This is a genomic window from Pseudomonas sp. TE3786, assembly GCF_054057335.1.
Genome location: NZ_JBSRZF010000017.1, coordinates 57,335 through 113,381 on the forward strand (window position 1 = coordinate 57,335; position 56,047 = coordinate 113,381).

Annotated in this window: 52 protein-coding genes (2 of these 52 cut by a window edge); 22 read left to right on the forward strand and 30 right to left on the reverse strand. The window is 60.9% G+C overall.

Features of this window, described 5'->3' with window-relative positions; genetic code table 11:
- From ACVW0Y_RS18095 to ACVW0Y_RS18140, 10 genes are all read right to left on the reverse strand, one after another.
- A protein-coding gene (locus ACVW0Y_RS18095; protein WP_457440115.1) for a hypothetical protein crosses the window boundary here: on the reverse strand, window positions 1–390 show its start. It extends 1,014 nt beyond the left edge of the window; only the first 390 of its 1,404 coding nucleotides appear in the window; it begins with the start codon at window positions 388–390; the stop codon falls past the left edge of the window.
- Window positions 391–526: 136 nt separating this feature from the next.
- The gene (locus ACVW0Y_RS18100; protein ID WP_457440117.1) at window positions 527–1,921 is read right to left on the reverse strand and encodes an undecaprenyl-phosphate glucose phosphotransferase; all 1,395 of its coding nucleotides are present in this window, start codon (window positions 1,919–1,921) and stop codon (window positions 527–529) included.
- Entirely contained in the window at window positions 1,922–2,689 is a 768-nt protein-coding gene (locus ACVW0Y_RS18105) for a hypothetical protein (RefSeq protein WP_457440119.1), read from the reverse strand.
- Complete coding sequence (locus ACVW0Y_RS18110) at window positions 2,686–3,432, reverse strand: tyrosine-protein phosphatase (RefSeq protein ID WP_457440120.1); 747 nt, start codon at window positions 3,430–3,432, stop codon at window positions 2,686–2,688. Before ACVW0Y_RS18110 ends, ACVW0Y_RS18105 begins: the two co-directional genes overlap by 4 nt.
- Window positions 3,433–3,605: 173 nt before the next feature.
- A complete protein-coding gene (locus tag ACVW0Y_RS18115) occupies window positions 3,606–5,840 on the reverse strand; it encodes a GumC family protein (RefSeq protein WP_457440122.1) in 2,235 nt (744 codons plus the stop codon).
- Window positions 5,840–6,370 carry a polysaccharide biosynthesis/export family protein gene (locus ACVW0Y_RS18120; RefSeq protein WP_457440124.1) on the reverse strand — a complete coding sequence of 177 codons (531 nt, stop codon included), beginning with the start codon at window positions 6,368–6,370 and terminating at the stop codon, window positions 5,840–5,842. The genes ACVW0Y_RS18115 and ACVW0Y_RS18120 overlap by 1 nt, the downstream gene beginning before the upstream one ends.
- 24 nt (window positions 6,371–6,394) lie before the next feature.
- Window positions 6,395–7,555 (reverse strand): outer membrane beta-barrel protein, encoded by a 1,161-nt coding sequence (locus tag ACVW0Y_RS18125; protein ID WP_457440125.1) that lies wholly within the window; start codon window positions 7,553–7,555, stop codon window positions 6,395–6,397.
- Between the two features lie 120 nt (window positions 7,556–7,675).
- Window positions 7,676–8,152: a hypothetical protein gene (locus tag ACVW0Y_RS18130; protein ID WP_457440127.1), complete on the reverse strand. Its 477-nt coding sequence runs from the start codon at window positions 8,150–8,152 to the stop codon at window positions 7,676–7,678.
- A 170-nt stretch (window positions 8,153–8,322) separates the two neighbouring features.
- Entirely contained in the window at window positions 8,323–8,826 is a 504-nt protein-coding gene (gene rfaH / locus ACVW0Y_RS18135) for a transcription/translation regulatory transformer protein RfaH (RefSeq protein WP_457440128.1), read from the reverse strand.
- A gap of 1,100 nt (window positions 8,827–9,926) precedes the next feature.
- Window positions 9,927–10,811: a helix-turn-helix domain-containing protein gene (locus ACVW0Y_RS18140; RefSeq protein ID WP_457440130.1), complete on the reverse strand. Its 885-nt coding sequence runs from the start codon at window positions 10,809–10,811 to the stop codon at window positions 9,927–9,929.
- A gap of 284 nt (window positions 10,812–11,095) precedes the next feature.
- Between ACVW0Y_RS18140 and ACVW0Y_RS18145 the strand changes: the two genes are divergently transcribed.
- From ACVW0Y_RS18145 to ACVW0Y_RS18155, 3 genes are all read left to right on the forward strand, one after another.
- The gene (locus tag ACVW0Y_RS18145; RefSeq protein ID WP_457440132.1) at window positions 11,096–12,454 is read left to right on the forward strand and encodes a glutamine synthetase family protein; all 1,359 of its coding nucleotides are present in this window, start codon (window positions 11,096–11,098) and stop codon (window positions 12,452–12,454) included.
- A gap of 27 nt (window positions 12,455–12,481) precedes the next feature.
- On the forward strand, window positions 12,482–13,573 hold the full coding sequence (locus tag ACVW0Y_RS18150; protein WP_457440134.1) for a polyamine ABC transporter substrate-binding protein: 1,092 nt from the start codon (window positions 12,482–12,484) through the stop codon (window positions 13,571–13,573).
- A 139-nt stretch (window positions 13,574–13,712) separates the two neighbouring features.
- On the forward strand, window positions 13,713–15,035 hold the full coding sequence (locus ACVW0Y_RS18155) for an NAD(P)/FAD-dependent oxidoreductase (RefSeq protein ID WP_457440135.1): 1,323 nt from the start codon (window positions 13,713–13,715) through the stop codon (window positions 15,033–15,035).
- Window positions 15,036–15,117: 82 nt separating this feature from the next.
- Here ACVW0Y_RS18155 and ACVW0Y_RS18160 read toward each other — a convergent pair whose 3' ends face one another.
- From ACVW0Y_RS18160 to ACVW0Y_RS18185, 6 genes are all read right to left on the reverse strand, one after another.
- Complete coding sequence (locus tag ACVW0Y_RS18160) at window positions 15,118–16,404, reverse strand: FAD-dependent oxidoreductase (protein ID WP_457440137.1); 1,287 nt, start codon at window positions 16,402–16,404, stop codon at window positions 15,118–15,120.
- Between the two features lie 177 nt (window positions 16,405–16,581).
- Window positions 16,582–17,037, reverse strand: a complete 456-nt coding sequence (locus tag ACVW0Y_RS18165) for a hypothetical protein (RefSeq protein WP_457440138.1) — start codon at window positions 17,035–17,037, stop codon at window positions 16,582–16,584.
- 152 nt (window positions 17,038–17,189) lie between these two features.
- The gene (locus ACVW0Y_RS18170; RefSeq protein ID WP_457440140.1) at window positions 17,190–17,402 is read right to left on the reverse strand and encodes a hypothetical protein; all 213 of its coding nucleotides are present in this window, start codon (window positions 17,400–17,402) and stop codon (window positions 17,190–17,192) included.
- Window positions 17,403–17,604: 202 nt separating this feature from the next.
- Entirely contained in the window at window positions 17,605–18,867 is a 1,263-nt protein-coding gene (locus tag ACVW0Y_RS18175; protein ID WP_457440142.1) for an NAD(P)/FAD-dependent oxidoreductase, read from the reverse strand.
- Window positions 18,868–18,990: 123 nt separating this feature from the next.
- A complete protein-coding gene (locus tag ACVW0Y_RS18180; RefSeq protein WP_457440144.1) occupies window positions 18,991–19,746 on the reverse strand; it encodes an anti-sigma factor family protein in 756 nt (251 codons plus the stop codon).
- Complete coding sequence (locus ACVW0Y_RS18185; protein WP_457440145.1) at window positions 19,743–20,255, reverse strand: sigma-70 family RNA polymerase sigma factor; 513 nt, start codon at window positions 20,253–20,255, stop codon at window positions 19,743–19,745. Before ACVW0Y_RS18185 ends, ACVW0Y_RS18180 begins: the two co-directional genes overlap by 4 nt.
- Window positions 20,256–20,414: 159 nt before the next feature.
- Between ACVW0Y_RS18185 and ACVW0Y_RS18190 the strand changes: the two genes are divergently transcribed.
- The 4 genes from ACVW0Y_RS18190 to ACVW0Y_RS18205 all read left to right on the forward strand — a co-directional run bounded on the left by ACVW0Y_RS18190 (window position 20,415) and on the right by ACVW0Y_RS18205 (window position 23,887).
- Window positions 20,415–21,500 carry a catalase family peroxidase gene (locus tag ACVW0Y_RS18190; RefSeq protein ID WP_457440147.1) on the forward strand — a complete coding sequence of 362 codons (1,086 nt, stop codon included), beginning with the start codon at window positions 20,415–20,417 and terminating at the stop codon, window positions 21,498–21,500.
- Window positions 21,497–22,027 carry a cytochrome b gene (locus ACVW0Y_RS18195; protein ID WP_457440149.1) on the forward strand — a complete coding sequence of 177 codons (531 nt, stop codon included), beginning with the start codon at window positions 21,497–21,499 and terminating at the stop codon, window positions 22,025–22,027. The genes ACVW0Y_RS18190 and ACVW0Y_RS18195 overlap by 4 nt, the downstream gene beginning before the upstream one ends.
- Before the next feature lie 132 nt (window positions 22,028–22,159).
- Complete coding sequence (locus ACVW0Y_RS18200; RefSeq protein ID WP_457440151.1) at window positions 22,160–22,957, forward strand: phosphodiesterase; 798 nt, start codon at window positions 22,160–22,162, stop codon at window positions 22,955–22,957.
- An 81-nt stretch (window positions 22,958–23,038) separates the two neighbouring features.
- Window positions 23,039–23,887: a cache domain-containing protein gene (locus ACVW0Y_RS18205; protein ID WP_457440152.1), complete on the forward strand. Its 849-nt coding sequence runs from the start codon at window positions 23,039–23,041 to the stop codon at window positions 23,885–23,887.
- Window positions 23,888–23,917: 30 nt separating this feature from the next.
- Here the strand turns inward: ACVW0Y_RS18205 and ACVW0Y_RS18210 are convergent, their stop codons facing one another.
- Window positions 23,918–24,826, reverse strand: a complete 909-nt coding sequence (locus ACVW0Y_RS18210) for a LysR family transcriptional regulator (protein ID WP_457440154.1) — start codon at window positions 24,824–24,826, stop codon at window positions 23,918–23,920.
- Between the two features lie 98 nt (window positions 24,827–24,924).
- Between ACVW0Y_RS18210 and ACVW0Y_RS18215 the strand changes: the two genes are divergently transcribed.
- From ACVW0Y_RS18215 to ACVW0Y_RS18225, 3 genes are all read left to right on the forward strand, one after another.
- On the forward strand, window positions 24,925–26,712 hold the full coding sequence (locus ACVW0Y_RS18215) for an alkyl/aryl-sulfatase (protein WP_457440156.1): 1,788 nt from the start codon (window positions 24,925–24,927) through the stop codon (window positions 26,710–26,712).
- Between the two features lies 1 nt (window position 26,713).
- Window positions 26,714–28,096: a DUF1254 domain-containing protein gene (locus ACVW0Y_RS18220; protein WP_457440158.1), complete on the forward strand. Its 1,383-nt coding sequence runs from the start codon at window positions 26,714–26,716 to the stop codon at window positions 28,094–28,096.
- Between the two features lie 236 nt (window positions 28,097–28,332).
- Window positions 28,333–28,581, forward strand: coding sequence for a DUF1145 domain-containing protein (locus ACVW0Y_RS18225; RefSeq protein WP_108097205.1), 249 nt, complete (start codon window positions 28,333–28,335; stop codon window positions 28,579–28,581).
- Between the two features lie 132 nt (window positions 28,582–28,713).
- Here the strand turns inward: ACVW0Y_RS18225 and ACVW0Y_RS18230 are convergent, their stop codons facing one another.
- On the reverse strand, window positions 28,714–29,769 hold the full coding sequence (locus tag ACVW0Y_RS18230; RefSeq protein ID WP_457440160.1) for a putative urea ABC transporter substrate-binding protein: 1,056 nt from the start codon (window positions 29,767–29,769) through the stop codon (window positions 28,714–28,716).
- Between the two features lie 228 nt (window positions 29,770–29,997).
- Between ACVW0Y_RS18230 and ACVW0Y_RS18235 the strand changes: the two genes are divergently transcribed.
- Both ACVW0Y_RS18235 and ACVW0Y_RS18240 read left to right on the forward strand, forming a co-directional pair.
- Window positions 29,998–30,816, forward strand: coding sequence for an alpha/beta fold hydrolase (locus ACVW0Y_RS18235; protein ID WP_457440161.1), 819 nt, complete (start codon window positions 29,998–30,000; stop codon window positions 30,814–30,816).
- 182 nt (window positions 30,817–30,998) lie between these two features.
- The gene (locus ACVW0Y_RS18240) at window positions 30,999–31,211 is read left to right on the forward strand and encodes a DUF6434 domain-containing protein (protein ID WP_457440163.1); all 213 of its coding nucleotides are present in this window, start codon (window positions 30,999–31,001) and stop codon (window positions 31,209–31,211) included.
- A gap of 5 nt (window positions 31,212–31,216) precedes the next feature.
- On the opposite strand, the gene ACVW0Y_RS18245 is transcribed toward ACVW0Y_RS18240, so the two are convergent.
- Complete coding sequence (locus ACVW0Y_RS18245; RefSeq protein ID WP_457440165.1) at window positions 31,217–32,134, reverse strand: bestrophin family protein; 918 nt, start codon at window positions 32,132–32,134, stop codon at window positions 31,217–31,219.
- Window positions 32,135–32,262: 128 nt separating this feature from the next.
- On the opposite strand from ACVW0Y_RS18245, the gene ACVW0Y_RS18250 reads away from it, so the two are divergent.
- Window positions 32,263–33,963, forward strand: a complete 1,701-nt coding sequence (locus tag ACVW0Y_RS18250; protein WP_457440167.1) for an amidase — start codon at window positions 32,263–32,265, stop codon at window positions 33,961–33,963.
- Window positions 33,964–34,053: 90 nt separating this feature from the next.
- On the opposite strand, the gene ACVW0Y_RS18255 is transcribed toward ACVW0Y_RS18250, so the two are convergent.
- Window positions 34,054–34,959, reverse strand: a complete 906-nt coding sequence (locus ACVW0Y_RS18255; protein WP_457440232.1) for a LysR substrate-binding domain-containing protein — start codon at window positions 34,957–34,959, stop codon at window positions 34,054–34,056.
- A 157-nt stretch (window positions 34,960–35,116) separates the two neighbouring features.
- Here ACVW0Y_RS18255 and ycaC point away from each other — a divergent pair, with 157 nt between their 5' ends.
- Together ycaC and ACVW0Y_RS18265 are read left to right on the forward strand one after the other, a co-directional pair.
- The gene (ycaC, locus tag ACVW0Y_RS18260; RefSeq protein ID WP_457440169.1) at window positions 35,117–35,749 is read left to right on the forward strand and encodes an isochorismate family cysteine hydrolase YcaC; all 633 of its coding nucleotides are present in this window, start codon (window positions 35,117–35,119) and stop codon (window positions 35,747–35,749) included.
- Between the two features lie 96 nt (window positions 35,750–35,845).
- Complete coding sequence (locus ACVW0Y_RS18265) at window positions 35,846–36,622, forward strand: alpha/beta fold hydrolase (protein WP_457440171.1); 777 nt, start codon at window positions 35,846–35,848, stop codon at window positions 36,620–36,622.
- 146 nt (window positions 36,623–36,768) lie between these two features.
- On the opposite strand, the gene ACVW0Y_RS18270 is transcribed toward ACVW0Y_RS18265, so the two are convergent.
- On the reverse strand, window positions 36,769–37,800 hold the full coding sequence (locus tag ACVW0Y_RS18270; protein WP_457440173.1) for a sensor domain-containing diguanylate cyclase: 1,032 nt from the start codon (window positions 37,798–37,800) through the stop codon (window positions 36,769–36,771).
- A gap of 193 nt (window positions 37,801–37,993) precedes the next feature.
- Between ACVW0Y_RS18270 and ACVW0Y_RS18275 the strand changes: the two genes are divergently transcribed.
- The gene (locus ACVW0Y_RS18275; RefSeq protein ID WP_457440174.1) at window positions 37,994–38,503 is read left to right on the forward strand and encodes an acyl-CoA thioesterase; all 510 of its coding nucleotides are present in this window, start codon (window positions 37,994–37,996) and stop codon (window positions 38,501–38,503) included.
- On the opposite strand, the gene ACVW0Y_RS18280 is transcribed toward ACVW0Y_RS18275, so the two are convergent.
- From ACVW0Y_RS18280 to ACVW0Y_RS18300, 5 genes are all read right to left on the reverse strand, one after another.
- Window positions 38,500–39,093 (reverse strand): hypothetical protein, encoded by a 594-nt coding sequence (locus ACVW0Y_RS18280; protein WP_457440176.1) that lies wholly within the window; start codon window positions 39,091–39,093, stop codon window positions 38,500–38,502. The genes ACVW0Y_RS18275 and ACVW0Y_RS18280 overlap by 4 nt on opposite strands.
- An 80-nt stretch (window positions 39,094–39,173) precedes the next feature.
- Window positions 39,174–40,838, reverse strand: a complete 1,665-nt coding sequence (locus ACVW0Y_RS18285) for a hypothetical protein (protein ID WP_457440178.1) — start codon at window positions 40,836–40,838, stop codon at window positions 39,174–39,176.
- A 67-nt stretch (window positions 40,839–40,905) separates the two neighbouring features.
- Window positions 40,906–41,718, reverse strand: a complete 813-nt coding sequence (locus ACVW0Y_RS18290; RefSeq protein ID WP_457440180.1) for a hypothetical protein — start codon at window positions 41,716–41,718, stop codon at window positions 40,906–40,908.
- A 274-nt stretch (window positions 41,719–41,992) separates the two neighbouring features.
- Entirely contained in the window at window positions 41,993–43,351 is a 1,359-nt protein-coding gene (locus ACVW0Y_RS18295) for a heavy metal sensor histidine kinase (protein ID WP_457440182.1), read from the reverse strand.
- The gene (locus ACVW0Y_RS18300) at window positions 43,348–44,019 is read right to left on the reverse strand and encodes a heavy metal response regulator transcription factor (protein ID WP_457440184.1); all 672 of its coding nucleotides are present in this window, start codon (window positions 44,017–44,019) and stop codon (window positions 43,348–43,350) included. The genes ACVW0Y_RS18295 and ACVW0Y_RS18300 overlap by 4 nt, the downstream gene beginning before the upstream one ends.
- Before the next feature lie 137 nt (window positions 44,020–44,156).
- Between ACVW0Y_RS18300 and ACVW0Y_RS18305 the strand changes: the two genes are divergently transcribed.
- Together ACVW0Y_RS18305 and uraH are read left to right on the forward strand one after the other, a co-directional pair.
- Window positions 44,157–44,657 carry a GlcG/HbpS family heme-binding protein gene (locus ACVW0Y_RS18305; RefSeq protein WP_457440186.1) on the forward strand — a complete coding sequence of 167 codons (501 nt, stop codon included), beginning with the start codon at window positions 44,157–44,159 and terminating at the stop codon, window positions 44,655–44,657.
- A 17-nt stretch (window positions 44,658–44,674) separates the two neighbouring features.
- Complete coding sequence (uraH, locus tag ACVW0Y_RS18310) at window positions 44,675–45,085, forward strand: hydroxyisourate hydrolase (protein WP_457440188.1); 411 nt, start codon at window positions 44,675–44,677, stop codon at window positions 45,083–45,085.
- Window positions 45,086–45,225: 140 nt separating this feature from the next.
- Here the strand turns inward: uraH and ACVW0Y_RS18315 are convergent, their stop codons facing one another.
- Window positions 45,226–45,543 (reverse strand): DUF3077 domain-containing protein, encoded by a 318-nt coding sequence (locus ACVW0Y_RS18315; RefSeq protein WP_457440189.1) that lies wholly within the window; start codon window positions 45,541–45,543, stop codon window positions 45,226–45,228.
- Between the two features lie 468 nt (window positions 45,544–46,011).
- Window positions 46,012–46,515: a hypothetical protein gene (locus tag ACVW0Y_RS18320; RefSeq protein ID WP_457440191.1), complete on the reverse strand. Its 504-nt coding sequence runs from the start codon at window positions 46,513–46,515 to the stop codon at window positions 46,012–46,014.
- 185 nt (window positions 46,516–46,700) lie between these two features.
- Between ACVW0Y_RS18320 and ACVW0Y_RS18325 the strand changes: the two genes are divergently transcribed.
- Complete coding sequence (locus ACVW0Y_RS18325; protein ID WP_457440193.1) at window positions 46,701–47,138, forward strand: HIT family protein; 438 nt, start codon at window positions 46,701–46,703, stop codon at window positions 47,136–47,138.
- Window positions 47,139–47,242: 104 nt separating this feature from the next.
- Window positions 47,243–47,986 carry a class I SAM-dependent DNA methyltransferase gene (locus tag ACVW0Y_RS18330; protein WP_457440194.1) on the forward strand — a complete coding sequence of 248 codons (744 nt, stop codon included), beginning with the start codon at window positions 47,243–47,245 and terminating at the stop codon, window positions 47,984–47,986.
- Between the two features lie 1,081 nt (window positions 47,987–49,067).
- Here the strand turns inward: ACVW0Y_RS18330 and ACVW0Y_RS18335 are convergent.
- Entirely contained in the window at window positions 49,068–50,315 is a 1,248-nt protein-coding gene (locus ACVW0Y_RS18335; RefSeq protein WP_457440196.1) for a ribonucleotide-diphosphate reductase subunit beta, read from the reverse strand.
- A 445-nt stretch (window positions 50,316–50,760) separates the two neighbouring features.
- Window positions 50,761–53,670, reverse strand: a complete 2,910-nt coding sequence (locus ACVW0Y_RS18340) for a ribonucleoside-diphosphate reductase subunit alpha (protein ID WP_457440198.1) — start codon at window positions 53,668–53,670, stop codon at window positions 50,761–50,763.
- A gap of 857 nt (window positions 53,671–54,527) precedes the next feature.
- On the opposite strand from ACVW0Y_RS18340, the gene ACVW0Y_RS18345 reads away from it, so the two are divergent.
- Window positions 54,528–55,256, forward strand: coding sequence for a response regulator (locus ACVW0Y_RS18345; RefSeq protein ID WP_457440200.1), 729 nt, complete (start codon window positions 54,528–54,530; stop codon window positions 55,254–55,256).
- A 68-nt stretch (window positions 55,257–55,324) separates the two neighbouring features.
- Window positions 55,325–56,047: the 5' portion of an ATP-binding protein gene (locus tag ACVW0Y_RS18350; RefSeq protein ID WP_457440202.1), read on the forward strand. It continues 879 nt past the right edge of the window; the window shows 723 of its 1,602 coding nt (coding positions 1–723); its start codon is at window positions 55,325–55,327; its stop codon lies off the right edge, out of view.

Below are 56,047 nucleotides of genomic sequence, written 5' to 3' on the forward strand. Positions count from 1 at the left end.
CAGCATGCGGGTAAAGGCGAACACCGCAAATACCGAGATGCTCAGGTACGCCAGCTGGGAGAAATTCTGCGAGGTGGGCATCAGCGGCTCACCGAAGGTCGAGAGCTCCAGGCGCACCGGAATGATGGTGATTTTGTCCATAAACAGGCGGGGCATGAAAATCGTCACGAAGATCGCCACCAGCCAGAACAGAAACAACAAGAACAGGCGCTTGGGGGAAAACGCCGCGCCAGCAAAGAACTCCATGCCGCCGGGACTGGCCACGTTGCGCAGAATGATCAGCAGCACCACCATCGGAGTGGGGGTGAGGGTCAGGCCACCGGTGATTTCCGGCGGAATAACCGCAAAGGCGCCAAACGGAATCGAGCCGAAAAACAGGTACAGCAGCACGTGCGCTCTGCCGAACAGGCCGAAGAGGGCAAGCCCCCAAAACAAGGCGATAGGTAAGGCGTCCATGGTGCTTGGGCAACGCTCGTGCAGAAGTGGGGGAAGCTCCCGACCTGGCAGGTGCCAGGACGGGATTCAGTCAGTAGATGTTTTTCGACAGCAGGGTGAAGGGGGTCTTGATCAGAATCTTCACGTCCAGCCACAGCGACCACTGGTTGATGTAGTTGAGGTCCTGGTTGACCCGTTGCTGCATCTTGTCGATGGTCTCGGTTTCGCCACGGTGCCCGGTGATCTGCGCGAGGCCGGTGATGCCTGGTTTGATCCGGTGACGGGCCATGTAGGCGCGGATCTTGTCGGTGTAGTAGATGTTGTGGGTCACCGCGTGAGGGCGTGGACCGACCAGGGCCATTTCACCGAACACCACGTTGAACAGCTGTGGCAATTCGTCGATCGAGGTGCGGCGGATAAACGCGCCCACCGGGGTAATGCGGTCGTCACCACGGGTGGCTTGTTTGACCACGGTTTCTGGCGCGTGAACCCGCATCGAACGGAATTTCCACACCTTGATCACTTCACCGTTCCAGCCATGGCGTTCCTGTTTGAACAGGATCGGGCCAGGGGAGGAACGGCGTACCGCAATGGCGATACCAATCATCAACGGGCTCAGCAGCAGCAACGCCAGCGCGGCCAGGCTGCGTTCCATGGCTTCCTTGGCGAACAGGGCTGCTGGGTGCGAGCTGATCGGGCTTTCGTTGAGGTAGATCGCCGGCATATGTTCGATTTCGGAGATCGACTGGTTGAGCAGCAGCATCGAACCGAAGTCCGGAATCCACACCACGTCGACGCTCATATCGAGCAGGTCGATGTAGATGTTTTCGATGTGCTGCACTTCGCCCAGCGGCACGGCGATATACACCCGGCGAATGTTTTCGCGTTCGATCACTTCACGCAGTTCGTTGAGGTTGCCCAGCACCGGCAGGTCGCAGTTGTCGTCCGGGTTGCTCTTCTCGGTGGCGATCATGCCGATCAATGGCACGCGGCTCGGGTGGCTGAGTTTTTCTGCCAGTTCCTTGGCCAGGGTCCCTGTGCCGACGATCACCGAACGACGGTCCTTGCGCAGTTTGCGCGAGTGCAGACGGGTGATCATGCGCAGTGGGATATAGCTGAGCACCTGGACAGTGAAGCCAAGAATCGCCCAGCTGAATACCACTTCACGGGAATACACACCGGTGGTCTGCGTAGCGAAGGCGATGGTCATCAGCGCCCCCAACAGCAGGCACCAGCCAGCCAGCAAACGACCCATGCCCGAGAGCAGGCGATGACGCTTGTGGTAGACCTGCAAGGCGGCGTAGCAGGGCACCGAGCCGAGAATGGTAAGAACGCCGAGGACCCGGTATTCGCTCGGAATCGAGCCGAATTTCATCACCACCAGGGCGGTGAGTACCAGGTTGGCGAGGAACATGGCAGTTACCCATTGGCCCCAGAACGTCAGGCCACGGCGATTAGCCATGAGGGTGCTGTGTTGGGAAGTCATTTAACGGTTACCTCCACGCGTGCAGTAGTTTCGGGTCCGTTCGCTCTCGTTGACGCCGCTCATGCAGAGCGTCTGTTCCAGGCCATTGGTCTGGGCGAGGGCAAACAGTGATTTCGCAGCTTCGTTGGTGCTATCCATGGCGCGGCGTGCAGAAGTGACAGCGTTCACGCGTTGTTGGTGAGTGAGCATTGGCCACGCGCGTAGGCCGATGCTTGCCAGTTCCAGCTGAACGTCGGGGCGGTAAGGGCCCCAGCGGTTTGCTTGCTCCAGTGCGGCGGCGAATTCGTCATCGAATTCGCCCAGCGCGTATTTGCTATGGGCCAGGTGCGCCCAAGTGTTCGGCCAGGTGGGGCGGGCGACCGTCGCTTGACGGAACGCCTCGGCCGCCAACAGCCGAGAGGGGCGGGCGCTTGCGGCGCCGGCCGGTTGATCGAAGGCTTGCCAGGCGTATACCTGACCGAGTTGGTCCAGGTAGGTTCCGCTGGCCAGCGGGCTGAAGGTGTTGGCTTGCTGGGCCGCCTTGAGTGCCGATTGCCACTTGTGTTCATCCGGTGCGCGCAGGGTTTTGTTCCAACGCTGCAGGGCCAGTTCGGCGCGGTAGCTGGCCAGACCGGCCACGGCCATTTCCGCGGCGGGAACCAGCAGCGCCACGGCACCGGCCAGGCACACCACCGTCAGCGCACGCTGGGTGCGCGACTGCGGCTTGGGCGGCATGCGGCTGCCTCGGCGCTCACGGGTACGGGGTTGTTCGGCAACGAGATCGTTCATGCGGCACTCGCGTTGGCGAAATGGCTACGGGCGATACGCCAGGGGTTGTCTTGCACCAACAACCGTGCGGCCGACTCACCGAGCAATTCAGTGGCATGGGCGAGACCGGGTAACAGGTTAGGCGGGCGATGTTTCATGTTGTGTGCGTCACTGGCCAGGATGGTCACTTGCCCGGCGAGCAGAAAACGCTCGGCCAACTCTTGTGCTGCGGCACCGAAATCCCCGGCAACCGAACCGGCTGTGACCTGCAATAAACAACCTTGGGCGAGGAAAGGTTCAATGCGCTTGTAGTTGCTGCCGCCCATCAGACTCTTGTTGCGTTCCGGGTGGGCAATCAACGGCTGGATATTGTTCTTCAGCATCCAGGCGGTGAGCTTTTCGGCCTGCTGGGGAATTTCCTGGTGGGGGAATTCCAGCAACAGCACGCGGCGTCCATTCCACTCGCCGAGGAACGGCAGTTCACCGCGCATGGCCAGGTTGAGCAGGTCCGAGTCGAAGCGCGCTTCGGCCGCCGCGCTCACCTGCAAGGGGATGCCGGCTTTGCTCAAGGCCAGGGCAAAACGCTTGACCACCGCGCTGATGCTGGCCTTGGAATTGTTGTAGCGACCCGGGTGCAAATGGGGCGTGCAGACCATATGGGTGGTGCCACAGGCAACCGCGTGCGCGGCCAGTTCCAGGGCCTGGTTCATGTCGGCGGCACCGTCGTCGATGCCTGGCAGCAAGTGTGAATGCAGGTCAATCATGTCGCCTCCGGGCGAAGCTCACGCAGGTTATGGGCCTTTTCAGGGCGCACAACAGGCAGCTTGCGGCGGATTAAAAAGTTATCGGCAGGTGATCCATGACCTGCGTCGAGCGCAGGTTCGGATCCATTGGCAAGTGGTCAGAGCACCACTCAATGTCACAAGTCCGCCAGACATCAGCGCTGTGGTTGCGGCGTTTCGCCGTAGTTTTCGTAGTAGTTGGAATAGCTGTAGCCATAACGCTTGGCTTTGCGCAGGTCCACTTGGTTAAGCACTACCCCGGTCACTGGTGCATTGTTCTGCAACAGCTGGCCGACGCCCTTCTGCACCATCGGGATGGAGGTGCTTTCCGCGCGTACTACATACAACAGTGCGTTGGAGATCGTTGCCAGCAGCATCGAGTCGCTCACTGCCTGGGTTGGCGGCGAGTCGATGATGATGCGCTGGTAACGGGTTTTGAGCAGATCGAGAATATTCGTCAGGCGCGACGACGACAGCAGTTCCTGCGGGTTCGGCGGCACCATGCCGGCGGGCATCATGTCGACGTTGCCGACGGTGCGGATGCAGTCTTCGAGCTTGGCGGTACCGGCGATCAGGTTGGCCAGGCCGGGCGTGCCCACCGGGAAATCGAAGTTGCGGGCCATGGTCGGGCGACGCAGGTCGGCGTCGATCAACAGCACCTTTTCGATATGCGCGATGGAGAAGGCCAGGTTGCTGGCAATCGAGCTTTTGCCCTCGCCCGGTACGGAGGAGGTGACCAGCACGATCTGCCGCGGGGTATCCAGGTCGGACAACACCAGGCTGGTGCGCAAGGTGCGGATCGACTCGCAGAAGCGCTTGTCCTCGTTCTGCTCGAACATATGGGCGATCTGCTGGCGTTTCTTTTTCGCCACCATCGGGATAACCCCGAACACCGGCACATTGAGTTTGTTCTCGACGTCGTCGGTGCTTTTGAAGGTGTTGTTCAAGGCTTCGAACAGCAGGGTCAGACCGATACCCATGACGGCGGCGAGCACGGCAGCAATCGAGACGATCAGCGACTTGCGCGGTTTGCTCGGCTTGATCGGCACGATGGCCTTGTCGACCACGCGGGCATTGGAGGAGTTGATGTCCGACGTCGCGGCGGTTTCTTTCAAGCGAGTCAGGAAGGTTTCATACAGCACGCGGTTGCTGTCGACTTCGCGCTGCAGTTCGCGCAGCTTGAACTCTTTGCGCGAGATGTCCTGAATCTGTGCCTTGTTGCTATTGAACGACTTGCTCAGCGAGTTCTCATTGGCCTGGGCCAATTGATAGTTGCGTTCGATACCGGCAACCACCAGTTCCACCTGCGATTGCAGGCTGGCAGTGGCGGCGGCGAGGTCGGAGCGGGCGGCGACCATGGCCGGGTGCTTGTCGCCATAACGGCGGGACATCTCATCGACCTTGGCCTGGGCCTTGGCCACTTCACTCTTGAACTGTTGAATCAGCGGGTGACCGAGCACGGCCGGCACACTGGCCAGACGGTCGAGGCCGCCACTGCTCATGGTCTGCACCTGGCGATACTGGCTTTCCGCTTCGGCGCGAGCGCGGCGCGCGTCGATCATGCGGTTGCCGGTCATCGACAGCTCGTTGGCGCTGATGGTGGCGACGCCGTCGACGTCCACCAGGCCTTCGGATTCACGGTAGGCCTGCAGGGTGTTCTCGGCATCCTTGAGTTTGCCGCGCAGTTCCTGCAGACGGGAGTTCATCCAGCTGGTGGTGGCCAGCGACATATCCAGGCTGGCGTCCAGTTGGCTTTCGATAAAGCCGTTGGCCCAGGCGTTGGCGATCTGCGCGGCCAGCTCGGCGTCCGGCATCTCGACGGTGATGGCCAGCAGCTTGCTTTTGCCCACCAGCTGTACACCGACCATGTCGCGTACGCGCTGGGTGACCAGGTCGAAAATATCCTTCTCGCTGGGGCCGTCTTCATCGTCGTGGATCAGGCCCGGAACGAACTCGGCCACCCCCAGGGATTTGATGATGCCGCGCACACTGAACAGCGGCTGAGGCTGCTGGCGTGGATCGAACAGTGGGTGGTGAGTCAGGTCGAGTTGTTTCACCACACGCTCGGCCAGGGCGCGAGATTGCAGCAGGCCCAGCTGGGTCTGCAGGTACTCGCTGGTGGTGTCGGCGGGGTCGTAGACCTGTTGGAAGGACAGCACCTGAGGATTCTTTTCCTCGATCATCAAGGTGGCGCTGGCCCAGAACAGGGGCTTGATATTGAGTACCGCGACCACGGCCAGCATGGTGACGATGATCACCAGAGCGGCGATGTTCCACTTCGCCTGCCAGAGCACGTTGCCGAGTTTGACCAGGTCGATGACGTCGTCATCTTCACTGGTATTCCGGAAGGGCATGACGCGTTCCGCGTTGATGCGCTGGATATCGTTCATCAGAAAAAACCTTGCTCGATGGTGATGGTGTCGCCAGGCAAAATGGCGGTTTCGAGAGTGGCTTTCTCGCCTTGGCGGGTTTCGCCGTTACCACGAACGATGGTCACGCGTTTCGTCGATGCACGTTCAGTCAGGCCGCCGGCCAGCGCGATGGCGCGTTGCAGGGTCAGCCCGGGTTGGTACGGATAGCCGCCTGGCTTCTGCACTTCACCGCTGATATAGAACTCGCGGTAAGTGATGACGCTGACCGTGACCTTGGGGTCTTTCAGGTAGCCGTCTCTGAGCTTGTCGGCGATCAGCTCCTCGATCTGGTTGGGGGTTTTGCCCAGGGCTTTTACCTGGCCGAGGAAGGGGTAGGAGAAGGTGCCGGCATCGTTCAGGCGCACTTCGTCGAAGCTCAGGTCGGCTTCGCCATACACGGTGATGCGTACGACATCACCGGAGGCCAGTTTGTATTGACCATCGCCTTCAGCGACGGCCAGTTGGCAAACAATCAGGGTCATTAGCGAAAGAAGAATTCTGCGGATCATAAGTACGACTCAGGTTGCTATCGCTCAGAGGCTGCCGGTCAGGCTGATCATGTAGACATTGCGGGTGTAGCTTTCATCGATGGCGTTGGAATCGTTGTCCTTGTAGGTGTACCCCAGGGCGATATCCAGCCACCGGCGTGTCTTGTAGGTAAGGGTCAGACCGGCGCTGGACAGATCGTCCGAACGGTTCTGGCCTTCGTAATCGCGCTTGGCAAATTCGTAGAACACACGAGAGGTCACGCGTTCAGTCCAGCCGTGGGACCAGGCCAGGTTGGTGCTGGTGTTCTTGATTGCATCGGAACCATCGTCACCTTCATCGAAGGCGCGGCGAGTGGTCAGGCTGACCTTGGAGTAGGTGCGTGGCGACCAGTCGACACCGACCTCCCACATCGGGCTGTTGAGGTCATCACGGCTGCTGTCTTCGAAGTCTTTCTTCTCATAACCCACGCGCACTTTGCCGGTGGTCTTTGCTGTGGCATCCCAGGTGCCACCGACCAGCACCGCGTCGTTTTTGCTGTTGCGCGGGCTGTCATGCATCACGTAGTCGTAATCGGCGTGGCGCAGTTCAACCAGCGATTCGGTGGAGCCACCCAGGCGGTGATACCAGACCGCGTTGAGGGCGGTGGTGTCACGCTCTTCATCGGCGTTGATATCGCCGCTGTTGTCGTACCGCAGCTCTTCGTACGTAGCGCCGAAATCCATGCGGTTGGCGGCGGAGTCCGAGCCCAGGGTGTACACGCCGCCGATGGAGCTGGCGTGGTACTTGTCGTTTTCGCCGGCCACCGCGGTGTCACCAGTGTCTTCGGTTTTGCTGTACTGGCCTTGCAGCTTGAGGCGCTGGCTGGCGGTGAATTCCATGATGCTTTCCAGCGTCACCTTGTGGTCGGTGTTACTGGCATCGGAGTCATCGTGATAGATCTCGCTGTTGGCTTCGTAGATCAGGCGGTAGGCGCTGTTACGGTCTTCGGCCAGCAGCTCGAACTTGGGCTTGATGCCAGTGATCCAGGAAGACTCTTCCTGATGTTCCAACTCACGAAAGTTATCGTCGTAGCTTTCTTTCACTTCCAGCGTTGGGGTGAACTGCAGGCCGAACACGTCGACGCTCTGTGGTTCAAGGGCCCAAGCCGAGGCGGGGAGTACGGTCGGAGCTGCAAGCGTTAGGGCTAGCCGACGGATCGATTTCATGCGAAGTCCTTGCTGTGTTCATTCCTGCGGCGAGGGCGCGTCAGGGCGTAGGAGAAAGCTGTGCCGCTTCGCTTAGTGCGCGGCTTTTACAATTGGTTTCATCAACTTATCGACCGTGTATCAGCTAGGGCTGGCGGTGTTCGGATTATTGGCGGTACCGGCGTTGCCAACGCTGGGTACGCCAGTTCCGCCGTCACCCAGGCCCTGATTGCGGTCGCCGGCGGCAGTGGGCAGCAGGTCGGAAACCAGGGTGGCCAACTCGGTGGCCTGATCGGGTGCAGCGCTAATCGCGGCTTCGAGAATGTCGTTGAGGCGCTCGGGAGCGGCTTTGACCAGCGCCGCGACCAAGGTGGTCGCCAGCTCCGGATGCAGCGGCACGCTGGCCGAAGTAATGGCCGCCACCTGGTCGGGCGAATGTCTGGCCAGCTTGGCCAGTGCCGCGGCCAGGGTGTTGCCGGTGGCAGCGCTGATACTGCGTGTCTGGTTGAGGGTCAGCGGCACGTTGGCACTGCGCAGGGCGTGCAGGGTTTGCAAGTCGGCGTAGGCGCTGCTGGCGGTCAGGGTAAGCAATAGGGCGGTGACATGAACTGCGCGCATGGGGCTGTCCTTGTACGGGTTGCCTGGTACTGGATTGGCGCAGCGGCGCCGGTCGCGAAATCAGCCCTTCCCCCCACGCTACCGCCCCAAGGTTACCCGTATGGTCCTTGAAAACGCGGTAGGTCGATGTGGTGAAAGCAACTTCGGTGAAACGTTTTTACCAAGCCTGCTCAGGCACTCTTGATATGACTCAGGGGTACGCGTACAGGTTGTTCACGACTCAATAACTGCAGCAGGATCATCACTCGCTCGGTGCCATCCATTGACAGGAAGATGCCTTCCAATGTGTTCAATGGGCCCTGGATGATTTGCAGCTTGTCGCCCGGCTTGAACAACTGGCTGGACGTTTCTCCCGAACAGCGCGCGCGCAAATGCTCGATCACCTGATCGGTGACCGTGGCCGGGCCGTGGTTGAAGTTGACGATGCGGCTGACTCCGCGCGTGGAGCGCAGCGCAGACCAGTTGTCCTCGTGGCTCAACTGGATAAACAGGTAACCGGGGAAAAGCGATTCGAGCACGCTTTGGCGCTTGCCACGCAACAGGCGTTGCGTAACCAGCTGCGGCCGGAAGGTCACATAATTCTGCCGGAGCAAATTGTCCTCGGCGCGGCTGTCTTGGTGCGCTTTGCACTGCAAGAGGTACCAGGCCGGCTGGGTGGTGCTGAGTCTTTCCATAGACCTTTCACTCCACTTCGCGAGATCAAGCTGGCTGAGATATCTGGGGTTGTGCGTTGAAACGTCCTACGCACTCTCTCCAGGACCTAATTCCCACAAAGCACAAAATATGCCATTGCATAAAGCCGATGCTAGCGAAGCAATGTGTCGCTTTCATGGCGCTCGCGATTAGCGAGGATTTCTAGCTGATTTTCTTAGGTTTATTTTTATTGAAAAGTTCCAAAAAAAACTATCCGTCGGTCAGCGGGGGCGGAGCATATGCTGCCTTTCTTTGCGATGGCAACAGGCTATCTCTCAAGGTGTGAACTGTATTAAGTCCCTTACATATCAAGGAAAACGAATTTTTTTCTTTGAGAAAAATCCCAACGGGATGCCGCCCAGTCAGCGTTTGACCCTACTTTGGTTGGATTGTTTTTTTGGGTTTTGTTCCGGGTTTGGCCGCTCATTCGTCCGATCAACGGTCGCTTTGTAACTGTATGGTCACGATCTGCGGGCCAAGCGCGCCAGGCGCTAGAGCGTTTTGTGCACTCTTGCTGTGCAGTAAAAGTGCTGCCTGCTACCAAACGATGACAAAGCGGGTGCTTTTAGACGTTTGGTTGGTTTTTTTGCGCTATATCGGTCAGTCGGTATGGTGAATCCGCCGGTTTGAGTGCGCTGAATCACCGCAGATTGTTGGTTGGTTGTTGCCGGAGCAGCAGTGCGAGGGCTGTAGCACGGCCTTTTGCTGGGTTCTGGCGGGTTTTCGCGGTTGCCCGCTTTTCGCCCGAGCGAGCGCTCGGCTCAGGGCGAGGGCGAACACGGCGCTTCGCTATAGCGAAAGGCTTACACCACGTGGGTCGGATATCGCCTTTTATACTTGTAGGAGTTTTCTTAACCTATACACATCACTGAAGCGCAGGGAGTGCTTCAGGATCAGGGACGATCGACCATTGCCATGATGGCTGCCGACAGGATGTTGGGATGGTCTGAGAAAAACCCGCTTCGGCGGGTTTTTTGTTGTTTGTATTTTGCTGTTTGTTTGGTGGTTAGTGGCGAACAGCATTGCTCGCAAGAGGATTAGCTTGGTGGGCGCAGCGCACCCTGCACAAAAACCTCCGGCGCTACCCTCCACGCCGCTGCAACGTGCACTTGGGCTGCTCATTAAACAACCCCCGATACGCCTCCGAAAACCGCCCCAAATGCCAAAACGACCAGCGCATCGCCACCTCAGCAACCGTGGTTTCATCCGGTGCCGCCCGCGCCAGATCCCGATGCGCAGCATTCAACCGGCGCAACCGTAACCACGCACTCGGCGTAATTCCGGTGAACTGCGTAAACGAATGCTGCAACTGCCGCACCGTCACCCCGGCCGCCGTGGCCAGTTGCAACATGTTGAAGTTGTCTTCTGGATAGGCACTGGCCAGTTCGAACACCTGACCCACGATCCGCCGGTCTTCGGCCAGACGCCGTTGCCGCGGTTGGTCGAGTGAGCGCGAAGAACTGTCGAGCACGAATAAACAGTCATCCACCAATTGCCGCGACAGATCGGCATCCAGACTAGCCCCCGGGGTGGCCGACAGCTTGTTCAACACGTAGCTCAACCAGGAACTGAACACCTGGCTCTGCTGCGATTTCAGTGGTGTGAGTAGCAGCCCGTCGAGACTGTCCGAGCCGCTGGCATGGCCCATCAGTTCGAGGTCGACCACCACCGCCACTTCGCGGTAGTTCTCTGGGGTGATCCAGGTGTTCTGGCTTTCGCTATTCAATAAATACAGGGTGCCATCGGCCATGTCGAAGCTGAACACCAGAGCATTGTCGGGGGCATGGAAGTGCTGTTCGACGCGGGTGTTCATCCGCTCTTCGTAGGCTTCCACACCATTGCATTGGGCATGCACGATGCTGCCGTGAAAGCGCCCGGCCGACATCTGCGCGTAATGCTGCTGCCAGCCATCGATGGCTGTGCGCTGTTGGTCCACATCGAGTGTTTGTAGGACCCTGATCGGCATGCGCTCTCCCGAGCCTTTGAAAACTGCTGCACTCGGCTAGGCGGGGTTAAAAACAGACTCGCCTATCCGTCGCTCGCTACGTTTTCTTGTTATTAACAGTCGCCCGATTATGGCCGGGCTCGCCAGCGCGATTGTTTAGCCTTTAGCGGAGCTTAGGTAAGCGCTTTAGCGACTAAAGGTCGCATGCGCCAAAAAGTGGCAGACGCTTTTGCGCAAACTGGATAGATGCCCCAATTGCCTGCCATGCAGACTCGACGCCTTCAAGTACAACTCCCTGAGGGTTTATGAAAGGCGATCTGCAACAGCTGAAAACTTGGCTGAATAACAACAAAGTCACCGAAGTGGAATGTCTTGTCTCCGACCTGAGCGGCATCGCTCGCGGCAAGATTTCCCCCACCAACAAGTTTCTCGCCGAGCAGGGCATGCGCCTGCCCGAGAGTGTGCTGTTGCAAACGGTGACCGGCGATTTCGTCGATGACGACGTCTACTACGACCTGCTCGACCCCGCCGATATCGATATGCACTGCCGCCCCGATGAAAACGCTGTGTTCCTCGTGCCGTGGGCGCTGGAGCCGACCGCCCAGGTGATTCACGACACCTACGACAAGATGGGCAACCCCATCGACCTGTCGCCGCGCAATATCCTCAAGAAGGTGTTGGCGCTGTACACCGCAAAAAACTGGAAGCCGATCGTTGCCCCGGAAATGGAGTTCTACCTGACCGAGCGCAGCCCCGATCCGGACTATCCGTTGAAGCCGCCGGTAGGCCGTTCCGGTCGCCAGGAAACCGGTCGCCAGTCCTATTCCATCGAAGCCACCAACGAGTTCGATCCGCTGTTCGAAGATATGTACGACTGGTGCGAAGCCCAGGGCCTGGACCTCGATACGCTGATTCACGAGGAGGGCACTGCGCAGATGGAAATCAACTTCCGTCACGGTGACGCGCTGCAGCTGGCCGACCAGATTTTCGTGTTCAAACGCACCATGCGCGAAGCCGCGCTGCGCCATAACGTGGCCGCCACCTTTATGGCCAAGCCGATGACCGGCGAGCCGGGCAGTGCCATGCACTTGCACCAGAGCGTGGTGGATCTGAACACCGGCAAAAGTGTGTTCGCCAACGAAGACGGCAGCATGAGCGAGCTGTTCCTCGGTCATATCGGCGGGCTGCAGAAGTACATCCCGGAAACCCTGCCGCTGTTCGCCCCCAACGTGAACTCGTTCCGCCGCTTCCTGCCGGACACTTCGGCACCGGTGAACGTCGAGTGGGGCGCAGACAACCGCACCGTCGGCCTGCGTGTGCCGGAATCCGATCCGCAAAACATGCGTGTGGAAAACCGTCTGCCGGGTGCCGACGCCAACCCCTATCTGGCCCTGGCGGCGAGCTTGCTGTGCGGTTACGTCGGCATGGTCGAAGGCCTCAGCCCGAGCGAGCCGGTGGTGGGCCGTGGCTACGAACGCCGCAACCTGCGCCTGCCGCTGACCCTGGAACAGGCGCTGGAATGCATGGAGCAATCGACCATGGTCAAGGAATACCTGGGCCAGCGTTTCCCGGCCGCCTATGTCGCCGTGAAACGCGCCGAGCACGAAAACTACAAGCGCGTGATCAGTTCCTGGGAGCGCGAGTTCCTGCTGCTGAGCGTGTAAAAACAACAACCTGATAGGGGTGTCTCAATGAGCAATTCACTGATCAAAACAGTGCTGGCTGGCAGCGTCTTGCTGCTCAGCGGCGGCGTGTATGCCGCTGGCGTGGTGAACGTTTACAACTGGACCGATTACATCGGCAAGACCACCTTGAAAGACTTCCAGGCGGAAACCGGTATCACCCCGGTGTACGACGTGTTCGACTCCAACGAAACCCTGGAAGGCAAGTTGCTGGCTGGCCATACCGGTTACGACGTGGTCGTGCCGAGCAACCACTTTCTTAGCCGGCAGATCCGTGCCGGGGTGTTCCAGAAGCTGGACAAGAGCCTGTTGCCCAACTTTAAAAACCTCAGCCCGCAATTGCTCGAGCGCCTGCAGGAAAACGATCCTGGCAACCAATATGCCGTGCCGTACCTGTGGGGCACCAACGGCATCGCCTACAACGTGGCGAAGATCAAGGAAGTGCTGGGCGTGGACAGCATCGACTCCTGGGCCGTGCTGTTCGAACCGGAAAATCTGCAAAAGCTGAAAGCGTGCGGGGTGTCCTTTATGGACTCGCCGGACGAGATCTACCCGGCCGTCCTCAACTACATGGGCAAAAATCCGCGTAGCGACAAGCTGGAAGACTATAAAGAGGCGCAGAAGAAGCTCGACGCCATTCGCCCCTATATCACCTACTTTCACTCCTCCAAATACGTCGCGGACCTGGCCAACGGCAACATCTGCGTAGCCTTCGCCTACTCGGGCGATGCCTTCCAGGCCATGAGTCGCGCCCAGGAAGCCAAGAACGGTATCGAGATCGCCTATGTGGTGCCCAAAGAGGGTGCCAACCTGTGGTTCGACATGCTGGCTATTCCCGCCGACGCGAAAAACGTCGCCGAGGCGCATGCCTACATCAACTACCTGCTCAAGCCTGACGTGATCAGCCAGGTCAGCGACTTTGTCGGTTACGCCAACGCCAACCAGGCGGCTGATACGGTGATGGACCCGGAAATTCGCCAGAACCCATCCATCTACCCGTCGGACGAGGTGCTGAAAAAGCTCTACGTTTCCTCGGAATGGACCAGTGCCGTGATGCGCTGGACCACCCGCGCATGGAACAACTACAAGTCCGGTCGCTAAGCGCGCGCCGCGTCCACCCGTAGGAGCGGCTTTAGCCGCGATGGCGCTGACGCGCATCGCGGCTGAAGCCGCTCCTACGAGATCAACAGCATCTAGGCTTTAGCCTCGATTCCTGGAAACACATTTGCTAGGCCTCTGTATGTCCCAGAATTCTTCTCTCAGCGGTGCAGCCGCGACTGCCCACACCGCCTCCTACTACCACGCTACGCGCAATAAACAGATCGACTTTCCCGTGCTCAACGGTTCACAAGACTGCGATGTGTGCATTGTCGGCGGTGGTTTCAGCGGCCTGAACACCGCCATCGAACTGGCCGAGCGCGGCCTTACGGTGGTGCTGCTGGAAGCCCGGCAGATCGCCTGGGCGGCCAGTGGGCGCAATGGCGGCCAACTGATTCGCGGCGTCGGTCATGACCTGTCGAAATTTGCCGGGCAGATTGGCAGCGATGGCGTTGCCACCCTGGAGCGCCTGGGCCTGGAAGCGGTGGAAATCGTCCGCCAGCGCGTGGCCAAGTACGCTATCGATTGCGATCTGTCCTGGGGCTACTGCGACCTGGCCAATACCCCGCAGCATTACCAAGGTTTTATCGAAGACAAACAGGCGTTGGAACGCATGGGCTACGGCCATCAACTGACCCTGATCGAACCGGGCCAGATGGACCGCGTGGTGGGTTCCAAGGTGTTTGTCGGCGGCATGATCGACAGCGGTTCCGGCCATCTGCATCCGCTCAACCTGGCCCTTGGTGAAGCAGCCGTGGCCCACAGGCTGGGGGTGCGGATCTATGAAAACAGCGCCGCCCAGCGCATTGAATACGGTGCCAAGGTCAAGGTGCATACCGCCTCGGGTATGGTCCGTGCCAACGCCCTGGTGCTGGCCGGCAACGCCCACCTGGGCGGTCTGGTGCCTGAATTGAGCGGCAAGGTGCTGCCCGCCGGCAGCTATATCATCGGCACCGAGCCACTCAGCCCGGCGCAGGCCGAGCAGTTGATTCCGGGCAATCGCGCCCTGTGCGATCAGCGTGTCGGTCTGGATTACTTCCGCCTCTCCGCCGACCGTCGTCTGCTGTTTGGTGGTGCCTGCCACTATTCCGGTCGCGACCCCCAGGACATCGCCGGCTATATGCGCCCGAAGATGCTGCGGGTGTTCCCGCAACTGGCGGAAACCCGCATCGACTTCGCCTGGGGCGGCACCATCGGCATCGGTGCCAACCGCTTGCCGCAGATCGGGCGTTTGCCTGGGGAAACCAATGTGTACTTCGCCCAGGCCTATTCCGGCCACGGGGTGAACACCACGCACCTGGCCGGGCGTCTGCTGGCCGAAGCCATCTGCCGTCAGGACAGCACCGGCTTCGACCTGTTCGCCAGCGTGCCGCATATGAAATTCCCAGGCGGCAAACTGCTGCGCACACCACTGCTGGCGTTGGGTATGTCGTGGTATCGGTTGCGCGAGATTGCTGGGTTTTAAGGCGAGACGGACATCGGTGAATTTCCCGCCATTCTGGATCCCAGCCTTCGCTGGGATGACGGTGATAGGTTGAGCACCTCCGTCATTCCCGCGCAGGCGGGAATCCAGAATGCTGGAGGGGATCAGCTTCTTCCGGCAAACAAACACCCCAGTGTCTTTCCTTCAACCCAATCGGCCCAAACGGGTCGACCAACGTCCCCGCCACCATCGCCGCCAGAATCTGCGGTGCCGGTGGAATCTTCGACAGGTTCGCCATCACCCGATCGCGCAGCAGCGGCAGCAGCCGTGAGTCGGATTGATAGAAGGGCGTAAACGCCGCCGACAGGGCCTGAAAGGTGCGCACATGCAAACGCCGCGACGCCGCATAACGGGGCAGGGCGCTGGCCAGGTCGCTGCTGGTGTTCAGCGCATGCACCAGCGCACGGGCATCGAGCAGGGCCATATTGGCGCCCTGGCCCAGTTGCGGGCTGGTGGAGTGGGCGGCATCGCCGATGATCGCCAGGCTGCGCCCCACGGGCATGGCCAGGGTGTGGTGGCCGTAGCGGGCCAGGGTCATATCGTCGAAGCCATTGATCTGCTGCAGATAGCTTTCACACGCCGGCCATAGGGTCGCCACCTGATCCTTCCAGCGATTGATTCCGCCCTTGATCAGGTGCTCAACCTGATCGGGTTTGGTGCTCCAGAAAAACGCGCTCATCGAAGTCCCGCCGGGCTGCGCCTGGCCAATGGGCAGCACGCCGAGCATGGTGGTTGCCCGGTGGTAGCGCTGCACCAGGGCGTTGCTGCTCAATGCCGCGCTGTCGGCCTGCAACGAGGCCCAGAAGGCGCCATACACCAGCGGTTTGGGTTCGGCCGGGCGCAGGGCCTGGGCTTTGAGTTTGGAACGCGAGCCGCTGGCATCCACCACCAGGTCGAAGGGGCCGACGCGTTGGCCGCTTTCGCTGAGCAGCCAGGCGTGATCGCCCGTGGTGTCCAGGCGGCTGATATCCAACCCGGTTTGCAGGGCAATGCCTTCGCGCTGCACCGCCTGCATCAGCACATGGAACAACGCGGCGCGGTGCACGGCGATGCCATAGCGGCCGCCCTTGATCGCCGCATACCGGACGTCCAGCACCGTGCGCCCGGAGTGGGCATCGGCACCCTGCAAACGGTCGATGCGGCTGCCCAGTTGGGCGATCTCGGCGAACAGCCCGAGGTCCTCCAGCACGCTCAGGCCGGTGGGCTGCAGAATCAGCCCGGAGCCGAGCGGGGCGGCTTCGGCAAAACGCTCGAACAGGCTGACCTGATGCTCGGCGCGTTTCAGGTACAGGGCCGCGGCAAGGCCCGCAGGTCCGGCGCCAACAATGGCAATACGCAGGGGTTTGATCACGCAAGGTCTCCGGCCCGACTACGCTGGGCACGTCCATGGATTGGCTGGCTGCAACAACGCAGCGCTGCCGTTATACCTGCAAAGCGTTGAGGCGGTAAGTCCGCTGCGGGGTTTGCTAAAGCAAAAAAAATGGCCAGCTGGGCGTGCCCGGCTGGCCATGGTCAACTGCTAAAGGCATCAGCTGCCACCACCTGCGCCGCCACCGCCGGACCCACCAGAGCCACCACCGGTACCCCCGGTGCCCGTGCCGCCTGTGCCGGTGCCACCGCTGCCGGAGCTGCTACCGCCGCTGCCGCCAGAAGGGCTCATGGTGCCGCTACCGGTGCCAGTGCCCGTTCCGCCGATACCGGTTCCGGTTCCCGTCCCGCCGGTGCTGTTCCCCGGTGTGCTGGTGCCCGTGCCCGCCGGGCCTGTGCCGGTCCCCGTGCTGCCCTGGCCGGTGGCACCAGTCCCGCTGCCGGTGCCCGGGCTGTTCGCGCCGGTGGCCGAGGTGCCGGTGCCTTCACCGGTAGTGCCGGCTTCCGGGGCTCCGACGCCATTGCCGGGGCTGACGGTCGCGGCCATCACCAGGGTGGCGGAGGAGGCGGCCAGCAGGCCGCTGAGTAATAAGGCAGGGAAAGGTAATTTGCTCATCATCGATGCTCCATTTCTGTGAGTTACCCAGAGTGGAGTGGCGGCCAATTGCCGTCGTTCGATAAACAGGACCAGTGGTTAGGCGCCGCAAAATTCAGAAACCCAGAAACGACAAGGGCGCCCAATTGGCGCCCTTGTCGAAGTGTTGCCCATCAATGCCACCAGCGTGGCTGACCCCAACGTTGCTCTTCGCTATCGAGTTTTTTATCGACGGCTTGGGTGGTGTCATCGGCTTTGACAGTTTTGCTTTGCTCGGTGGTCTGCTGGCTGGTGGCGGCTTCGTAGCGGTGGTTTACATCAGCGCCAGCGAAGGCGGTGCCGGTCAACAAGGCGGTGAGCAGGGAAGCGGTAACGATGGTTTTCATGGTGTGTTCCTCAAGGGGGTTGTGAGTGACTTCGGGGCCAAGCTTGTGCTGTCACCGCTCCCTTGAGAAACGCATGGTGTTGGTAGTTGATATTGCTCAAATTGATGGTCGCCAAAAGCCCCGGGCTAGACACCGGGCTCTCCTGTAGGAGCGGCTTGCGCCGCGATTTCCGGCAGCAGATTTCGGCGAACACACCGATAAATCAGGCAAACCTTCGCGGCGAAAAAGGTGCCAGAGGCACCGAGGTTGGCAGGCCGCTGGCCAACTCCGCCAGCAACTGCCCGGTCACCGCAGCCAGTGTCAGCCCTACATGGCCATGGCCGAAGTTGTAGAACACCTGCGGCAACAACCGTGATTGGCCCACCACCGGCTTGCTGTCCGGCATCGACGAACGAAAGCCCATCCACTGCGACGACGGCTCGTGCTGCAGGTTGAGAAAACGCCGCGCGCCCTGGGCCAGGTAGCGGTAGCGCCGCGGGTCCGGGGCGGCCTCGGTACCGGCAAATTCCACCGTGCCGGCCACCCGCAAACCCTGCGCCATCGGCGTCATATAGAAACCGCCAGCGCCCCAGCACAGCGGGCGGTTGAGCACTTCGCCGGCCTGTTCGAACAGCACGTGATAACCGCGCTCGGTATCTTGCGGCAGCTCATCGCCCAACGACTGGGCCAGCTGTTTCGACCAGGCCCCGGTACACAGCGCCACGCGCTCGGCCGTCAGCGTCTGACCGCTGGAGAGCAGCGCGCGGACCTGCTCAGGGTTGGTTGTGCTGCGTTGAATATCCCGCAACTCGCCACGCTCGAAGCGCCCACCCAAGGCAACAAAGCGCTGCAGCAGACACAGGCTCAGCGCATAAGGGTCGAGTGTGCGGCTTACCCCCGGCAGCTCGACACCCAGCGCCGCACGGCTATTCAGCGCCGGCTCGAGGGCATGCAGCTCGGCGTTTTCCACCAGGCGAATCGGCACCTCGAAGGGCCGGTGGTACGCCAGCATGTCCTGCGCCACCTGGCGTTCGTGGGCCTCGAAGATATACAGCGAACCGTCATGGCGGACCAGGTGATGGGCCTGGGCGTCGTCCAGCAAGGTGCTCCAGGAACTCATGCACGGCTTGAGCAGGCTATCCAGATCACGGCTGATGGCCTGCACCCGCTGCGCGCTGGAGTGGCGCAGAAACTGCCACAGCCACGGCGCGATCTTGCCCAGATAGGCAGGCCGCACTTTCAGCGGGCTGTCCGGCTTGAGCAACAGGGCCGGTGCCTGACGCCAGATACCGGGCGTGGCCACCGGTTCCACTGAGTAGGTGGCAAAGGTGCAGGCATTGCCAAACGAGGTGGCGGTGCCGGGCGGTTGGCGGTCCAGCAGGGTCACGCTCCAGCCGTGGCGTTGCAGCCACAGGGCGGTGGCAATGCCGACCACCCCGGCACCGACCACCAGAGCACTACCGCGTGTGAGTGGGGTTGTTGTCATCTACGGCTCGCAATCCGGCTCAACAGAAGGCTATGGCAGGCGCAGACGCCTGCCAGGCTGCGCCACCTTACCTGCTGCCGCCGGGCCATGTTTGGCCGCGGGCCCGCACGCATTTTTTGCCGCTCAGATCGATTGCTTGAGGGTCTGGCGTACCCGCGCAGCCGCCGGATCATCCGCCGGCGTGACCAACGCATAGTTGTACTCGGCGCTGGACCAGTAATCGGCCTGCAGCTCGCCATCGCGCCGTGCGCCACGGCTCAGCAGGTAATGCTGGGGGCCGGGCGGGCGAATATAGAAACTCACTTTGCGCCCGTTCGGGTCCTGGTACACCAGCATCGCCGCAGCGCCCTGTTCGGTACTGATCATCCGCCCGCCCACCGGTTGAAAACCGGCAGCCGCCAGGTCGGGAATCCGGTCGGCGCGGGCGAAGTGCTGGTCCAGCCAGCTCTGCGCATCACCACGGCTGGCGCTCCAGTCAGCAGCCATGCCGTCCTTGACCGCGAACATGCGGTAGGCCTGCACGGCGTCGGCCATGGGCAGCATATGACTGGCGAAGTTGAGGGTGCGCGCCTGCCAGCCACCGACACCGCCGAGGCTGACGGCAATCAGCAGCAGGGCGGCGGTGGCGAAGTGACCGCTGCGTTGGCGGCGCAGGCCGTGGCGAATGGCGGCGGGGTCCAGTTGCGGGTTGGGCGTCAGTTGCAGGGCACCGCTGAGGGCTGCGCGCAGGTGCTGGGCATCCTGTTGCCAGGCGCGCACCTGCGCGGCGACGTCAACGTGGGTCGCCAGATACAGGGCCACCTGTTCGCGTTCGGCCTCGTTCAGATGGCCGTCCACATAGGCATGCAAATCCTGTTCGCTGGGGGGCAGAGTGATCATTTCAGAACCCGTAGGGCAGGGGTGGTGATTTCGCCCTCGCTGAGCTGGCGCAAGGCCTGACGCGCGCGGGACAAACGGGACATCACGGTGCCAATCGGCACGCCGAGGATATCGGCGATTTCCTGATAGCGCAGGCCCTCCACCGTGACCCAGAGCAGCATCGCCCGTTGCTCATAGGGCAGGCGCTCGAAAGCGGCGAGGGTGGTTTGCGCCACCACCGTGCGCTCGGCCGACGGCACATGGTGTTCGTCCGGGGTGCCGGTAAACAGTTCCAGCAGGCGCCGGTAGCGGCTGGCGCTGCGCTGCGCATCGAGAAACTGGCGATAGAGGATGGCAAACAACCAGCTGCGCAGATCGCCCTGTGGCTGTTTGCCGGCCCAGGCCCCCAGGGCTTTTTCCAGGCTGGCCTGGACCAGATCGTCGGCGCTGCTGGCGTTGCGCGTCAGCGACAGGGCGAAGCGGCGCAGCCTGGGCAGCAGTTCACGCAGTTGGTCATCGATGCCGTGCATGGCGGTTCGGATTCCGGGCAGAGAAGCAGAGTGTGCTCAGCAAGACGCCGGCGCGCAGCAATTATTCCCGCCACGCTGAAAAAAATTAAATCGCCGCGCCGGGAATAAAGTCTGCGGCGCTGCGTCTGACTGCACCTTCGCCTGACTCTGGAGCTTCCCATGGCCGACAGTGATCCGCAGCACCGCCCACCTTTAAGCCCCGTCAACCTGGCCCTGCGCCTGGGTGCCATTGGCACCGTGACTTTATTGATCGCCGCTGCCCTGGCTTATACCGGCGGCTATTTCAGCCCCGAGCGGGTTACCCCGAAGCGGCTCGTCGATGTGCTGGAGCACAACAATGGCGAGCACCCCGGCTACCGCCGCAATCACCCCAAGGGCATCTGCGTGAGCGGCTATTTCGAGAGCAATGGTGCTGGTGCCGAGCTGTCGTCGGCGGAAGTGTTTTCCGCCCCCCGTACTCCGGTGCAGGGGCGTTTTTCCTTGCCCACCGGTAACCCGTATTCACCGGACAGCGCGGCACCGCTACGCAGCATGGCGCTGCGTTTTCAACAAGCCAACGGCCAGCAATGGCGCACCGGCATGAACAGCATGGCGGTGTTTCCAGTCGGTACGCCGGAGGCGTTTTTCGGCTTGCTGCAAGCCACCGCGCCGGACCCCGCCACCGGCAAACCGAATCCGCAAAAGGCCGGCGCATTTTTTGCCGCGCATCCGGAAACCGGTGCCTTTCTCGCCTGGGTGAAAACCGCCAAGCCGGCGGCCAGCTTCGCCACCGAAACCTATAACAGCGTCAACGCCTTCTACCTGACCAACGCCGCCGGGCAACGCCAGACCGTGCGCTGGAGCATGGTCGCCAGCGCCCAGGCGGATGGCGCGCCGCCCCAGGCCGACGATTACCTGCAAGCCGACCTGCAACAGCGTCTGGCCAACGGCCCACAACGCTGGAGCCTGGTGCTGACCCTGGCCAACCCCGGTGACCCCAGCAATGACGCCAGCAAAGCCTGGAGCGGCGAACACCGCACAGTGAATGCCGGCACCCTGGTGATCGAACACGAACAGACGCAAGAGAGCGGCGAATGCCGCGACATCAACTACGACCCGTTGATTTTACCGAGTGGCATCGCTGGTTCGGACGACCCGCTGCTGGCCGCCCGTTCGGCCGCCTACGCGGCCTCCTATCAACGCCGCGCTGGTGAAGTTGAATCGCTGCCGCACACCGCCAGCACCGCCCAGGAGCAACGCCCATGAGTACTCAACACTTCTGCGCAGCGGCGCGGGTGCTGCATTGGCTGATGGCCGTGATGATCATTGCCATGCTGTTTATCGGCGTGGGTATGGTGGCCTCGGTGTCCGAGCGCCACCAGTGGTTGATCAATCTGCACAAGCCCCTGGGCATCGCCGTTCTGCTGCTGGTAATCGTCCGTCTGGGCGTGCGTATCACCCATGTCACGCCGTCGTTGCCCGCCGATTTGCCCAGCGTGCAGAAGCTGGCGGCCAAGCTCTCCCATGTGTTGTTGTATGCCTTGATGCTGGCCTTGCCGCTGGTGGGCTGGGCGATGATTTCTGCGGCTGGCGACCCGCTGATGCTTAGCAGCAACGTGCGTCTGCCAGCGCTGTTGGCCGCCGATGCACCGACCTTCGCCATGCTGCGCAAGCTGCACAGCTATCTGGCGTACCTGTTGTTTGCCACCGTGTTGCTGCACTTGGCCGGGGCGTTGTTCCATGCCTGGATTCGGCGCGATGAGGTGCTCGGCAGCATGCTCAGGGGTAAGTAGGCACACCAACAGCTCGCGGCTAAGGCCCCTTCCACAAATGCCCCTCCGTGGGAGGGGCTTGAGCCGCGCTTGCCGTTACTCGGTACGACAATTGCTGCATCAGTGTCTTTCAACTCCGCAGCGGAGCCTGGGATGCTTATCGCGCAATTGTCTGACCCGCATATCTGCCCCGCTGGCGAGCTATACCAAGGCCTGGTGGATTCCAACGCCATGTTCCTCGCCGCGGTCGCGCAAGTGGCGGCGCTGGATCCGCCGCCCGATGTGGTGATCATCACCGGCGACCTGATCGATGATGGGTCGCCGGCCTCCTATGCCCACGCGAAGCAACTGCTGAAAGGCATCCAGCAGCCGTTACTGCTGATCCCCGGCAACCACGACGAGCGCGAAGCCTTCCGCGCGGCCTTTGCCGATTCCGGCTATCTGCCGGCCAGCGGTCCGCTGCACTTTGTCGCCGAGCAGTACGGCCCCGTGCGTATTGTTGCTCTGGATATCACCATCCCCGGCCTGCATCACGGCGACTTCGACGACGCGGCCGCCACCTGGCTGGAACAAACGTTGGCCGCCGAGCCCCACCGCCCGACCCTGGTAATGCTGCACCAACCACCCTTTGCCAGTGGCATCCCCTATATCGATCTCTACGCCTGCCACCACGGCCCGCGTCTGGCCGCCGTGCTCGCTCGGCATCCTCAGGTGGAGCGCGTGGTGTGCGGGCATATCCACCGTTTTATGCAGCTGCGCTTTGCCGGCACCTTGCTGTGTACCGCGCCCAGCACCACCACAGCAATTGCCCTGCGACTGCGGGCGGATGCCGACGAGGCGTCCTATATCGAACCCCCGGCCTTGCTGCTGCATCACTGGCAGGACGACATCGGGTTGATTACCCATTGGCTGCCGATTGGCGAATTTCCCGGGCCGCTGCCCTTTGCCTGAGGACAGCGGGTAATGCATGTGATGATATGGGCAGCTGCTGTCTACACTGGACAGCAAGCCCATCCCCTGCGGAGTTTCTCAATGACCCTGGCCACCCGAATGCTGTTGACGCTGTTGTTGTCGTTGTGCGGATTTAATGCGCTGGCCCAGTCCGACGCCGCCTATCAGGAAGAAGCCCAGAACGCCAAGGCGCTGCTGCTCAAAGCGGTGGATTACTACGAGAAAAACGGCGATGCGGCGCTGGCGGCATTCAGTCGGCAGGGCGAGTTCGTCACCGGCCAGCTGTATGTGTATGTGGTCAACACCCAGGGCGTGATGCTGGCCAGTGGCGGGCCTTCAGTGATGCTGGTGGGCCGCGATGTGTCGGCCACCCTGGATGAAGATATGAAAAAAGCCTTTGCCCGTGCCATCAGCGAGCCGGAAGGGGAGATGCGCGAGGCCGAGTACCGCTGGGTCAACCGACAGGACGGCAAGGTGGAGCGCAAACACACCTACTACCAACGCATCAACGACCGCATTCTGGCCGTCGGTTACTACCTGCCCCGGGCCACTCCGGCGGCGGCGAAAAAACTCCTGGGTGAGGCGGTGGTCGCCATCAACAAAGACCCCAAGACCACCTTCGAGGCCATCAATGATCTCGACCCGCGCTATCTGCAGGATGACCTCTACGTATTTGTGGTCGACCTCAACAGCAAACGCTTCGTCGCCCATGGCTACAACCGCCGGTTGATCGGCACCGACTTCACCAGTCTGAAAGCACCGGATGGCGTAGAGGTCGGCCAGCGTATGCTGGATGCCGCCAACAAGCACGGCAAAGGCGAGCTGGAGTACCTGTGGCGCAACCCGGTGACGGCGCGCAACGAACACAAGCATGCGTACCTGGAGAAGGTGGGTAACTATATGGTCGCGGTGGGCTATTACTCGCGGTAGGGAACGTGGCGCGGTCCCTCCCACAAAGGGCTAACGCGCATCGCCAGTCGCACTATCCTCCCGCCTTATCTCTTCCAGCATCGCCTGCGCCGCCGGCGACAGGCTATGCCCGGCGCGGGTCACCACGCCGTAAGCCGATTGCTGTATCGGCTGCGGGCTCTTTAGCGCAATTGCTTCCAGGCGTCCAGCCTGTATATCGTCGGCCACCACATCCCAGGGCGACATGCTGATCACATCGCTGCTGGCCACCAGCGCCTTGAGCACCAGAAAGTTATTGCATTCGATCTCCAGCAGTTGCTGGCGTCCACTGAGCTGGCCGAGGGCGGCTGCCACTACGTCGGGCAGTTGGGTGCCAGCCAGGGGATAACGGCTGAGTTTTTCCCGGTCGATTTCAGTCTCGCTTAACAAGGGATGACCGGGCCGGCAAAAAAATACCCCGGGGTAACTGTGCAGCGCTTCGATATGCAGCAACGGGTCGCTGACGAACTCGCGGATATCGGCGACGAACATTTCCAGGCTGTCGTTAAGCAGGTGCTCGCGCAGCGGCAGCCAGCCGTCGATGACCAATTGCACATGAACCTTGGGAAAGCGCGTCACCAGTTGGCCAAGGGCTCGCGGAATCAGGCGTGCAGCGGGGTAGGGGCCGGCACCCAGGCGCAATTCGCCGGCTTCCAGATTGGCCAGTTGGCTGACCGCGTTGTGCATCGAGCGGCTGGCCTGCAGCAGTCGCCGCGCATGCTCTAGAACAAGCTGGCCATGGGCGGTGAGCACCGCGTTGCGCGGACCACGGTCGAGCAGTTGGCAACCCAGGCTGGCTTCCAGCGCCTGGATGCTGCGCGACAGCGCCGGCTGGCTGAGGTTGATCGCCTCGGCGGCGCGAGCGAAATGGCCGTACTCGGCAACGGCGACGAAATGGCGAAGCTGGCGCAGGTCATTCATGCGGATCTCGCATCAAAAGCTGGAAAATTTTGCATTGGAATTATCAGTCTGCCTTTGCCACGCTGCGCCCGTCCATAACAACAAAAGAAAACTCTGCCATGAGCGCACTCAACCGATTCAGCGGTTTGCTGCTGGCTGCGGCGTTGCCGTTGACGGCTCTCGCCGACCTGCCTGCGGAAACCATTCAGCCTTCGATCAACGCCGAGCTTGCCGAACACACCAAGGTGTTCAACAAGCAGATCTACCAGGTCACCGAAAACGTCTACTCGGCAGTCGGTTGGAGCATCGCCAACAGCGTGATGGTGATCGCCCCCGAAGGCTTGATCATTTTCGACACTGGCGAGTCGCCGGAAGAGTCCGCCAAGGTATTTGCCGAGTTCCGCAAGATCAGCGACAAGCCGGTCAAGGCCATCGTCTACAGCCACTTCCACCCCGACCATATCAACGGCGTGAAAGGCTTTGTCACCGAACAACAGGTGAAAAGCGGCGAGGTGCAGATCTACGCCCATGAAACTCTTCTGGATAACGTGGTCACCCAGGGCGCGCTGGTTGGCCCGATCCTGGCCATGCGCTCGGCCTACACCTTTGGTGCGGCGCTGAACGCGGCGGATCGCAAGGATATGAACGGTGGCATCGGCCCGATTGCGGTCGGCGGGCAGAGCACTTTTATTGCTCCCACCATCACCTTCAAGGACCAACTCGACACCACCATCGCCGGCCTGCCGGTGCAGTTCCGCTGGGCACCGAGCGAGGCACCGGACGAGATCGTCATGTATATCCCCGGCAGCGGCGTACTGCTTAGTGCCGAGGTCGACCAGGGCCCGACCCTGCCGAATATCCACACCCTGCGCGGTGCCAAATTCCGTGACCCGGTGGCCTGGGTCAACAGCCTCGATCTGCTGCGCAGCTTCCATGCCCAGTACCTGGTACCGTCCCATGGCCGCCCGGTAAGTGGTGTGGATCAGGTGGAAGAAGTGCTGCGCATGACCCGCGACGGCATCGCCTATATCCACGACCAGACCGTGCGCTGGATGAACAAGGGGCTGACCCCCGACGAGCTGGTCGAGAAGGTCAAACTGCCGCCGCACCTGGCCGGCTACACCCCCTATCTGCGTGAGTACTACGGCACGGTGAAACACAGCGTGCGGCAGATTTACGAAGGCTACCTGGGCTGGTTCAAAGGCGACCCGGTGGACCTCGACCCGATTCCGCCAGTGGAAAAAGCCAAGCGCACCGTCGAGCTGATGGGAGGCCACGACAAGGTGCTGCTGGCCGCTGGCGATGCCTACCTGAAAGGCGATTATCAATGGGCGGCGGAGCTGGCCAGCTATGTGATCCGCATCGACCACGAGGACAAACTGGCCCGCGATATCAAGGCCCGCAGCTTCCGCAAGCTGGGCTATGCGCAGATGAACATCAACTGGCGCAACTGGTACCTGATGAGCGCCATGGAGCTGGAAGGCAGCCTGGGGGAAGAGCAACTGACGGAGATGGCCAAGCGTCTGCGTGGCACCTTCCTGTCGCCGGACATGCTGAAAAACCTGCCGGTGAAAGTCTTTCTGCAGAACTGGATCACCCGCATCGACCCGGAGAAATCCGCCGATGTAAACCTGACCCTGGGCTTCAGCTTCCCCGATATCAACCAACAGTGGGCGCTGGAAGTGCGCCGTGGCGTGGTGCAACTGCACCCCGGTATTCCTGAAGGCACCACGCTGAAACTGACCCTGGATAAAACCTACCTGGACACCGTGATCAGCGGCCAGAACAGCCTGCTCAAGGGCGCGGTGCTGGGCGATGTGAAGGTCGATGGCAACCTGCTGGAGATCAAAACCTTCCTCGGCTGCTTCGATTTCAGCGACAGCCCGATCAACCTGACGGTGCGTTGAGATGAGCGTTTCTTTGACGTCGCGGCGGTGGTTTAGAACCGTGCTGGCGCTGGTGGTGCTCGTGGTGCTGGCGGCTGCCGTGCTGTTCAGCCAGCGCCAGGTGATTCGTGATGCCGCCGAAGGTTATGTGTTTGGCTACCCGCTGGTGATTACTGAAATCACCCGCGACGGCTTTAACCGCAGCCTGGCGCCTACCCAGCACCTGGTGCACGTGCAGAAATTCCCCGACGCGCACTTTCGCGAGATCGTCCGGCCCAACGTCGACACCCTGTATTCGGTGGCGTGGCTGGACCTGAGCGAGCAGGCGCTGGTGTTCGAGATGCCAGCCACCGAGCGCTACAACGTGATGCAGTTTCTCGATGCCTGGACCAACGTCTATGCCTCGCTGGGCCCGCGTACCACGGGCAAGGACGCGGCCACCTATTTGCTGGTCGGGCCGAATTGGAAGGGCACGGTGCCGGAAGGCATGTTGCTATTGCGCTCGCCGACGGCGATTGCCTGGCTGCTCGGCCGACTGCAAACCAATGGCGTGGGCGATTACGACACGGTGCACGGTATTCAGCAGCAGATCAGCCTGACGCCGCTGAGTGAGTGGCAGCAGGGCAAACGTTCGGCGTCGCTGGTGCCGCCGGTGAAGGTCGAGCGCGGCGTGCCGCCGCTGTTCCAGATGCGCGCGCTGGAGAGCCGCGACTTCTTCCAACGCCTGGCGCGCTTGATGGCCAGCAACCCGCCGTCGGCCACCCTGGATCAGCCGGCGCTGCAAGGCCTGGCGCGTTTGGGTGTGCAGCCCGGAGCTGAGGTGCCGGCGTGGGGCTGGTTGCAACAACGTGCGGTGGCGCTGGGTATCTGGCTGGCCGAGCGCAAGCTGCAAGACGTGATCGCCCACCCGGTCGACCTGAAAGCCGGCTGGCGGGTGCCACCGGCGCAAGTTGGTCGTTATGGCAGCGAGTACGGCTTGCGTGCGGCGGTGGCCATGGCCGGGTTTGGCGCCAACCTGGGCGAAGACGCGGTGTACCCCAATGGCGTCAAAGACGCTGAGGGCAACGCGCTGCAAGGTGGCCAACGCTACCGCCTGCATTTCGCTGCCGGGCAGTTGCCGCCGGTGCGCGCGTTCTGGTCGGTGACCGTCTACGACGCCGACGGCTACCTGGTCGACAACCCCTTGAACCGCTACGCCCTGGGCGACCGCGACGCGCTCAAACGCAACGCCGATGGTTCGCTGGATATCGTCCTGCAAGCCGATGCCCCGGCCAGCGAATGGCAAGGCAACTGGCTGCCGATTCCAAAAGAGGGTGGCTTCGCCCTGACTGCACGGCTGTACTGGCCGGAGGCGGCGATTCTGTCCGGCACGTGGACGATGCCGGCCATCGAGCGGGTGCGGTAGGTTGGGTTGAGCTAAAGGCGAAGCCCAACGATACGTTGCGCTCAGGCCTATTGCCGCTGCCAGACTGGACGATTGAGAGGTAACGGTAGTGGTCTGTTTGGCGGCGCTGGTGGGGCGGACTCAGGCGTATCGTTGGGCTTCACGTCGTTCAACCCAACCTACCCAAAAGTGCGGGGTGAGTGGGCTGAGTTGCAACGTATCGTTGGGTTCAACCTACACCCCAACAAGGAACACCCATGCACCTGATGTCCTTCCTCAAAGGCGCCCTCGCCATGTTCTGGCTGATGGCGCTGCTCAACATCATCTATCCCTTTGGTGAACCGCTGCACCGGCCGTTGTTACTGGTGACCGGCGTGCTGTTCGCCGCCCATGTCGGCGAAGCCTTGCTGTTCAACAGCCGCCTCAAGCGCCAGGCGTTTCCGTGGCTGGAACGGGCGCAGGTGTTGCTGTTTGGTTTCCTGCATTTGCGTGGCTTGGCGCGGTAAGGCGGCCCTCACCCCCAGCCCCTCTCCCGCAGGCGGGAGAGGGGAGCTGAACTGCGACCTTGCTGCAACCCCAATTAGTCCCCTCGCCCCTCGGGGAGAGGGCTAGGGTGAGGGGGATGATCCACCACAGATCTACAACCGCCCATCCGCCGCCACCTGCATAAACGCCGAATCAAAGCGCAGTTTGATATTCGCCGGGCTACCGATCACCACGCCATTGGCAAACGAAATCCCAATGCTCTGCGCGCTGGTGGCTTTGCCGAGCATGCCGTGGCTAAAGGCGAAGGCGCTCATCCGTTCCATGGCCGCCGGCAGCCCCGGACTTTCGGCAAAGGTCACGGCGCTGCGGGCGGAGTAGAACGAGCGGTTTTTGCGGCGCTGGGCCTCGTAGTCTTCCAGCTCGATACCCGCACCTTTGGCAATAGCGCTGAGGGTGGCGGCGCCTTTGTCGTCCGTGGCGCGCATCCGTTGCATGGTTTCGAACCACGCCCCGGTCAGTGCCCGGCCCAGGGCCGGGTTGGCGCGCAGGGTGTCGGTGTTGACCGCGAGCAGCTGGACTATTTCTCCAGGAATGCGGTGCGAGCTGAACACCAAGGTGCTGTCGCCCGCGGCCTTGAGCCGCGCCAGCGTCGGGTTCCAGGCCGCCACTGCAGCGATATCGCCGGCGCCATACGCTGCCAGCAGATCGGCCTCGGCGGTGGGCGTTACGCTCACATCGTCTTCGCTCAATTGCACCGACTCCAGCGCACGTACCAGCAGGTAATGCGCCACCGAATTTTTCGCCAGATGCACTTCTTTGCCCTTGAGGTCTTGCGCCCGCAGGTTTTTGCCGCGCAGCAGAATGCCGTCGTTGCCTGCGGAGAAGTTATTGATCAGCAGCGCCGTGGTATCGATTCCGGCTGCGGCGGGCAGGGACAGGGCCTGGAGGTTATTCATGGTGCAGCCATCGAACTGGCCTGCGGTGTATTGCTTGGCCGCATCGGTGGCGTCGTCGACGCGCACCAGGTCAATGCTGATGCGGTACTTCCTGGCCCACTTGTCGACGATTTTCTGCTGCGCCGCATAGCCCCAGGGCAACGCGCTGGCGTCGTTGCTCCAGCACACGCGAAATTGGTCGCGGGCCAGGGCGCTGGTGCTGCTGCCCAGCAGCACCACAAGGGCGATGGCCATAGAACGGGAAAGGCGCATGCAAGGCTCCAGCAAAGGGCAAAGGGGTAAGCGCCGCGAGCTTATCCCAGGGCGTCGGTACATGTGGTTTGTGTCGACAAAATTGAGAACCGTGCTTACCTCTTTAAGCAAATCTGCAACCCAGCACAGCCATCCAATGCGCCGTCATATTCCAGGCAGATAGTAGTTATAGAGAAGATGCTTGCTGCGTTTTCTTCCCGATGACAATGGACACTTCAGGAGAGCCCTATGAGCACGTTCAAAACCCAAGACGGCACCGAGATCTACTACAAGGATTGGGGCAGCGGTAAGCCCGTACTGTTCAGCCACGGCTGGCCGCTGGACGCCGATATGTGGGAATACCAGATGGAGTATCTGAGTTCCCGCGGTTATCGCACCATCGCCTTCGACCGTCGTGGTTTCGGCCGTTCCAGCCAGCCCTGGACAGGCTACGACTACAACACCTTCGCCGACGATATCGCCCAGCTGATCGAACACCTGGACCTCAAGGACGTCACCCTGGTGGGCTTCTCCATGGGGGGCGGCGATGTCAGCCGCTATATCGGCAAACACGGTTCGGCGCGAGTGGCCAAGCTGGTGCTGCTGGGCGCGGTGACGCCGATCTTCGGGCAATCCGCCGACTTCCCCGAGGGCGTGCCCAAGCCGGTGTTCGACGGCATCCGAGCGGGCTTGTTAAAAGACCGCGGGCAATTTATCAGCGACTTCGCCGCGCCGTTCTACGGCACCAACCAGGGCCAGGTGGTTTCCCAGGGCGTGCTCACGCAAACCCTGAACATTGCCTTGCTGGCCTCGCTCAAGGGCACCGTGGATTGTGTGACCGCCTTTGCCGAAACCGACTTCCGTGGGGACATGGCCAAGATCGACGTACCGACCCTGGTGATCCATGGCGACGGCGACCAGATCGTGCCATTCGAAACCACCGGCAAGCTGGCCGCGCAGTTGATCAAAGGCGCGCAGTTAAAGGTGTACAAGGGCGCGCCGCATGGTTTCGCGGTGACCCACGCGCAGCAACTGAATGAGGATTTGCTGAGCTTTATTGCCGGTTGAGTTAGCGATACCGCAAAGCGACAGGCTGAAGCCTCTCTTACAGGGGACCAGGGTTTCTTGTAGGAGCGGCTTAAGCCGCGATACTTTTGATTTTATCGTTTGCAGGGATCGCGGCTAAAGCCGCTCCTACAACACCGCGTTTTGGGTTACCACACCATCCCCCCTTCACGGACGAACCCCCCATGCCCTTCGACTGGCACGCCGACCCCATCACCACAAACACCCCGCTGGACCCCCACTACCGCTCCACCCAGAACGTGCGCCGATTTATGACCGAGCAGTGCGGTGCGCATTTCAAACTCAACCGTGAATTCATGGCCTGGATCCGTAGCGGCGTACCGCAGACCATGGGTGAGGTGGCCGTCGAGTGGACGCGGCGCCATGGTCAGGGCTAGGCGGCCTACAGCAGTACCCCGTTAACCGGCTCCTTCGCCGCCGGTGCCGGTTCCCCAAGCATCTCCAGCACCGCAATCTCATGCCCCCGGCACATGGCATCCAGCGGCAAGTCATTGGGCTGAGTGTCGAACGGATCGGCAATCTGGTCGCCCAGGGCATCCAGGCCAAAAAAGGTATAGGCCAGCACGCACACCGCAAACGGGGTGAACCAGCCGATGCTGTCCACCAGGCAGAACGGCAGCAGAAAGCAGTACAGGTGCACGATGCGGTGCAGCATCAGAATGTAGGGGTAGGGGATGGGGGTGTTCTTGATCCGCTCGCAGCCGCCGAGCACGTAGTTCACGCGGTTCAACTGCTCGTCCAGATGCACCTGGACGATGTCGCTAGCGCCGGATTGCCGGGCCAACTCCATGGTTTGTTCGCCTAAGCGATGCAGTAATGCGCTGGGCGGGTTCTGTTTGTCGGCGAGGGCCTGGCGAGTGGGTTCGTCCAGCAGGCGCTGCAATTCTTCACTGGGCTCGGTGCGGCGCAGTTGATCTTTGAGGGTGTAGCCAAAGGCGATCAGCAGGTCGAGTAACTGGCGACGCTCCTTGTCAGCGGCGGCAGGCAGCAGGGTGAGGATCTGCCGGGTCAGGTTGCGCGTCACAATCGACAGCTCGCCCCACAGGGTGCGCGCCTCCCAGAAACGCTGATAGGCCACGGTATTGCGAAAGCCCAGGCAGATCGCCAGGGTCAGGCCCCAGAGGGTGAAGGGCGTGGCGGTCAGCACTACCTTGTAGTGGTACAGGGTGCCGTGGCTGGCCACCACCACCGAACTGATCAGCACGGTGAACAGCACCTTGCGCCAGATCGCGGTGATGATCGAACCCTTGAGGGAGAACAGCAGCACAAACGCGGACGGGTTCTGCGGACGGGTAATCATGCCAAGCCTCTGGGCGACGGAGCGTGGCCCGATTCTGCGGCATCGGCCACCTGGCGTGCCACTCTTCCTCTGCTGCCTGCTTGAGGCAGAATAGGCACCTGCAACTGCCAACCAGAAAAGAGGCCAGCATGATCGAAGTCACCGAGGTTTCCATTGCCGAACTGCGCGCCGCCCTGGAGGCAGGCCGCACTACCGCAGTTGAACTGGTTCAGGCCTATCTGGCGCGCATCGATGCCTACGATGGCGCCGACACCCCCACCGCGCTGAATGCCCTGGTGGTGCGCAACCCCGATGCGCTGCAAGAAGCCCAAGCCTCCGACGCCCGCCGCGCCAAAGGCGCAGTGCTGGGCCCGCTGGATGGCATTCCCTATACCGCCAAAGACAGCTACCTGGTCAAAGGCCTGACTGCCGCTTCCGGCAGCCCGGCGTTCGCCAATCTGGTGGCCCAACGCGACGCCTTTACCATCGAGCGTCTGCGCGCTGCCGGGGCCATCTGCCTGGGCAAAACCAATATGCCGCCGATGGCCAACGGCGGTATGCAACGCGGCGTCTATGGCCGCGCCGAAAGCCCGTACAACGCCGCGTACCTGACCGCACCCTTTGCCTCCGGCTCCTCCAATGGTGCCGGTACCGCCACCGCCGCCAGCTTTGCCGCCTTTGGCCTGGCGGAAGAAACCTGGTCCAGCGGCCGTGGCCCGGCCTCCAACAATGGCCTGTGCGCATACACCCCCTCCCGTGGGGTGATTTCGGTACGCGGCAACTGGCCGCTGACGCCGACCATGGACGTGGTAGTGCCCTACGCCCGGACCATGGCCGATCTGCTGGAAGTGCTCGAACAAGTGGTGGCCGAAGACAGCAACCCACGGGGCGACCTGTGGCGTCTGCAGCCCTGGGTGCCGATTCCACCGGTAGCCGACGTGCGCCCAGCGTCCTACCTGGAACTGGCGGCCACACCCGCCGTCCTGGCCGGCAAACGCCTGGGCGTGCCGCGCATGTTTATCAACGCCGACCCCGAGGCCGGCACCAGCGAAGCTCCGGGCATTGGCGGGCCGACTGGCCAGCGCATCATCACCCGTGCCGCGGTGATCGACCTCTGGCAAGACGCACGCAAAGCCCTGGAAGCGGCCGGCGCCGAGGTGATTGAAGTGGACTTCCCGCTGGTCTCCAACTGCGAAGGCGACCGCCCAGGGGCACCGACCGTGTTCAACCGCGGCCTGGTCTCACCGGAGTTTCTTAACCACGAGCTCTGGGACCTGTCGGCCTGGGCCTTCGATGACTTCCTGCAAGCCAACGGCGACCCCAAACTCAACCGCCTGGTGGATGTCGACGGGCCGAAAATCTTCCCCCACGACCCTGGCACCTTGCCCAACCGCGAAGGCGACCTGGCCGCCGGCATGGACGAATACGTGCGCATGGCCGAGCGCGGCATCACCCCCTGGGACGAAATTCCCACCCTGGCCGATGGCCTGCGTGGCCTGGAGCAAACCCGGCGTATCGACCTGGAAGACTGGATGGACACGCTGGGCCTCGACGCCGTGCTATTCCCCACCGTCGCCGACGTCGGCCCGGCGGATGCCGACATCAACCCGGCCTCGGCGGATATCGCCTGGAGCAATGGCGTATGGGTGGCCAACGGCAACCTCGCCATCCGCCACCTGGGCGTACCGACCGTAACCGTACCCATGGGCGTGATGGCCGATATCGGCATGCCGGTTGGCCTGACCTTCGCCGGCCGCGCCTACGACGACTCCAACTTGCTGCGCTTGGCCTCGGCCTATGAAGCCACCGGCAGCAAGCGCCTGATACCGCCGCGAACGCCGCCGCTGTAAAAGCATCGCGGCTGAAGCCGTTCCTACATGCTGTACGACCTGTAGGAGCGGCTTCAGCCGCGATTGGCCAGGCCTGCAAACGGCATTCAATCAGGCCATATCGCTCTGCCTGAACTCCTCGCCGAGAAAATCAATCAAGGTCCGCACCGACGGCAGCAACCCGCGCCGCGAGGGAAAAATGGCATGGACGATGCCGCATTTTGGCGTCCACCCCGGCAGCATTTCCACCAGCGTGCCAGCGGCCAGATCATCACGCACCGCCACCCGTGGCAAATGCACTATCCCTACTCCGGCCAACGCCGCATCGCGTAACGCCCGCAAGTCATCGGTGACCATCCGCGGCTTGTGCGCTATCTGCAGACTGGCCCCCTCGCTGGTAAACAACTCCCACTGATACTCACGCTGCTGCCCACCCCAGAACAGGCTGGGCAGGCGGCTCAGGTCTTCCGGGCCAGCGCCTTCGCCCAGGCACTGGGCATATTGCGGATGACCCACCAGGCACTGGGTACTGTTGCCCAGCACCTTCATCACCATATCGGTGTTTTCCAGCGGCGGAAAACGCACCCGCAGGGCGATATCGAAGCCCTCATGCAGCACATCCACCCGGCGGTTGGTGGCCTCGATGGCCAGCTCCACCAGCGGGTACTTGAGCATATAGCGCGTCAGCATCGGCCCTACCCAGGAGTTCAGCAGGGTAGTGGGGCAGGCCAGGCGGATCAGGCCGCGCGGTTCGCTGCGGTTGCGCTCGATCACCTCGGCCGCGCTTTCCGCCTCCACGCGCATGGCCACACAGCGCTGGTAATAGGCCTGGCCGATTTCGGTCAGGGCGTTGTGCCGACTGGTGCGGTGTAGCAGGCGCACGCCCAGGCGTTCCTCAAGCTGGGTAATGCGCCGGCTGAGCTTGCTCTTGGGCATATCCAGCGCCCGCCCGGCGGCGGCAAAGCCGCCGTGCTCTACCACCTGGGTGAAGTAGTAGAGGGTGTTGAGGTCTTCGATGATCGTTCTCCAAATAGAACGCTAGAGGCAATTTTCGCAGTCTAGTGCAAAAAGGTAGGCGATTTTAAGCTTTACCCATGCCGCAACAACACGGCAGCGAAGTAAAAAACCTTAACGCCCAACAGCGGGCACCCAAACAGAAAGCGAGGAACGCACCATGACTACTTCTTACAAATACAACCGTCTGGACAAAGACAACGCCGTGGTTCTGCTGGTTGATCATCAGGCTGGTTTGCTCTCGTTGGTTCGCGATATCGAACCGGACAAATTCAAAAACAACGTGCTGGCTGTGGCCGACCTGGCCAAGTTCTTCAAACTGCCAACCATCCTCACCACCAGCTTCGAAACCGGCCCCAACGGCCCGCTGATGCCAGAACTCAAAGAGATGTTTCCCGAAGCGCCGTACATTGCCCGCCCTGGCCAGATCAACGCCTGGGACAACGAAGACTTCGTCAAAGCCATCAAAGCCACCGGCAAGAAACAACTGATCATCGCCGGCGTGGTCACCGAGGTGTGCGTAGCGTTCCCGGCGCTCTCGGCCATCGAGGAAGGCTTTGATGTATTCGTGGTCACCGACGCCTCCGGCACCTTCAACGAAATGACCCGCAACGCCGCCTGGGACCGTATGTCCGCCGCCGGTGCGCAACTGATGAACTGGTTTGGCGTGGCCTGTGAGCTGCACCGCGACTGGCGCAACGACATCGAAGGGCTGGGCACCCTGTGCGCCAACCATATTCCTGACTACCGCAACCTGTTCACCAGCTACAACGCGCTGACCGCCAGCAAGTAATCGGTCGACCCCTGCGCACAACCCATCAAGCCAAACCCTGAGCGCTGCAGCATCCTGCTGCAGCCTTACCCCTCATTCGCAAGGACGGACCCGCTCATGAAACTCACCACCCTGTTCAGCAGCCTGGCATTAGCCTTGGCTGTCAGCTCAGCGGCCCAGGCCGCTCCCGACAAACCCACCATCGTGCTGGTGCACGGCGCGTTCGCTGACTCCTCCAGCTGGAACGGCGTGGTCAAGATTCTGCAGCACGACGGCTACAGCGTGGTGGCCGCCGCCAACCCGCTGCGCAGCCTCAAGGGCGATGCGCAATCGGTCACCGAGCTGCTGAAAACTATCAAGAGCCCGGTGGTGTTGGTGGGCCATTCCTATGGTGGGCCGGTCATCAGCGAAGCGGCCTATGCTCAGGCCAACGTCAAAGCGCTGGTGTATGTGGCGGCTTTTGCGCCGGATGTTGGTGAAAGTGCTGTTGCCCTCAGCGGTAAATACCCGGGTGGCACCTTAGGCCCAACCCTGGCTGCGCCCGTGCCGTTGGCTGGCGGAGCGAACGACTTGTACATTCAGCAAGACAAATTCCCTGATCAATTTGCCGCCGACGTGCCAAAAGCCGACGCCAGATTGATGGCCGCCACCCAGCGTCCGGTGACTGACGTGGCGCTTAACGAAGCCGCCACCGAGCCGGCCTGGAAAACCATTCCGAGCTGGTGGGTGTATGGCGACGCCGACAAAAACATCCCGCCGCAGGCAATGAAGTTCATGGCCGAGCGGGCACACGCCAAACAGACAGTAGTGGTCAAAGGCGCGTCCCACGTGGTGATGATCTCCAACCCGAAAGCCGTCGCTCAAGTGATTGAGAAAGCAGCCAAGGCGCAGTAATACGCCGCACAAAAAACCGCAGCCTGTTTGCATCAGGGCTGCGGTTTTTTATGTCGTTGGAAAAGCATCGCGGCTAAAGCCGCCCCTACAGTTTGTGCAACCTATAGGAGCGGCTTTAGCCGCGAGCTTTTGATCTTCTGCTTGAGTTACGCAAACGCCAGCTTCTTGCGGCGCTGCTTGACCTTGTACATCTCCCGGTCCGCCAAGCGGATCGCCTCATCGGCATCCACTCCATCGGGCAGCATCGCCACTACGCCGACGCTGGCACCGCGATACCACAGCTCGCCATTGTCCAGGGCATAGTGGCCCTCGGTTGCATGGGTCAGGCGCTCCTGCAGGTGTTCGGCGGCATTGCGCATGGCGCTGGCCAGCTCGTTCGCCTCGCTCTGTACGCCCAGGGCGATCACCACAAACTCATCGCCACCGGTACGCCCCAACACATCGCTGGCGCGCAGGCAGCCCTTGAGGTGCGCAGACACTTGCTGGAGAAAGCTATCGCCGGACTGATGGCCGTGGGTGTCATTGATCGACTTGAACTCATCCAGGTCCACCACCGCCACCAGCACATAACGTTTCTCGCGCTTGGCCAGGGCCAGCAGGCGCGGCAGTTCGCTGAGAATCGCCCGGCGGTTGTACAGCCCGGTCAGGGCATCGGTGAGCGCCAGGGTAGCCAACTCGCTGTTGGCCTCTTGCAGACGCTCCACCAGGCTCTCGCGTTCAAGCGAATAGCCCAACAGACTCGACAGCAGCAACAGCAGCGGCTCTACCTCGGGCGAGCGGGCCACTTGCGAGGCGCTGGCCGCACACACGGTGCCCAGCACCCGACCGTCCTGGGCGCGAATCGGCGCACTAACATAGGTGCGAATTCCCAACGCCTGCGCTGCCTGGGAATCACCCCAGCACTCGGCAACGTTGTCCGAATACAGACGGTTTTCATCCAGCGCACGTTTGCACAGGGTGTCCTCCCACGGCACCACCAACCCCTCTGGAATGGTCATCGCCCCGACATTGCGGGCGAACTCGATGCGCTGCACCCCATGTTCCAGGTCGATGGTGGTCAGATACGTCGACTCCATCCCGGTTACCCGGTTGAGCAGCGTCAACAACGGGCGGGTCAGTTGTTCGACCGTCCTGGCCTGGGGAACAGTTTCGGATAAGAAAGACAGGAGATGGTCCATGGCGAAGCTCGATACTGGCTGGCTACCTGATAAGTGATAGCAAAAGACTTACATATTAGATAGCTGAGGGCCCACAAGGTGTGCGGTATTTCGCGGGCTCGGACTCCCGCCATCACCCCCGCGAATACCCCACAAACCTGGACACCCGCGCCGCCACTGCCTAGCGTGGCCCTTCTCAAGGAAGGAGCCCGCCATGTCCGGCTTGCTACGCAACCTCATCGCCGTTGTTATCGGTCTGCTGCGCCATGGGCGTCACGGCGTCGCTGACACCGTGTTCAGCCACTTCTGGGTCACCCCGCTGGATGCTGGCCTCAAGGTGATGAAAAGCGACAAATACCTGCAATACGCCGAAACCGCGCAGCTCGACTACCTACTGCAGATCGGCCAATTTTTCCCCGTGCTGCGCGCCGGCGCGAGTTTTGTGAACGTCGCCCAGCAGGTGCAGTTTCTGCGCCCGGTGCCGTTGTTCAGCCGGGTGCGGGTGGCCACTGGGGTGCTGTATGCCAACGAAAAATGCGCCTACTTCGGCCACCGCATTTACGCCAAAGACGCTTTGGCCGCCGAAGTACTGGTGAAAATGAAATTCAAACAAGGCCGCGCCACCCTGGCGCCCGCCACCTTTCTGGCCGGCAATTTCACCGAGCTGCCGGCCCAGGTGCAGCGCTGGGAGGCTGCACTGCAAGAGCCCGGCAACCACCCTTAGCGCGGCGTCACGCCAAACAAGATGGAAATCGCCCCCAGCAGAATCAGCGCCCAGTAGCCCGCACCGACGACGATGAACACCGAGGTCCAGCCGGACAACCCCGAGTTGCTGGCGCCGCTCGGGTCACCGCTGGCCAGGTTGGCCTGACGCTGGATCGCCATCAACGCCAGCACCCGCACTATCAACAGCGCCATCACCGGCAGTAGCGCCACCACCATCGTGCGTTCGTCGCCGTAGGCCAGCAGGTTGATCAGCCAAATCACCACCGCGAGCGCGACAAACACATGGGGTGCTGCAGCGTATCGCCAATACGGCAGCTCCCGTGCCGCCAGGCGTTTGTTGATCAGCGCGAACAGGCTGTGGGTAAAAAACAGATAAAAAATCGACCGCCACAACGGCGTCACCGGCTCCCCCGCACTGCGACGCTGGGTGTACCAATGCTTGAAGCTCCAATAAAACGAATACCAGCCGAACGTCAGCAGAAACAGCAGGCAGACCTTGCGCAGCGAAGCGACAAAAAAGGGCGCGCCGTGTTCGCTGGAGAGTTTCTCCACCAGCTCGGCTTTGGGGGCGTCGTAAATGTTTTCCATGACCTGTCCTTGGTGGGGGGAGCAATCAATGAACTACGCGACAGTCAGGGGTTGAGCGATGTGGCTCAACCCCTGCGGGCTCAGGTTTTGATCTTGGTTTTCACCAGCCGGATGATGTCGCTGTTCTGCGACTTCACGGCGTAGTCGACGGCGGACTGGCCGCGGAATGTGAGGGCGGACAAATTGATGCCTTCATCCAGCAGCAACTGCACCCCCTCAACGTGCTGGTAAAAAATCGGGGTCATCGCTACCGGATATTCTTGCTCGCCTACGATTTCGCTGAGTTTGGCACCGTGCCCAATCAAGCGGCGCGCGGCGTCGACGTCGTTCTGCATCAGCGCATAGCTCAGCGCATTGAGGTTTGCGCTATCGCGAACATCGATGTTGATGGACAGGCTAGCCAATGCGTCGAGGACCTCGGCGGTTTGCTCATTCACCGCGAGCCTGAACAACAATTGAGGCGACGTGGGGAACAGCAGTTTTGCCTGGGTCAGATACGCCGCACGCTGTTCCTCTTTGCCCTTCAACCAGCCCACATAGTAGGCAATGCCCATGACCTGCCGGGACCAGTCGGTGTTGCAGCCATTGGTCATGGCTTTATGCGCCTGTGCGAGTGCGCCTTCATAGTCCTGATGGTTGTAGATCATGAAGGCGGCGTACTCACTACGCAGACACGGCATATCGCTGAACTCATCGGCACGTTTTACATACAGTGGTTCGGCTTGAGCGACATTGTCCTTTTTGTCCAGCATCACCAGCAGCTTGCGATAAGCGTCCAGTCGCGCGCGGTCATAGGTGTTGAAAGGGCGCTGACCCTCTAAGGCCTTGAGATACATCGCAATGGCTTTGTCCTGCTCGTCCTGCATGCGGTACAGCTCGCCCCAGTTGCTCCAGAGCCAAAGGTTGTCAGTAGCGATTTTGGCGGCGGCTTCAAATTCTTTTTGCGCTGCCTCTAGTTTGTTCTGATGGGTGTACACATAGCCGAGCAACACATGGGAGTTGGCATGCCGTGGGTTCTGCGCCAGCCCCAGGCTCAGATAGTCTTCTGCTTGCTTGAGGCCTTCGGCGTTCCAGTTGGTTTTCATCGCGATACGCGCCAGCTCAGGGTAGGCGGGTATAAACGCAGGGTCTTTGATCAGCAGCCGTTCCAGATTGAGTTTGGCGTTGCTCAGCGTGATCTCGTTTTCGCTTTTATCAATCAGCGTTACGGCCTCGGCATACAGCTCTTCGTTGGATTTTTTCGCCAGCGCACGATCGCTCTCATACTTCATCTGGCTGATCCAGGCGATGTTGTAGTCGATCTCTTTTTTGGTGGTCGACCCAACCGTGCCGTCATAGCCGTTATAGAACGAGACAACCACTTTCTTACTGGTGAACTCTTCTTGGGGCATGTAGGGACGCTGGATTTCGATTTTGACCGTGTTATCGCCTTTCTGAATTGGTGCCCGATCGCCTTGCGCCCACATTTGTACGGCCATTGGATCTGGGCTCTCAGCCACTACCCGGATGGTCGGCTCCCTCACCCCACCACGAAAGTAGTAGTGCACTGTGGCATACAAATTCCCGTCTTCTTCCCGTGCAATTTCTACGCTCTTTATCTCGTTCTCACCGGGTAGCAGCGGCTCGGCAGGCGGGTAGATGCTGGCCACTTCGGGGGGCGGGATTTCGAAGTACGGTTTGACAATAAATACCCCCACCAGCGCCAACAAAATGGCCATGAGTATTAGCGTGCGACGTTCATTCATCCTGCGATCCCTGTAGGTAGTCCGGCCTGGCCGAGAGTGTCAAAAAGCGGTGTAAACAAACCAATAGTCAGTGGGCGGCGCTGCCATTCAATTGTGCCTGCAGGCCGACAAACGCCTGGCCCACACAGCCCTTGGCACCAGCTTGGGCGAGGTGTTGTCTGGCTGTGGTCGGGTCGCTTGTGGCTTCATAAAGTGCCAGTTGCAAATAGGCTTCCGCTTGGGTGTCTTCCAACGTCAGCAACAAGGGGTGAAGGGCCATGTCGTCGTGCATGGCATTACCTTGTTTGTATATATCGGTCATGCGCAGGTCGAAACACTGAGGGTGATCGAAGGCCTGCAACGGGTAGTAGCTGCTGTATTGATCAGGCTTTTGCAGGCTGGCCAGTAAGGCCCGCATGGCCATGGCAGTCTGCTCGGCATCGGTGGGGGACGGGCTGTCCGGGTCCAGGCGCGAGCAATAGGCCGCGAAGGCCAGGCTACCTGCCAGCAAGTTGGTTTTCGTGATCTTGTACAGCTGATCGCACGCCTTGGCTCTGGCGGACACACGTATCCAGGCATCGGTCGCCGCTTTAAGCCGGTCGATATGAGCATGGGCAAACAGTCCCGGCGGAAAACCAAGGTCGGCTGACACTTCCAATTCGAGCTCGTACTTTTCCAGCAGATCATTGAGTTCGCGGCGCTTTTTCAGGGTCTCGCGGGGCGTGAGTTTGGACTGCACACCATCGTCCGGCAGGACGCCCAACTTCATCAGTTCAGTGAACGCATCACGGGTAGCGATCGCCGTTTCGTACTCCGCCTGGCCCAACTGCGGTTCGGCAAAACAACGGCCTGCAAGCAAACAAAGGCCCAGCAATAGCCAGGCGGGGAGGGCGCGATCCATCACACAACGGCTCCATGAGAACGCAGCGCCGCGTGGGGAACGTGGCGTGCTCGGGGCGCGGAGTGAGAACACCCGCGCAGCGCCTGTAGTGTCGGGGGGACGGTGGCTAAAAATCAATATCGGCGGTAGGCCAGATACCGGGTTTTCTTCACGTTGTCGGGCGATTTGCCAGCGGCCTCACAGCGAGAGCGGTTTATCACCCAACAGAAGGCCGGCGGTGCGCCACCGGCGATGTCGTGAATCCCATCTATCGAGCAGCAGGCGCTGCTCACGGCTACCCGCTAAATACCAAGGTGAACCAGGTGCCCGTGTCGTCACTGCGCACCCACACTTCACCGCCATGGGCCTGCATGATCGAGCGCACAATCGCCAAGCCCAGGCCGCCGGAGTCGCCGGGTTGGGTGCGCGAGGGGTCGCAGCGGTAAAAGCGTTCGAACAGCTGCGCGATGTGTTCGGCGGCGATGGCCGGGCCGTGGTTGTGCACGCTCAGTGTCAGCCGTTCGCCGTGTTGCTGGGTGGCCAGGCTGATCGGTTGGCCGGCCTCGCCGTAGCGCAGGGCATTGGCCAGCAGGTTGGCCAGGGCGCGGCGCAGCAGTTCGGGGTCGGCCAACACCTGGCCTCGGGCGTTGTTGCGCAACGGCATGTCGCGTTCTTCGGCCATGCCCTCGAAGTACTCGCACAATTGTTCGCCCAGCGCCTGCAGGTCGACAGTCTGGCGAGTGATGGCGGCCTGCTCGGTGCGGGCCAGAAACAGCATGCTGTCGATCATGCGCGCCAGGCGTTCGTATTCCTCCTGGTTGGATACCAGCAAGTCCTGGTACTCCGTCACCGAACGCTCGCGCTGCAAGGTTTGCTGGGTGTGGCCCATCAGGTTGCTCAGGGGCGTGCGCATTTCATGGGCCAGGTCTGCACAAAAGCGCGACAGCTGGGCAAAGCCGCTTTCCAGGCGGGCCAACATCTGGTTGAGCGCCAGGCTCAGGGCCTGCAGTTCTGCGGTGGCCTGAAACTCGTCCAAACGCAGGTGCAGATGCTGGCTGTCGATGGCTGCTGTGCGCCGCGCCAATTCGCGCACCGGGCGCAGGGCACGTTGGCTGACCAGCCAACCGAGGGCGAAGGCGAGCAGCATGCCGCAGCCCAACGCCAGCCACAGCTTGAGCCGATACGCCGCGAGCATTTGTTCGCGTTCGGTCAGCAGCTTGCCGGCGATCAACGTCAGGCGCTGCTCGCCGCGCTGTGTGTCTTGCCAGGCCAGGCGCACGGGCTGACCAGCCGGGTCGTCGGCCAGTTGCGTGCGGGTGGCGGCGGGCAGAGCAGGGCGGGGCAGACCGGGTGGATTGATCTCGATCAGCACCTGCCCGGCGCTGTCCAGCACCCACAGCAGGTTGTCGCGGTTGCCCAGCATGTTCTCGTACAGCTGTGGCCGTTGGCGCAGTGCCTCGATGCTCTGGCTGTCGCTCAGAATCGCCTGCATGCGCTGCACCCGGCCCAGCAGCGCCTGGTCGTCGCGCCAGGCAATTTCGCGCTGCAGCGAGTGGTACAGATAAAACCCAATGCTGCCCAGCAGCAGCGCGCTCACCAGGGCAAACAGCAATGCCAGGCGCAGGCTCAATGCCCGCGGCGCCCAGCGCCTCATGGCTGCACCGCCAGGGTGTAACCCATACCGCGCACGGTATGAATAAGCTTGGCCGGGAACGGGTCATCGACCTTGGCGCGCAAGCGGCGGATGGCCACGTCGACCACATTGGTGTCGGTGTCGAAATTCATCTGCCACACCTGCGAAGCAATCTGCGCCCGCGACAACACCTCACCCTCGCGGCTCAGCAGCAAATGCAGCAGGGCAAATTCCTTGTTGGTCAGCGTCAGTCGCTGGCCCTGGCGGGTGACCTGGCGGCGCAGCACGTCCACATGCAGATCGGCCAGCAGAAACTGCTCCACCTCCCGCGGTGGTCCACGGCGCAGCAAGGTACGCACGCGCGCCAGCAGCTCGGCATAGGAAAACGGCTTCACCAGGTAATCGTCGGCGCCCAGCTCCAGGCCTTTTACCCGGTCTTCCACCGCATCGCGGGCGGTTAAAAACAGCACCGGGGTCTGCTGTTTGCGGCGGATCAGTTGCAGCAGCTGCCAGCCGTCGATGCCCGGCAACTGCACGTCGAGAATGATCAGATCGAACGCCTGCTCTTGCGCCAGGTGCAGGCCGTCCAGGCCATCGTGCGCCACCTCCACCAGGTAGCCGGACTCGCTCAAGCCCTTACGCAAGTAATCGGCCGTTTTTACTTCGTCTTCCACCAACAGGATGCGCATCGGTTCCTCCACCTCAAGCGCCTAAGGCTAGGCGTTTGTGCGCCGTTGGCCCATTACAAATTGGTAATGCACGGGTAATCGGTCTGTGGGGCAGGGCCGCGCACCATGGCCGCCACTGCCAACCACTGGACTGCACCATGCTCAGCCAACTTGCCCCGCTAACCCTGTTCGCCCTGGCCCTAAGCGGCACCGCCACTGCCGCGCCAGCCGCTGCCGTCGCCCAGCGCGCCGACGTTACCCTGGCCCTGGCCAACCAACTGCTCAGCAGCACCCTCGCCAACTGCCACGCCCTCGGCCAGACCGCCGTGGCCGCCGTGGTAGACCGCGGCGGCAACCTGGTGGCGCTGCAACGTGACGACAACGTCGGCCCGCACAACACCCTGGCCGCGCAACGCAAAGCCTTTACCGCGCTGTCCACCAAAACCGTCACCAGCACCCTCGCCGAACGCGCCCGCAGCAACCCCGACGCCACCAACCTCACCACCCTCAACGAGCTGCTGTTGCTCGGCGGCGGCGTGCCGCTGCGTGTTGGCGAGCAGGTGATTGGCGCCATTGGCGTAGCCGGCGCAGGCGGCAGCGCCAACGATGAAAGCTGCGCAGTAAAAGCCATCGCCCAACACCTACCCACCCAGCCCTAACCGACGGAGTCCACCCCATGAAACGTCTGCAAACCCTACTGGCCAGCCTGGCCCTGAGCACCTTCGCCAGCCTCGCCCACGCCGCCGACAACCCGCTGAGCGTGCATGTGCTCAACCTGCAAGACGGCCTGCCGTCGGCCAACGTACAGGTCACCCTGGAACAACAAACCGGCAGCAGCTGGGCCCTGCTCAACAGCGGCACCACCAACGAACAGGGGCGTATTCCGGCCCTGTACCCCGAAGGCAAAACCCTGGAAAAAGGCACCTACCGCGTCACCTTCAAAACCGGCGACTGGTTCCGTAGCCACAACGCCGCCACCTTCTTCCCGGAAGTGCCGGTGATCTTCGCCGTAGACGGCGCGGTTGCGCATTACCACATTCCGCTGCTGCTAAGCCCGTATGGGTTTTCCACCTATCGCGGTAACTGATAGGCCGCTAGCACCGCTCAGGCAGTGAGGCTGAACGGGGCAAGCTACCTTGTTTTTTCCCAGCAACAAAAAGCCCCGCATCGCGGGGCCTGTGTGGAAAAAGGCGCTCAACGTCAACTCGCGCGCCCAGCCATTGTTCCTCAATCCGCCGCCGGCTCAGCTGCTTTTATCTGGGCTTCGCGGGCCTCCTTGGCCATGCGTTTCCCTTGGGCGAGGAACTCTGGATCTTGCGGCTGGCAGGCATCCACCAGGGCGCGGCACATTTCCGTCAGGTATTGCAGGGCGATCCGTTCGGGCATGCTGCGGCAATGGGCCAGGCGTTCGATACAGCGCAGCAGGTGGGAGGCGTGCTCTATCGCGTGGTCCACCGGAATGCCGGCATTCACCGAGAACAGCAGCTGCTCCTCGGCCTGGCAGAAGGAACGCGAGTCGGTGACAGCGGTAGTGGGTGTGCTCATGGCAGTAGCTCCATGAAGGTGGGGAGGGTAGAGCGGGTAAAACGGTGGGATATAGCGTTTGGGTTTGGCATTTCCGTATACCTCTGAATGTTTTCTTAATGCGTTGATTTAGGTGTCGGGAGCTTAAGAAGCTCTCCAGAGCGAGCTGGGCTTATTCCCCTTTCAGGTCTTGTATTCACCCACTCCCGACATAGCGAGATTTCTTGCAAGCGTAGAAGAACCGCAGGCAAAAAAATGCCGCATAACTATCGGGTGCGGGTGACCGCTCTGGAAGGTGTTCTTAAGCACCGAGGAGGGAAGTTAGGGAGGGCCGATCAGAGGGTCAACGCAGGCATTGCGCCAGTAAAATGCTAAAGACGATTGAGTGAATTCGCCCCGCCCTCCGTGCCACGGGGCCTTGCCGTAGTGGCACGGAAAACCGCCTATCCGGCGGCCTACAGCATCTTGGGTAGCGTCACCCGCACAGGGTTATCGCGCCGCTGCCGCCAGGCTTTGGCTTTTCGCTTCAAGCACTGCCGCCTGAATCGCTGCCAGGGTTGCCTTGCCCGCCGGAAACTCCAATACCGCGCTTTCCACCAGGCTGTAAACGCGCTCGCCGTTGTTCAAGGTGAACTGCACAAACGCCAGGTGCTCGGACCACGAGCGATAGCGGCGAACCAGAAAAATACTGTGCTGGGATTTAACCGAGCGAATATTGCTCAGCGAGATCTGCCGGTGGGTGTCGCCGTGGGAAACCACCAACTCACCGTTATGCACAAAGGCCGGGCCGGCTTTTTTCAGGCGCAAAAACTCCACGGCAAAACGCCAGGCCATAACCAGCAACACCGGTGCCAGCACCATCAGTTCGCCGCGCTTCATATCGGGCAGGCCGAGCAGAAACATCACGCCGGCGACCAGCAGAATCACCAGGGTGATGAGTTTGTAGAAGTGCACGCTTTGGAACTCGAGGAGGGTTAGAAAGCGGATATCCATGGGCGTATTTCCGGGAGATAGGGCAATCGCCAATTGGAACAGAGTTGCGCCAATCCGGCCCGGTCAAACCTTGAAAACTGTGGGCTGCCCGTAACTTTTTCCTTCGTGCTTCAATGCGCCACTTTGCCTAAAGCGGCTTTTCCACCCGCCCGCCACACAGCGCGGCACAGCACCAAGGACCCCGCATGTCTCTGATCTCACAACGGGTAGCACTCGCCCGCAACGGCACCAACGACAAAGTGATCTGCCGCATGCCATCGGGTTGGGCGGTGATGGGCGACGTACAGTTTCTACCCGGCTACTGCCTATTGCTGCCCGACCCCGTAGTGCCCAGCCTCAACGACCTGGACGGCCAAGCGCGCAGCACCTACCTGCTGGATATGGCGCGCATCGGCGATGCCCTGCTACACGCCACCGGCGCCCTGCGCATCAACTACGAAATACTCGGCAACTCCGAACCGGAGCTGCACTGCCATATCTTCCCGCGCTACGCCAGCGAGGCCGAAGGCAAACGCCAAATGCCCGTATGGTTCTACGACTGGAAGGCCGCGCCGCCCTATGTAGAACACGAGCACGGCGACCTGCGGCAAAGGCTTGCGCAGCTGTTGCAGGCCTCCAGCTAAGCCACGACCGGCAAGCCGAAAAACCACGCGGCACGGGCAAATTCCCCCGTGCGCCGCACGGCCTGGGCTATCATCCGCGCCCGCTAATCCCCCGGTAGTTCCCCATGCCCGGCAACGCCCTGTACACCGACTTGTCCGGCTACTACGACCTGATGTGCGCCGACATCGACTACGCCGCACAAAGCCACTGCGTCCACCGCCTGCAGCAACTGTTCGGCAACGGCGGCATCCGCCACCTCGACCTCGCCTGCGGCACCGGCCCCCACGTACGCCACTTTATCGACGCCGGCTACCAAAGCGCCGGGCTGGACATCAATCAACCCATGCTCGACCGCGCCGCATTGCGCTGCCCCGAAGCGCACTTCGCCATGCAGGACATGTGCGCCTTCACCGTGGGCAAACCGGTGGATCTGATCACCTGCTTTCTCTACTCCATCCACTACAGCGGCAGCATCGAGCGCCTAAAGGCCTGTATCGCCAGCGTGCATAGCGCCTTGGCTGAGGGCGGGGTGTTCTGCTTTAACGCGGTGGATAAAAACACCATCGACAACGCCTCGTTCGTTTCCCACACCGCCACGCACGACGGCAGCCAGTTCGGGTTTAGCTCGGGGTGGAATTACCCGGGGGCAGGGGAGCGGCAGTCATTGAAGCTGCGGATTGAACGCACACAGGCGGGCGAAACCCAGGTGTGGCATGACGAGCATCCGATGGTGGCGGTGAGTTTTGTGGAGTTACAGGCATTGCTGGCGCCGTACTTTGAGGTGCATGTGTTGGCGCATGACTATCAGAAGTTGGTGGAGTGGGATGGGGTGGCGGGGAATGGGGTGTTTGTTTGTGTGAAGGTTTGAAGGGCGGCCGCCAATATTGTGAATCGGTCCTGCTTCCATAGATGCTTTCGAAAGAGCACTTCTGACCGATTCCTGCCTGACGTGACTGGCTGCAAACGGCCCAGAGTGTGTAAAAACCCTGAGCCAAAATTGAAGTTCGCGCGTCTACGCGAAAACTGAAATTTATCGGAAGATCAGGATTTCGCGTAGAAACGCATTTTCCAGCCCGAGTTTTGATCTGTGCTGACTTTCAAAAGGTTTTTACACAGCCTTGGCCAAAAGAAGACGTTTAGAGTAGAGAAATAAATCCGTCCCCTTCTCTTATTGGAGGTGGTAAAGCGCAAAGAGCGACGTTGGTGAATAGGCAGGTTATTGACTGGCGTCTTCGCAAATGGCTTTGAGTCCAAGGACGGTGGTTGGCGTACTGCCTATCTGAGTTTGTATGGAGACAACCATATTCGCCCCTGTGTCACCTTCAAGATGGTACGGCTTACCATCGCAAACTTTTTTGGCTTTCTGGTTTATGTTTTCCAATAAGCCTTCTCTGGAGTTGAAGATGCTTCCACTGCTAGTGATCATATATTGGCCAGGCGCAATTTCATCGGCCCCTGTAAAGGTACATCCAGTTAAGAGCAAAGTAATACATCCGATTAGTACTGTATTTTTCAAGTGGGCGATCTCATGGGCTAACTGCTATTTGTGGCCGGGTGGCCATGTGGTGTTCGAATGCTATAGGCTATTGCATCAAAAATGCTGGTCGGTTTTCAAAGTTTCAGCTAAAGGGGCGATGGATTTATTTTTCTTCTCCAATTTAGAGTTGTTTAATAAATCTGTTCCCTAGTTTGGTCCCCTTTTTGCAAACTCAGCCCCCATTCCGTTTTCTAGCTGAAAAAGACCGTTCCATCCGCGAGTTGTCATCGCTAATGGACATGTGTTTTTTATATCTAAATTGTTTTATGTTTTGTTTTTTTAGATTGTTCACTATGAACACCATTTTCGCTGGAAATAAAAAAGCCCCGCATAGCGGAGCCTTTATTTCGCTACCCCAACATCCATGCTCAGGTAAAGCGGTATACGTAAGTTAGTGCTTAACGGTTTCTCATCAATCCCAGCTCAACGCCCCACCAGTCTGATACTCGATCACGCGAGTCTCAAAGAAGTTCTTCTCTTTCTTCAAGTCCATGATCTCGCTCATCCATGGGAACGGGTTAGTAGTACCTGGGTACTCTTCTTTCAAGCCGATCTGCGACAGGCGACGGTTGGCGATAAATTTGAGGTAGTCCTCCATCATCGCGGCGTTCATGCCCAGTACGCCGCGGGGCATGGTGTCGCGGGCGTATTCGATTTCCAGTTGGGTGCCTTGCAGAATCATCTGGGTGGCTTCGTCTTTCATCTGGGCATCCCAGAGGCTTGGGTTTTCGATTTTGATCTGGTTGATCACGTCGATACCGAAGTTCAGGTGCATGCTTTCGTCGCGCAGGATGTATTGGAACTGCTCGGCGGTGCCGGTCATTTTGTTGCGGCGGCCCATGGACAGAATCTGGGTGAAGCCGCAGTAGAAGAAGATGCCTTCCAGTACGCAGTAGTAGGCGATCAGGTTGCGCAGGAATTGGCGGTCGGTTTCCGGGGTGCCGGTTTCGAATTTCGGGTCGGAAATCGAGCGGGTGTATTTCAGGCCCCAGCTGGCCTTTTTCGCGACCGATGGGATCTCGTGGTACATGTTGAAGATCTCGCCTTCGTCCATGCCCAGGGATTCGATGCAGTACTGGTAGGCGTGGGTGTGGATCGCCTCTTCGAAGGCCTGGCGCAGGATGTACTGGCGGCATTCGGGGTTGGTGATCAGGCGGTACACGGCCAGCACCAGGTTGTTGGCAACCAGGGAGTCGGCGGTGGAGAAGAAGCCGAGGTTGCGCATTACGATGCGGCGCTCGTCTTCGCTGAGGCCGTCATTGCTCTTCCACAGGGCGATGTCGGCGTTCATGTTTACTTCTTGCGGCATCCAGTGGTTGGCGCAGCCGTCGAGGTATTTCTGCCAGGCCCAGTCGTATTTGAAGGGTACGAGTTGGTTGAGGTCGGCACGGGCGTTGATCATTTGCTTGTCGCCGACGTGCACGCGGGCGCTGGTGCCGGCCAGGTCGTCGAGGCCTTCCTGGATGTCGAGGTCGTTCAGCGAGGCTTTGGCGCGGGCTACGGCGTCGGAGTCGTTGGCGTCTACGGCGCGGGCTTCGAGGGCGGCGTTACCGCCAACCTGGTTGAGCTTGTCGAGGCTCATGTCGTTGACGGTGGCGGCGGTGGTGGAGGCAGCGGCTTCGGTGCTGTCCTCTTTGTCGAATTCGTCCCAGCTCAGCATATCTTTGCTCCCGCTTGCGGCCGCGCGCCGGTGGCGGGTGGCCTTGTGAGTATCCAGTCTAGTTCGCTGCTCGTGCACACAAAGCAATGACCGACCTTTGGTTTTATCCAGCCCTGGCGATGGGTTGCCGGGGTGGTTGGTTGTTCGTGGGTTTTTTGCGGCTCCCCAGCCGTGGTGCTTGTAGCGTGTTTGGGCCAAACGCTGGGTTTGGCTTGAGATTCTGGGTCCCAGCCTGCGCTGGGACGACGGAGGTTTTCAGGCCTGTTACCGTCGTTCCAGGGAAGGCTGGGAGCCAGATTCCTGAGGGGATTTTCGATCCCCGTTTACCTGCGATCCAGCTTGAGATTCTGGGTCCCAGCCTGCGCTGGGACGACGGGGGTTTTCAGGCCTATTACCGTCGTCCCAGCGAAGGCTGGGACCCAGATTCCCGAGGGGAACACTTACCTTATTGGCAAGCCTCGCAATCCGGCTCGTCGATGGCGCAAGCCTTCGGCACTGGAGCCGGGCCGGCGGCCGGAGCAGGCGCTGCCGATTGGGCTGGCGCGGCGCTCTGGCTTTCGCCACCACCGCTCGACACGGCGTTCAGTTTGCTGGTGCTGATGGTGGATTTTTCGGTGCTGGTGGCGGCCAGGGCACGGAGGTAGTAGGTGGTTTTCAGGCCACGGTACCAAGCCATGCGGTAGGTCACGTCCAGCTTCTTGCCGCTGGCACCTGCGATGTACAGGTTCAGCGACTGGGCCTGGTCGATCCATTTCTGGCGACGGCTGGCGGCGTCCACGATCCACTTGGTGTCGACTTCGAACGCGGTGGCGTAGAGGTCTTTCAGTTCCTGCGGAATACGCTCGATCTGTTGTACCGAACCGTCGTAGTACTTCAGGTCGTTGATCATGACCGAGTCCCACAGGCCGCGGGCCTTGAGGTCGCGAACCAGGTACGGGTTGATCACGGTGAATTCGCCCGAGAGGTTCGATTTCACATACAGGTTCTGGTAGGTCGGTTCGATCGACTGCGACACGCCAGTGATGTTGGCGATGGTGGCGGTCGGTGCGATGGCCATGATGTTGGAGTTACGAATACCTTTCTGCACACGGGCACGTACCGGCGCCCAGTCGAGGGTTTCGTTCAGGTCCACGTCGATGTACTTCTGGCCACGGGCTTCGATCAGGATCTGCTGCGAGTCGAGCGGCAGTACGCCTTTGCTCCACAGCGAACCCTGGAAGGTTTCGTAGGCACCACGCTCGTCAGCCAGGTCGCAGGAGGCCTGGATGGCGTAGTAGCTGACCGCTTCCATCGAGCTGTCGGCGAACTGCACGGCAGCGTCGGAGCCGTACGGGATGTGCTGCAGGTACAGAGCGTCCTGGAAGCCCATGATGCCCAGACCGACCGGACGGTGCTTGAAGTTGGAGTTCTTCGCTTGCGGCACCGAGTAGTAGTTGATGTCGATAACGTTATCGAGCATGCGTACGGCGGTGTTCACGGTGCGTTGCAGTTTGGCCAGGTCCAGCTTGCCGTCGACGATGTGGTTCGGCAGGTTGATGGAGCCCAGGTTGCAAACGGCGATTTCGTCCTTGTTGGTGTTCAAGGTGATTTCGGTGCACAGGTTCGAGCTGTGTACCACGCCAACGTGCTGCTGCGGGCTGCGCAGGTTGCACGGGTCTTTGAAGGTCAGCCATGGGTGGCCGGTTTCAAACAGCATGGAGAGCATTTTGCGCCACAGGTCTTTGGCCTGGATGGTCTTGAACAGCTTGATCTTGCCGCCGTACTGGGTCAGGGCTTCGTAGTACTCGTAGCGCTCTTCGAAGGCCTTGCCGGTGAGGTCGTGCAGGTCTGGTACTTCGCTTGGCGAGAACAGGGTCCATGGACCATCGTCGAAGACGCGCTTCATGAACAGGTCTGGAATCCAGTTGGCAGTGTTCATGTCGTGGGTGCGGCGACGGTCGTCACCGGTGTTTTTACGCAGCTCGATGAACTCTTCGATGTCCATGTGCCAGGTTTCCAGGTAGGCACATACAGCGCCTTTGCGCTTGCCACCCTGGTTAACGGCTACGGCGGTGTCGTTGACCACTTTCAGGAAGGGCACAACGCCTTGGGATTTGCCGTTGGTGCCTTTGATGTAGGCACCCAGCGAGCGAACCGGAGTCCAGTCATTGCCCAGGCCGCCGGCGAATTTGCTCAGCAGGGCGTTGTCGCGGATGGCGTCGTAGATGCCGCCCAGGTCGTCCGGCACGGTGGTCAGGTAGCAGGAGCTCAGCTGTGCACGCAGGGTACCGGCGTTGAACAGGGTAGGGGTGGAGCTCATGTAGTCGAACGACGACAGCAGGTTGTAGAACTCGATGGCGCGGTCTTCTTTCTGCTTCTCTTCAATCGCCAGGCCCATGGCCACGCGCATGAAGAACACTTGCGGCAGTTCGAAGCGGATGCCGTCTTTGTGGATGAAGTAGCGGTCGTACAGGGTCTGCAGGCCCAGGTAGGTGAACTGCTGGTCGCGCTCGTGGTTGATCGCCTTGCCCAGTTTTTCCAGGTCGAAGTCGCGCAATACCGGGTTGAGCAGTTCGAACTCGATGCCTTTCTCGATGTAAGCCGGCAGTGCCTTGGCGTACAGGTCGACCATCTCGTGGTGGGTAGCGCTGGTGGCGACCCCGAGGAAGCCCAGGCCTTCGGCGCGGATGTTGTCCATCAGCAGGCGTGCGGTGACGTAGGAGTAGTTCGGCTCACGCTCTACCAGGGTACGGGCGGTCATCACCAGGGCGGTGTTGACGTCGCTCTGGGCTACGCCGTCGTAGAGGTTTTTCAGGGTTTCGCGCTGGATCAGGTCGCCATCGACTTCGGCCAGGCCTTCGCAGGCTTCGGTGACGATGGTGTTCAGGCGGCCCATGTCCAGCGGGGTAACGCTGCCGTCGGCGTGGGTTACACGAATGCTTGGGTGCGGCTGGGCTGGCTCGTTGCTGCCACGCACGGCGCGCTCTTTGGAGCGGGCGTCGCGGTAGATCACGTAGTCGCGGGCCACTTTCTGCTCGCCGGCACGCATCAGGGCCAGTTCAACCTGGTCCTGGATTTCTTCGATATGGATGGTGCCGCCCGAGGGCATGCGGCGCTTGAAGGTGGCGCTGACCTGTTCGGTGAGGCGCGCAACGGTTTCATGGATACGCGACGAGGCGGCAGCAGTGCCACCCTCTACGGCGAGAAACGCTTTGGTGATGGCGACGGTGATCTTGTCATCGGTGTAAGGCACCACGGTGCCGTTACGTTTGATCACGCGCAGCTGGCCAGGGGCAGTGGCGTTCAGGTCCTGAGTGGTGTCAGGCACTTGCGGCGCTACGGCCTGCGGGTTCTCGCGAGAGAGGTCGGTCTGCATGAAAGTCTCCATGTTCTGCATTTATCTAAGTTTGGACACTGGACGGTGATGCCGTTCATTCCATTGTTTCTGTGGACCAGGTGTTTCTATAACCACTATTTCTACCAGCCAGATGCCCTGCACACAGCGCCGGGAAGGGCTGGCAGCAAGGTCTTACAGCTGGGTGTTTGGGTAAGGCTCAAGCGCTTCCTTGGCTCAAAAAGTTACAGTTCGTTGGTTAAAACGTAACCACAATACCTAGTGGTGCGTGCCTGGGGCATTACACCGAAAGCTGGCCGTTCGTCACGCATTATTTGGGCCAGTTTTCATATTCACCGCCGCAGCGGCGAATGGGGAATTAAAGAGCGTTCACTGCTACCGGTGGTGGCCGTCGAAAGGGCCGTGGCGTTTCATTCTAGTAGTGTCCGGTAGCGGGCCAAAACCCAACATGTAGGTGTTTGGCGCGATGGGGATACAAGATAGAGCGCTCACCGACTCATTGCAAGGCAACTGTTACACACAGCCTGTGGATAAAGCTGTGGGTTACTTTGGGGTAACTTGGCTTAACCCGCACGGTCACTGGGATTGACCGATTTATGCCACTCGTCGCCGGTTGAAAGGTCGTTTGCCGAGCCTTGTTCCTACATGAGCGGTTTTTCACCCTACCACTATATGTTGTGTTTTTTATGGCGGGTTTGGCATGGGCTGTGCAGTCCGCCGACGCGCCAAAAGCATCGCGGCTGAAGCCGCTCCTACGGACCGCACAACCTGGAGGAGCGGCTTCAGCCGCGATGCGCTTTGATCAATACCCACAGCCCAATCCATGGGCGATACAATGCCGCCCTTTCCCGGTTGCGGCCAAGCAGTAGGAGACAGTGGTGGAGCAAGAAGCCTGGCAAATCCTGATTGTCGAAGACGACGAGCGTCTGGCCGAGCTGACGCGCGAATACCTGGAAAGCAACGGTTTGCAGGTGGCTATCGAGGCCGATGGTGCCCAGGCGGCGGCGCGCATTCTGCGTGATCAGCCCGACCTGGTGGTGCTCGACCTGATGCTGCCGGGCGAGGACGGTTTGTCCATTTGCCGCAAGGTGCGCAGTCACTATCAGGGCCCGATCCTGATGCTCACCGCGCGCAGCGATGATATGGACCAGGTGCTCGGCCTGGAGATGGGCGCCGACGACTATGTGTGCAAACCGGTGCGTCCGCGGGTGCTGTTGGCCCGAATCCGGGCACTGTTGCGCCGCAGCGAAGGCCATAACGAGGTGGCGACGGCAGATGTGCAGCGGCGCCTGGAGTACGGCGTGCTGGTGATCGACAGCGCCATGCGCGAAGCCTGGCTGCGCGAGCAGAGTATCGAGCTGACCAGCGCCGAGTTCGATCTGCTCTGGCTGCTGGCCTCCAACGCCGGGCGCATTCTGTCCCGCGAGGAAATCTTCACCGCCTTGCGCGGTATCGAGTACGACGGCCTCGACCGCTCCATTGATGTACGTATTTCCCGGATCCGCCCGAAAATCGGTGACGACCCCATGCATCCGCGCCTGATCAAGACCGTGCGCAGCAAGGGCTATCTGTTCGTCGCCGAAGCCGCCGAAGCGCTGGCCAGCTGATCACCTATAACCAGCTGATCACCTATAAATAGAAGCTGTGAATAAATAGAAGAGTGGGACGCCCGTAGATGAACTCGATTTTCCTGCGCATCTATGGCGGCATGCTGGCGGCCTTCGTGCTGGTGGCCCTGCTCGGGGTGTTCAGCCTGCACCTGCTCAACGAGGTGCGTTCCGACCAATACCGCGAGCGTCTGGCGCGCGGCACCTTCAGCCTGATGACCGATAACCTGGCTGCCATGACCCCGGTGGAGCGCCGCCGCGCTGTGGTGGTGTGGGGCCGTTTGTTGGGTATCCCCTTGTCACTGCAACCGCTGGCCGAACAGACGCTCGACAGCCGCGCGCGCAATCGCCTGCTCGATGGCCAGGTGCTGGTGGAGCAGACCGGCCCCCATGCCGCCAAGGTTTATGGCCTGCTCAGCGAGCAGGAGCAACTGGTGCTGGTCGGCGAGGTGCAGCAGATCAGCGAACAGCTGGCGCGCGCCACGGTGTACCTGCTGATCGACGAGCTGATCCGTTTCCCCATCGCCGAGCAACCCAAGCGCCTGGAAGATCTGGCCGCCGCCAAGGAGTTCGGCTTCAACCTGCGTCTGGTCAAACCCGACCAAGCCGAGCTGGACGACGACCAGCGCCGCCGCATCGATGAAGGTGACACGGTGATGGCGTTGGGCAAGGAGGGCGATTCCATCCATGTGTTTTCCGGCGTCACCGGCACGCCCTGGGTGCTGGAAATCGGCCCGCTGTACCAGATGAACCCCTATCCGCCGCAGCTGTTGGTGCTGATCGGCGTGCTC

Excerpts from the sequence above, each read along its gene's own strand:
- ycaC (WP_457440169.1), top strand. The coding sequence starts at position 35,117 with ATGACTACTTCTTACAAATACAACCGTCTGGACAAAGACAACGCCGTG.
- ACVW0Y_RS18175 (WP_457440142.1), bottom strand. The coding sequence starts at position 18,867 with ATGACAACAACCCCACTCACACGCGGTAGTGCTCTGGTGGTCGGTGCC.
- ACVW0Y_RS18300 (WP_457440184.1), bottom strand. The coding sequence starts at position 44,019 with ATGCGCATCCTGTTGGTGGAAGACGAAGTAAAAACGGCCGATTACTTG.
- ACVW0Y_RS18280 (WP_457440176.1), bottom strand. The coding sequence starts at position 39,093 with ATGGAAAACATTTACGACGCCCCCAAAGCCGAGCTGGTGGAGAAACTC.
- ACVW0Y_RS18275 (WP_457440174.1), top strand. The coding sequence starts at position 37,994 with ATGTCCGGCTTGCTACGCAACCTCATCGCCGTTGTTATCGGTCTGCTG.
- ACVW0Y_RS18235 (WP_457440161.1), top strand. The coding sequence starts at position 29,998 with ATGAGCACGTTCAAAACCCAAGACGGCACCGAGATCTACTACAAGGAT.
- ACVW0Y_RS18220 (WP_457440158.1), top strand. The coding sequence starts at position 26,714 with ATGAGCGTTTCTTTGACGTCGCGGCGGTGGTTTAGAACCGTGCTGGCG.
- ACVW0Y_RS18265 (WP_457440171.1), top strand. The coding sequence starts at position 35,846 with ATGAAACTCACCACCCTGTTCAGCAGCCTGGCATTAGCCTTGGCTGTC.
- ACVW0Y_RS18155 (WP_457440135.1), top strand. The coding sequence starts at position 13,713 with ATGTCCCAGAATTCTTCTCTCAGCGGTGCAGCCGCGACTGCCCACACC.
- ACVW0Y_RS18145 (WP_457440132.1), top strand. The coding sequence starts at position 11,096 with ATGAAAGGCGATCTGCAACAGCTGAAAACTTGGCTGAATAACAACAAA.
- ACVW0Y_RS18120 (WP_457440124.1), bottom strand. The coding sequence starts at position 6,370 with ATGATCCGCAGAATTCTTCTTTCGCTAATGACCCTGATTGTTTGCCAA.
- ACVW0Y_RS18125 (WP_457440125.1), bottom strand. The coding sequence starts at position 7,555 with ATGAAATCGATCCGTCGGCTAGCCCTAACGCTTGCAGCTCCGACCGTA.
- ACVW0Y_RS18330 (WP_457440194.1), top strand. The coding sequence starts at position 47,243 with ATGCCCGGCAACGCCCTGTACACCGACTTGTCCGGCTACTACGACCTG.
- ACVW0Y_RS18190 (WP_457440147.1), top strand. The coding sequence starts at position 20,415 with ATGGCCGACAGTGATCCGCAGCACCGCCCACCTTTAAGCCCCGTCAAC.
- ACVW0Y_RS18210 (WP_457440154.1), bottom strand. The coding sequence starts at position 24,826 with ATGAATGACCTGCGCCAGCTTCGCCATTTCGTCGCCGTTGCCGAGTAC.
- ACVW0Y_RS18130 (WP_457440127.1), bottom strand. The coding sequence starts at position 8,152 with ATGCGCGCAGTTCATGTCACCGCCCTATTGCTTACCCTGACCGCCAGC.
- ACVW0Y_RS18200 (WP_457440151.1), top strand. The coding sequence starts at position 22,160 with ATGCTTATCGCGCAATTGTCTGACCCGCATATCTGCCCCGCTGGCGAG.
- ACVW0Y_RS18215 (WP_457440156.1), top strand. The coding sequence starts at position 24,925 with ATGAGCGCACTCAACCGATTCAGCGGTTTGCTGCTGGCTGCGGCGTTG.
- ACVW0Y_RS18290 (WP_457440180.1), bottom strand. The coding sequence starts at position 41,718 with ATGGATCGCGCCCTCCCCGCCTGGCTATTGCTGGGCCTTTGTTTGCTT.
- ACVW0Y_RS18110 (WP_457440120.1), bottom strand. The coding sequence starts at position 3,432 with ATGATTGACCTGCATTCACACTTGCTGCCAGGCATCGACGACGGTGCC.
- ACVW0Y_RS18305 (WP_457440186.1), top strand. The coding sequence starts at position 44,157 with ATGCTCAGCCAACTTGCCCCGCTAACCCTGTTCGCCCTGGCCCTAAGC.
- ACVW0Y_RS18100 (WP_457440117.1), bottom strand. The coding sequence starts at position 1,921 with ATGACTTCCCAACACAGCACCCTCATGGCTAATCGCCGTGGCCTGACG.
- ACVW0Y_RS18285 (WP_457440178.1), bottom strand. The coding sequence starts at position 40,838 with ATGAATGAACGTCGCACGCTAATACTCATGGCCATTTTGTTGGCGCTG.
- ACVW0Y_RS18195 (WP_457440149.1), top strand. The coding sequence starts at position 21,497 with ATGAGTACTCAACACTTCTGCGCAGCGGCGCGGGTGCTGCATTGGCTG.
- ACVW0Y_RS18250 (WP_457440167.1), top strand. The coding sequence starts at position 32,263 with ATGATCGAAGTCACCGAGGTTTCCATTGCCGAACTGCGCGCCGCCCTG.
- ACVW0Y_RS18240 (WP_457440163.1), top strand. The coding sequence starts at position 30,999 with ATGCCCTTCGACTGGCACGCCGACCCCATCACCACAAACACCCCGCTG.
- ACVW0Y_RS18295 (WP_457440182.1), bottom strand. The coding sequence starts at position 43,351 with ATGAGGCGCTGGGCGCCGCGGGCATTGAGCCTGCGCCTGGCATTGCTG.
- ACVW0Y_RS18335 (WP_457440196.1), bottom strand. The coding sequence starts at position 50,315 with ATGCTGAGCTGGGACGAATTCGACAAAGAGGACAGCACCGAAGCCGCT.
- ACVW0Y_RS18245 (WP_457440165.1), bottom strand. The coding sequence starts at position 32,134 with ATGATTACCCGTCCGCAGAACCCGTCCGCGTTTGTGCTGCTGTTCTCC.
- ACVW0Y_RS18320 (WP_457440191.1), bottom strand. The coding sequence starts at position 46,515 with ATGGATATCCGCTTTCTAACCCTCCTCGAGTTCCAAAGCGTGCACTTC.
- ACVW0Y_RS18115 (WP_457440122.1), bottom strand. The coding sequence starts at position 5,840 with ATGAACGATATCCAGCGCATCAACGCGGAACGCGTCATGCCCTTCCGG.
- ACVW0Y_RS18340 (WP_457440198.1), bottom strand. The coding sequence starts at position 53,670 with ATGCAGACCGACCTCTCTCGCGAGAACCCGCAGGCCGTAGCGCCGCAA.
- ACVW0Y_RS18170 (WP_457440140.1), bottom strand. The coding sequence starts at position 17,402 with ATGAAAACCATCGTTACCGCTTCCCTGCTCACCGCCTTGTTGACCGGC.
- ACVW0Y_RS18325 (WP_457440193.1), top strand. The coding sequence starts at position 46,701 with ATGTCTCTGATCTCACAACGGGTAGCACTCGCCCGCAACGGCACCAAC.
- ACVW0Y_RS18205 (WP_457440152.1), top strand. The coding sequence starts at position 23,039 with ATGACCCTGGCCACCCGAATGCTGTTGACGCTGTTGTTGTCGTTGTGC.
- ACVW0Y_RS18315 (WP_457440189.1), bottom strand. The coding sequence starts at position 45,543 with ATGAGCACACCCACTACCGCTGTCACCGACTCGCGTTCCTTCTGCCAG.
- ACVW0Y_RS18270 (WP_457440173.1), bottom strand. The coding sequence starts at position 37,800 with ATGGACCATCTCCTGTCTTTCTTATCCGAAACTGTTCCCCAGGCCAGG.
- ACVW0Y_RS18225 (WP_108097205.1), top strand. The coding sequence starts at position 28,333 with ATGCACCTGATGTCCTTCCTCAAAGGCGCCCTCGCCATGTTCTGGCTG.
- rfaH (WP_457440128.1), bottom strand. The coding sequence starts at position 8,826 with ATGGAAAGACTCAGCACCACCCAGCCGGCCTGGTACCTCTTGCAGTGC.
- ACVW0Y_RS18185 (WP_457440145.1), bottom strand. The coding sequence starts at position 20,255 with ATGCACGGCATCGATGACCAACTGCGTGAACTGCTGCCCAGGCTGCGC.
- uraH (WP_457440188.1), top strand. The coding sequence starts at position 44,675 with ATGAAACGTCTGCAAACCCTACTGGCCAGCCTGGCCCTGAGCACCTTC.
- ACVW0Y_RS18150 (WP_457440134.1), top strand. The coding sequence starts at position 12,482 with ATGAGCAATTCACTGATCAAAACAGTGCTGGCTGGCAGCGTCTTGCTG.
- ACVW0Y_RS18165 (WP_457440138.1), bottom strand. The coding sequence starts at position 17,037 with ATGAGCAAATTACCTTTCCCTGCCTTATTACTCAGCGGCCTGCTGGCC.
- ACVW0Y_RS18230 (WP_457440160.1), bottom strand. The coding sequence starts at position 29,769 with ATGCGCCTTTCCCGTTCTATGGCCATCGCCCTTGTGGTGCTGCTGGGC.
- ACVW0Y_RS18180 (WP_457440144.1), bottom strand. The coding sequence starts at position 19,746 with ATGATCACTCTGCCCCCCAGCGAACAGGATTTGCATGCCTATGTGGAC.
- ACVW0Y_RS18140 (WP_457440130.1), bottom strand. The coding sequence starts at position 10,811 with ATGCCGATCAGGGTCCTACAAACACTCGATGTGGACCAACAGCGCACA.
- ACVW0Y_RS18105 (WP_457440119.1), bottom strand. The coding sequence starts at position 2,689 with ATGAACGATCTCGTTGCCGAACAACCCCGTACCCGTGAGCGCCGAGGC.